Raw genomic sequence first — 57,671 nt, forward strand, 5'->3', positions numbered from 1 at the left:
CAGCGCCGCGCGTCACCGGTCATCGGTCGCGTGTTGGCATCATGCTAGCGCTAGCGGGGCAAAGGACGTTGATCCGGATCAAGGTCGAAAGGCTATTTGCTATACGGCAAAAACATGGGCCGCAGCGGGATCGAAACCGAGCCGCACCTGCGCGCCGACCTGAAGGCCTTGCAGAGCCTGATGGCCAAAAGGAAGGCGCACCGAAAGCCGATTACCGTCACCGGTCGTTGCGGCGATATCGATCGTATTGCCGAGGAAGGTGATATCGTCGATCCTGGCGGCGAGAGTGTGCGGCGTTTCCTCAGGTAGCAGCGTCAGCCGTTCGGGCCGCAGCATCAGCATTGCGGCGCCGCCCGTCATCGCTTTGCCATGCAGCGGAATTGCGCCGACGCAAATGCCATCGCCAATACGGATAGCGGCCTTCCCTCCGACAACATCCGTCACAACGCACGGCAGAAAATCGCTGTCACCGATAAACTCAGCTACGAACCTGGTGGCCGGATTGGCGTAAAGTTCGGCACCCATCCCAATCTGGTCAATCACACCCTTGGAGAAGACAGCGATCCGGTCAGACAGACGCAACGCCTCTTCCTGGTCGTGCGTGACGTAGAGAATGGTGACATCGGTTTCGTGGTGAATGCGGCGAATTTCATGCTGGATCTCCTCACGTAGTTTCTTGTCCAGCGCCGAAAGCGGCTCGTCCATCAGCAGAACCGGCGGATCATAGGCCAGCGCCCGTGCAAGGGCGACGCGCTGCTGCTGGCCGCCGGACATGGCTGCAGGCTTGCGGTCCTCGAAGCCTTCGAGCCGCACAAGTTTCAGCATCTTGCGAACCCGCTCGGTGATGTCGGCTTTCGACCAGCCGCGCATTTTCAAGGGAAAGGCGATGTTGTCACCGACCGAGAGATGCGGAAACAGCGTGTAGCGCTGGAAAACCATGCCGATATTGCGCTGGTGCGATGGTGTGTTCAGCACGGTTTTGCCTGACAGCAGCATATCGCCAGCGCTTGGTTGCTCGAAACCTGCCAGGATATAGAGCGTCGTGCTCTTGCCGGAACCGGAGGGGCCAAGGAAGGTCATGAACTCGCCGCGACCGACCGTCAGGTTTACATCCTGCACGGCCACAACAGGCCCATACTGCTTGCGAATGCCGCGGATTTCAAGAAATGGCGTCATGCTTTCAGTCCTTTGCGCACGAAGGCGGTAACGAGCATCAGCGCGATGGTGACGACGATAAGAAGGGTCGAGGCGGCGGCAATCACGGGCGTCAAATCCTGGCGCAGCGTCGCCCAGATTTTCACGGGCAGGGTTTGAAGCGTTGGACTTGCCATGAAAATTGCCAGCACAACTTCATCCCAGGAGGTGAGGAAGGAAAATACCGCTGCCGAAAACAGGCCATGGCTGATCGACGGCAGTGTGATCAAAAGCCGCGCCTTCAGCGGCGATGCACCGCAAAGCACGGCGGCGTCCTCTATGGATTTGTCGAAGCCCTCAAGCGCATTGGTGAGGGCCAGAATGGAAAACGGAAGGGCGACGATGAGATGGGCGATGACGAAGCCAGTCGTCGTGCCATTCAGCCCGATACGCAGGAAGAAGGCGTAAAGCGCAACGGCCAGCACCACGACCGGCAGGATCATCGGTGTCATGAACAGCGCCCGCAGCAGGGTGCGGCCGAAGAAGCGGCCACGCACGAGCCCAAAGGCGGCAAACAAGCCTATCACGACAGAAAGCAACGTGACCATGACAGCGATGCGGAAACTCGTCCAGGCTGCGTCGAGCCAACGCGGATCGGCAAACAACTGGCTGTACCACTTGGTCGTCCAGGCTGGTGGCGGGAAGATCAACCACTGCGACGACCCGAAGGACAATGCGGCAATGAACAAGATCGGCAGCAACAGGAAAGCAGCCGTCAGAAAGGTGATGGCGAGTAGCGCCCATTTCCATGAGCCGAGGCTGTTGAAATTCAGGAGCATGTCAGCGCCCTCCTTCGCCGGCAGCGCCAAACAACCGCAACTGCAGGGCATAGAGGCTGAGGGTCACCACCAATAGGACAAAGGCGGCAGCTCCGCCCATGCCCCAATTAACCAGCGATTGGACGAACTGGGCGATCAGTTCCGCCAGCATCATATTTGACGTACCGCCAAGCAGCGATGGCGTGACGAAATAACCAAGCGACATTACGAATACCATCAGCCCGCCTGCGGCCATGCCCGGCATGGCTAGCGGGATCAACACGGAGGTCAGCGCCTGGCGCCGGTTGGCACCGCAGAGCGCTGCGGCTTGCAGCAGCGCCGGGTCGATCTTGCGGATCACGCCATAGAGCGGAATAATGATGAAAGGGAGCATGATATAGGTCATGCCGATGGTGACGCCGGTGAGATTGTTGACCATAATCAGTGGCTTGTCGATGACGCCAAGGCCGAGCAGTGCCTTGTTGATCACCCCGGTACGCTGAAGCAGAACCATCCAGGCATAGGTACGTGCCAAAAGATTGGTCCACATCGACAGAAGCACAATGGCGAAGATGACGGAGGCCAGCCGCTGCGGCATGATCGCCAGCGCCCAGGCCACGGGAAAGCCGATCAGCAGTGAGATGACCGTGACCAGAGCCGAGACGAAGAAGGTGTTGAAGAAGATTTTGATATAGGTGGAGCTGCCTAGCAATTCGACATAATTCCCAAGGCCAAGAACAGGCTCAGTGACGGAACGCGCCAAAAGCGCCAGGACCGGCAGCACAAAAAAGATCAGGATCAACACTAGCGCTGGAAGCGTCGAGGACCTGTCGCCGAGACGAAACCGTGTCGTGGTCTGCTCGTTGAGAGCCGATGTCGGGGACGCCATGCCGTTTCCTTTCCGCTGGAGGCGATGTCCCGGTGAAGACCGGGGCATCGCTGTGTCACGCGATCAGCGCCAAAGGGTTACTTCGACTGCCAGGCGTACCAACGCTCGCCGATTTCATCACGATGCTTGGCCCAATAGGCCATATCGGCGTTGACCTGGGAAGACGTCTGCTGGTCCGGCAGGGTTTTGGCGATTGCCGGGTCCATCAAAGCGGGCGACTTGGTGTTGACGGGTGCGTAACCGGTGCCCGCCGCCATTTCGGCCTGCCCTTCAGGAGACGTGGCGAAGGCGATGAATTTCATCGCGGCTTCCTTGTTTTTGGTACCCTTCGGCACGACCAGAGCGTCAGCGGCCGTGATATTCTGAGCCCAAGAGGTTTCGACAGTCACACCGGTTGCAGCAAGCGCAGTAAGGCGGCCGTTCCAGAAGGAGCCGAACGGGGCTTCGGCGGAGGCAAGCAATTGCTGAGACTGCGCGCCGCCCGACCACCAGACGATGTCGGACTTGATGGTGTCCAGCTTCTTGAATGCGCGATCGAGATCGAGCGGATAGAGCTTATCCGGCGTCACGCCGTCAGCCAGCAAGGCGGCCTCGATGACACCGGGCGCCGACCATTTGTAGAAGGTGCGCTTGCCAGGGAATTTCTTGGTATCGAACAGTTCGGCCCAGCTTTTCGGGCAAGCGGCGACGGCATCCTTGTTGCAGCCGATCACGAAGGAATAATAGAAGCTGCCGACGGAATAGTCGGTGACAAAGCGTGGGTCGAGCGAGGACTTGTCGATAGTCTTGAAGTCGAGCTTTTCGAGCATGCCCTTGTCGCCGGCCTGAATTGCATAGTCGCCTTCGACATCGACGACATCCCAGTTCACGCCCTTGGCCTCGACCATGGCTTTGATCTTGCCATAGTCTGTCGGGCCGTCCTGCAGCACGTTGATGCCTGACTTGGCAGTGAATTTATCGGCCCAGGCGGACTTCTGCACATCCTGGGTGGTGCCGCCCCAACTGGTGAACACCATATCGGCGGCTATGGACTGGCTGGATACGCTGAGCACCAAAGCCAGCGAGGCGAGAATGGTCCTGTTCTTCATGTTCCCTTATCCTTGTTTGAGTGTGCTTACCCGGATGCCGGTTGCTTCTTATGGTCCATCCATCCGGGGCATGTTCATGTCACCGCATCACGAACGGGTCGGGAAACGGGTCATCGGAAGTCTTGAGCCAGACGGTTTTGGTCCTGGTATAATCGAGCACCGCCGCCATGCCGCCTTCGCGGCCGTGGCCGGAAAGTCCGAAGCCGCCGAAAGGCGCAATGGGAGACACCGCGCGATAGGTGTTAATCCAGACCACTCCCGCGCGAATTCCCCTGATCATCCGATGCGCTCGGCCGAGATTTTGGGTGAAGACACCAGAAGCAAGGCCATAGGCAGTGTCATTGGCGAGACGCAGCGCTTCGGCTTCCGTCTCAAAGGACAAAACCGAGAGAACCGGGCCGAAGAATTCCTGACTAAGCGCCGGCGCCGTCGTGCCGTCGCAACCGAGAATGGTTGGCGGATAGAAATTGCCGGGTCCGTCAGGAAGCACGCCGCCGGTAATGAGCTTTGCGCCCGCGCTCACAGAAGCCTGGACCAGCGCATGGACATGATCCTGCTGGCGACGAGTGGCGAGTGGGCCGACTTCGGTCGCCATGTCCAGCGGGCTGCCGATCCTGATGGCTTCGGCCTTGGCTTTCAGACGGGCCAGAAACTCTGATTTGACCGAGCGCTCGACAATAAGCCGCGAGCCTGCCACGCAGGACTGGCCTGTCGCAGCAAAGATGCCGGCAACCTGAGCATTGGCTGCGCTTTCGAGATCGGCATCGGCAAAGACGATGAATGGTGATTTGCCCCCCAGTTCCAACGAGGTGGAAGCAAGATTTTCCGCCGAATTGCGCACGACATGCCGGGCCGCTTCCGGGCCACCGGTGAAAGCGACGTGGGCGACTTTCGGATGGCGGGTAAGAGCAGCGCCGCAGGAGGGACCAAAACCGGTGATAATGTTGATGACGCCGGGCGGAAAACCCGCCTCATGCACAAGCCGGGCAAATTCCAGCAGCGGCGCCGGCCCGTCTTCGGAGGCCTTGACCACCATGGTGCAGCCAGCAGCAAGCGCCGGTCCTATCTTGACCGCCGACAGGAACAACTGGCTGTTCCATGGCACCACCATCGCTACAACGCCCACAGGCTCGCGCCGCAGCCAGACATCCATGTCGGGCTTGTCGATCGGCAGGGTCGAGCCCTCGATCTTGTCGGCAAGACCAGCATAATACCGATAGTAGTCCGCTACATAGGCGATCTGCGATGAGGTTTCGCGGATAATCTTACCGGTGTCGCGGGTTTCAAGCTCGGCAAGTCTCGCGGCATTGGCGGCAATCAGGTCGGCAAGCTTGTAGATTAGTTTGCCACGCTGGGTCGCGGTCATCTTCGCCCAAGGACCATCATAGAGTGCAGCGTGAGCAGCCTCGACCGCGCGATCCACGTCTGCTTCCCGCGCTTCCGGCATCTCGGCCCAAACAGCGCCTGACGCGGGATCAAGGCTGTCGAAGCGCGCCTCGCCATCACTGAAGGAACCGTCGATATATAGCTGGAAACGCTGCATATTCCTACTCCGCAAATGCCGGCATGACATCGGCAATAAACCGCTCCAGCGAAGCCTTCTTGCGCTCGAAGCTGACGCCCGTGTCGACCCAGAAGGAAAATTCGTCATAGCCCAGCGCTTCGTAGCGCTTCAGCCGTTCGATCACCTCGGGCGCCGTACCGACTGCCACATTTGCCCGCATCACATCGGGAGACAGCATTGCATTGGAGGCCATCTCCTCTTCGCTCAGCCGTTCAATCAGGCCTTGGCTGATAGGCTTCTCGTTCTTGAACCAGGCGAAGAAGTAGTTGTAGTAAGTGCTCAGTTCCCTTGCGCCCTGCGCGACATCGGCCTCGTCGGCGCCAACATAGCTGTGCAGCAGGAGCATGATTTTCGGGCGCGGCACATCAGGCGCTTTTTCGCAGGCGGTATTGAAGCGCTGCATCAGGCTTTCGATTTCCGTATCGCCGTTCCAAAGCGGCGTCACCTGCACATTGCAGCCGTTGGCCACGGCAAATTCGTGAGAATTGGGATCGCGCGCCGCTACCCAGAGCGGGATCGGCTCCTGCAGCGGTTTCGGAGCTGATGTCGTGGCCGGGAACGACCAGAACTCGCCCTGATGGGCATAATCGCCCTCCCAAATGCCCTTTATCGCCGGTATCAATTCGCGCATGCGTTGACCAGCGGTCCAGGCATCCAGGCCCGGCATCAATCGCTCGTATTCGAAGGAATAGGCGCCACGGGCAATACCGATGTCCAACCGGCCATCGGTGATCAGATCGGTCATTGCCGCTTCACCGGCGAGCTTGATCGGATGCCAGAACGGCGCAATCACGGTTCCGGTGCCGAGCCGTACGTTCTTCACCCTGTTAGCGAGATCGGCAATGGTCACGAATGGATTCGGCGCTATGGTGAAATCCATACCATGATGCTCGCCAGTCCAGATCGCATGCATGCCGCCGCGGTCGGCGATTTCGCAAAGCTGGATGAATTCCTCATAAAGGCTCTTATGGCTCTGGCTGGCGTCGAGCCGTTCCATATGGACGAAGAGTGAGAACTTCATGGATCAAGCCTTCCTGGCAATCGAGTGGACCCGGCCAGCTGCTTCGCTGCCGACATAAACGCCGAAGTTGCCGAGCGAGCTTTCGGCCGCAAACCGGCTCAGGATATCCGCCGTCGCCGAACCGGAAAGACCTGATAGATCAGAGACCGGCACGAAACGGCCGGCGGCAGGCGTACCCGCACCGGCAAAGGCGCGGTAGACGATATGCTGGCAGCCGGCCTTTCGATCCTCATAAACGGAGTAGAGAAAGCCGATGGTGATGGCGAGGCCGGTCGAGGCTTCCAGATGTGCCTTCAGGTCCTGCAGTGGTTCACCGCTAACGGCGTGGCAGCCGGGCAAATCGCTGATGTTATCGCCGACCAGCAACACGCAGCCGTCTCGCTCGATAACGGCGCTCAGATGCAGCGGTCCGTCACTCGCGGCCGATACAGCCTTTTCGGCAAGCGCCGGTGTGAAATAACTGCCTCTGACATAACCAAGACCATTACGGTCGCTTTTTTCGAAAGCCTGAACGCGGCCAAGCAGCACCACATGGTCACCGGCCTCGATCATCTGCTCCAGACTGCAGTCGAACCATGCCGAGACGTCAGCGAAGACAGGCGAGCCATGCGGGCCTAGCTGCCAGTCGACGACAGCAAATCGATCTTCCACCGGCCGCGCAAAAGTGTTGGAGACATCCTTTTGGCTGTCCGAGAGAATATTGATGGCAAAGCCGCTGGCGGAGGTCATTGCTTCGAAATTGCGTGACGTCTTTGCCAGGCACACCAGCAGCAGCGGCGGGTCGAGCGAGACCGACGTGAAGGAATTGGCGGTAAAGCCGATGGGCGCACCATCAGCTCCTATTGCCGTAACGACAGTTACGCCGGTCGCAAAGGTCCCGAAGGCGTCGCGCAGACTGCGCGGATCAATTGGGTTTTGACTACTGCTCATTGTTGATCCTCCGCAACATCAAGCCACTCGGCCATGATGGCATGCACCACGTCAGGTGCCGTGAGATTGACCATGTGACGATGATCGGAGACCACTTTCGCCACGCCCTTCGGCGTCAACGCCGCCATGGCCTGTGCCATCGCAGCCGTGGAATTGGGATCGTCGGCACCTGTCAGGAATAGCGCCGGACAGGTTACGCTTGGCCAGCAATCGGCATAGGTCTCGTCACCGCCGGCAAAAGCGCGGTAGGCCGTGGCATAGGCATCTGTCTTCATCGCCAGGAGGCAACGTTCGGTCAGATCCCGCGCGGCCACGCTTGCGGCATCCTCGCCAAACCAGCGCTTCAGCGGCCCGTGGATGTCGATGCCGTCGACTTCAATTGATGCGGCTCGCGCAAGGACCGCAGCCTTGGCACTGGGATCGCGGCGGAAAACGCCATTTACCAACGCCACCCGGCGGATTTTCTCTGGAAAACTCGCCACAGCGCCACTCGCAATCAGCGCACCCATGGAATGGCCCGCGAGATTGACGGGACCGAGTTGCATCTCATCAAGAAAGGCTTCGAGCCAGGAGACAAAAGCCGGTAGCGCGCTACCCTTTGGAAGGGGTTCAGTTTGGCCGTGGCCAGGCATGTCGACGGCAACAACCCGGTGACCTGCGGAAAGGCTTTCTATTTGCGGCCACCAAGCTTCGAGCCGCATACCCACGCCATGAATGAGAACAACCGGTTCGCCGCTTCCCTTAGCCACGTAGGCTGTGCCGCGAGCGGTGACACGCCGAACGAAGGTTGGCCAACTACTTGCAGACGAAACGGCATGTAACGGCGAGGCCGATGACGATGCGACAGGTTCACTCATCTCGGCCCCTCCCCGTTCTGTTCTCGGTCACACACCTGCCGGGTTGGAGACGTCTTGGTCGAGATCCCTCAGATCCTGATAGCGGTCACCGATCCGGTGATGTGGGCGTCCGCCAACGGACGCACCGAGACCAACGACAATCTCGTCCGCGGCTGGCGCATCGGCAATTGAAGTCTGGATCGTCAGATAGTGAGAGCGACGGCCTTCGTCGTTTTTATCCATCAGCGGGATCATGATCGGCGCATTGGCCGGGCCGCGGGTATTGCAGAAGGCGAGATAGGACTTCGCTCCAACGGCTGTGCGGTAGTGGTTGCCGAAGCGCAGCGTGTGGATAAGCGCAGAAGCGTGTTCGATTTCACCATCGAGACCAACCACGGCAGTCTTGCCATAAGCCTCAACCGCCTCGCCGGAACCGACGGCGTCAAGGATCATACCCGTCAGCAGTGCGCCCAGAACGGGCGCTGCCTTGTGGATCTCGGGTTTCAGATCCTCGACAAAACCGCGCCCAGCCCACGGATTTTTCACCACAGCGAAGGCAGCAAAAAGCTTCAGCGGCACTGGCGCAGCTTTGCCGCCTTCAATCAGGGTGTTTTCCACCTGCAGCAGCGTCTTGCGGATTTGGAGAGCCATAACCTACCTCAAACATCTAATCTGGTATTATGGTATGCCAAGCGTCTTCGGAGTCAAGCGCCTTGTCGCTTAAGAAATAATTATTCCTCTTGAGAATTGTATTTCAGGGGTTGTCTGTTGCGCGCGCCTGCTGCGCCAGCACAGCCTCGGCAATCGCGGAGGCTCGCCTGACATGCTCCATGGCGGCCTGCTCTGCGGCTTGACCGTCACCGGCCTTTATTGCCTCAACGATCTTTTCCATTTGGGCCGGCCCTTCGACGGAACGCGCTGTGGTCTTGATCGTCATCGAGCGCAGATGATTGATCCGGACCGTCATCTGCTTGACGACATCCCAGGCGATCCGCCGCTCGATGCCGGTAAACAGTGCCTCGTAAAATCGTGTCGTTTCCGTCAGCACGCCAGGCATGTCATTTTGTGCATAGCATGCGCGAATGCCGGCCAGCGCTTCGGCGAGATTGGCAATCATGGCAGGATGAGCGGCCTCTGCGGCCAGCCGTGCTGCCATACCCTCTAGCGCGCCACGGATCTCGTAAATCTGCCGCGCCTCGCTGACGTCAAGCAACGCGACCATCGGCCCCTTCCCGAGCGGATTATTGACCAAGCCTTCGGATTCCAGATGCCGCAGCACCTCTCGGACAACGGTACGGCTGACGCCGAGTTGGGCGCAGAGATCACGTTCAACCAATCGGTCTCCCGGCCTGAAATGGCCGCTGATGATAGCGTCGCGGACTTTTTCCAGCGCAAGCTCCCGGAGGGTCTTCGACGGACGCTCGACTTTGATCGTGGCTGTCTCTGTCATATTGGAAACCTCCGCTCCGGGGCTGCAAGACGAAATCGATCTGGTATTATGGTCTACCAAGAACCGAAATGGCAAGCTGCCATCACGCCTTCGACTTAGCATTTCGGGTTTTCAGCACGTTGCGGATCGAGAAGCTGGAATGAATGCGCGCCACGCCAGGAAGTTTCGCGAGAATCTCCTTATGGATTCGCTCGAAATCGTGCGCGTTGTCGACTTCAAGCTTCAACAGGTAGTCAGAGCCGCCAGTCATCAGGAAACATTCCTGGATCTCAGGGTATTTGCGGATCGCTGCCTCGAACCGGTCGAGATGATGCTCGGTCTGCCGGTCGAGGGTGATGTTGATGATCACGGCAATGCCGTCATCCTTCTCAGATTGGCCAAGGATGGCGGTATAGCCCCTGATATAGCCCTGCTTTTCCAACTGGGCGACGCGGCGCAGGCAGGCTGAAGCGGACAGGCCGACAGCGGCCGCAAGCCCGGCATTGCTGATGCGCGCGTTGAGCTGCAACTGGCGCATGATAGCCCGGTCTATGGCGTCGATTCCGTTCACGCAACAATCCTTCTCGTATTCGTAGAAAATTGCGCAAATGAGCCTTCGGCGCAAGAGACAATGACGAAGTGCGCGAACATTGCGCGATAGTTTCAATATCATCTTCAAAAAGAACGGGGAACTATAATGGACATGTCTATTGCCCAGGATCTGAGCGCCGACGCTTATTCCGCCCGCCTCGTGATCGATCTCGATGCTCTCGCAGATAACTACCGCCGATTGGCTGCTGAGGCAGCACCCGCCGAAACCTCGGCCGTGGTCAAGGCCGATGCCTATGGGGTGGGGGCCGACCGTGTCGCGCCAGTGCTTTATAGTGCTGGATGCCGATCCTTTTTCGTTGCTCACCTGCAGGAGGCTGCGAACCTTCGCCCACATCTGCCTAGAGACGCGACGCTTTACATCCTCAATGGCCTCCAGCCCGGCGCTGAAACCTATGCGGCGGCCAATGGTTTCGTGCCGGTTTTAAACTCGCTTGAGCAGGTGGCTGCATGGCGGCGGGCGGCCGGTGCGCTTCACCGGGATCTCCCGGCGCTCCTGCAATTTGATACCGGCATGTCGCGCCTCGGTCTTTCTCCCGAAGAGACTGCCCGCCTTCTAGCGGAGCCGGATCTCCTGTCCGGCCTGTCGATCCGCTATATCATGAGCCACCTCGCCTGCGCCGATGACAGCGAAAGCCCCGAAAACGACGCGCAGTTTGCCGTCATGCGCGAACGGGTCGCGCAATTTCCCGGCATTCCCTTGTGCTTTGCCAATTCCGGGGGCATCTTTTTCGACAAGAGCTTTCACGGTGCATTGGTGCGGCCGGGCGTGGCACTTTACGGCGTGACGCCATCCGATCGCGCTGCAAGCCCGATGAAGTCGGTGGTGCGGCTGGAGGCGAAGGTCATTCAGACCCGGATCGTGCCTGCTGGAACCAAGGTCGGCTACAGTGCGAGTTTCATTGCACCAGTAGAAATGGAGCTTGCAACGATTGCCGTGGGTTATGCCGATGGTTTGCCACGCTGCCTCAGCAATCGTGGCGCCGCCTATTTCGGCGCAACCCGCCTGCCGATCGTCGGCCGGGTGTCGATGGACAGTATTATAATCGATGTCTCGGCCCTGCCGCAGGGTACGCTGACGTTGGGCAGCCTGGTCGAAATCATCGGTGCACATCAGTCGCTGGACGATGTAGCGGCAGACGCAGGAACGATTGCCTACGAAATCCTGACGAGCCTCGGCCACCGCTATCGCCGTGACTATATAAACAATAGCAAATCTGGGGAATCGGCATGAAAGTCACAGTTCTCGGCGCGGGTGTCATCGGCGTCACATCAGCCTATTATCTCGCCAAGGCCGGCCACGAAGTCACAGTCATCGATCGCCAGACCGGTCCGGCACTGGAAACCAGCTTTGCCAATGCCGGTGAAGTGTCCTTCGGTTATTGCTCGCCCTGGGCGGCACCCGGCATTCCGCAAAAGGCGCTGAAATGGCTGTTCATGGAGCACGCGCCGCTGATCCTGCGACCGAAGATTGACGCCGCCATGCTGGGCTGGATGCTGAAGATGCTCTCCAACTGCACCTCCGGCCGCTATGCGATCAACAAGAGCCGTATGCTGAGGCTGGCGGATTACAGCCGCGTCGCGCTTGCAGACTTGAGGGTCGAAACCAATATCGATTATGACCAGCGCATGCAGGGTACGCTGCAGCTGTTTCGCACCCAGGCGCAGCTTGATGCTTCCGCCAAGGACGTGAAGGCGCTGGCCGCGGACGGCATTCCCTATCAGGTTCTCGACCCAAATGGCTGCATCAAAGTCGAGCCGGCTCTCGCCGCCTCCCGCCACAAGATCGTCGGCGGGTTGCTGACGCCGAAGGATGAGACCGGTGACTGTTTCAAATTCACCAATCAGCTTGCGGATAAAGCGGCCTCGCTTGGCGTCATCTTCGATTATGGCCGGCAGATTGAGCGGCTGGAGACATCGGGCGGCAAGATCACCGGTGTCGTCACTGACCGTGGCACCGTGACGTCTGATGCCTATGTCGTTGCGCTCGGCAGCTATACGCCACTGCTTTTGAAGCCCCTCGGCATCAAGCTGCCGATCTATCCGGTCAAGGGGTATTCGCTGACCATCCCGATTATCGACCTCGCCAAGTCGCCGGAGTCGACTGTGATGGATGAGACCTACAAGATCGCGATCACGCGGCTTGGCGATCGCATCCGCGTCGGCGGCATGGCGGAAATCTCGGGTTATACCAATGACCTCGGCGAAGCCCGCCGTCGCACACTCGAACATTCGGTCACCGACCTGTTTCCGGGTGGCGATATGGCTAAGGCGAATTTCTGGTCCGGGCTGCGGCCGATGACACCGGATGGCACACCTGTGATCGGCGCGACCACGCTGTCCAATCTCTACATCAACAGTGGCCACGGAACGCTGGGCTGGACGATGAGCTGCGGTTCCGGTCGCCTGCTCGCCGACATCGTCAGCGGCCGCAAGACAGAGATTGACAACGCGGATTTGGCACTAAGCCGCTACGCCGCTTAAGATTTGGCAATATTCAGACTTGGACGGCCTGCAAACGGCGATTGGCTGCGCTTCCGGTGCTCATGTACAATAAGTACACTCCGCTCCGGTTCTCACCAATCACCGTTTTCGCCACGCCCAACTCAGAATTTTGCCAAATCCGGCCGTCTCCTCACCCCTGACATGCTCCGGCCGGAAACCGAGCCCGATCAACCGACCGGCGAGATGGGCAAGCAGCGGAAAACGGGCAATGGTCTTCATAAAGCCAGGCGGGCCGGCGCGGCGCGCGCTGGTATCGTCAGGGGCCTTGTCATCATTGGTCTTGCGCTTGCGCCGCATCATCAATTGCAGTTTCTGCGTCGCCTTGGTCGGAAACAGCCGCCGCTTTTCGATGGCGGCCAGGTGCGGCTCCAGCGGCGCGCCTGACAGAAGCGGTTTGGCCAGCCGGTTGGCCGCCGCTACCGCATCCTGAATGGCAAGATTGACGCCGACGCCGCCGATCGGCGACATGGCATGGGCAGCATCGCCGATGCAGAGCAGTCCCGGCCGCCACCAGCGCTTCAGCCGGTCGATGCGGATGCTGAGCAGATAGAGATCATCAAACGACGTCACTTCGTCCATACGCTCTGCCGGCAACGGCGAAATGGCAGCGGCGGCCTTTCTGAAGGCCTCGATGCCTTGCGCCTTAACGTCGTCATAGCTTCCCTTGCGCACGATATAGCCGCATTGCCAGTAATCTCCACGATCGATCATCACGAAGCCCTGGCGCGGGCCGCCGTGTCCCATCGTGTAGGGCGGATCGTTGGGCTGGTGGGACAGCTTGAACCAAAGCACGTCGCTGGGGCTGCCGAAACTTTCAACCTCCAGCCCGGCCTTAGCGCGGGTCACGGAATGGCGACCGTCTGCGCCGACGATCAGCCGAGAGCGGATCTTCAAATGCCGTTCAGGCGTCGTCGCCGTTAGTCCCGTAATCGCATCCCCCTCCTCGATCAAGCTCTCGACACGAGCATTCATGACAAGCTGGAAGTTCGGATATTTACCCGCCTCTTTGGCAAGAAAGTCGAGAAAATCCCATTGTGGCATGAAAGCAATGAAGCGGCAGCGAGTGGGAAGACGTGAGAAATTGGCAAGCGTGATGTCGCGCCCACCGATCTCCGCATGCAGTGTTGGTGCCTGAACATGCGGCAGTTTCAGGAGTTCATCGAGAAGACCGAGTTCGTGCATCACTTCCAGCGTCGAGGGGTGCAGCGTGTCACCGCGAAAATCGCGCAGGAAGTCGCCATGCTTTTCCAGCACGGTGACATCGACACCGGCCCGCGCCAACATCAGGCCCAGCATCAACCCGGCCGGACCGGCACCGACGATGGCGCATGCGGTCTCGATGGTCTCAGACGCAACTGGATCGCTCACATCAGTAATCGATCGCTCTCCACCATTTTCATCGCTCATGGGCGAGAATAACCTCAAGAAAGGCATCGCCATAGCGCTCTAGTTTCGATTGGCCGACACCGGAAATGCCAAGCAGGGCCTGTCGGCTGTTCGGCCTTTCCGTGGCAAAGGCAACCAGCGTCGTATCTGGAAACACCACATAGGGCGGAACCTCGAGTTCCTTTGCGATCGCCATGCGCTGACGCCGCAAGGCTTCGAACAGTTCGCTATCGGCGATATCCAATGCCGACTTAGCCTTTGCCGCTGCCGGAGAGCTGCCACGCGCCGCCTTGCCCTTGGTGGGCCGGTCCTTGCGGAAACGGACTTCGCGCTCGCGCTTGAACACGGCGCGCGCGTCTGGCTCCAGTTTCAGCGCGCCGAAACCCTCGTGATCAACCCGGACCAGACCGGCAGCCAGCAATTGCCGATAGACCGATTGCCAAGTTTTAAGCGGCAGATCCTTGCCGGCGCCGAAGACCGGCATATCCGCATGGCCGAAACGAATGGTCCGCTCATTTTCATTGCCTTGCAGGACATCAATCAAATGGCCGGTGCCGAAGCGCTCGCCGGTGCGGTAAACGGCGGCCAGCGCCTTGATCGCGGCGTCGGTTCCGTCCCAGGTCTCGACCGGCTTCAGGCAGGTGTCGCAATTGCCGCAACCGCCCGGATGCGCTTCGCCGAAATGGGCGAGGATCGCCTGGCGCCGGCAACCCGGCGTCTCGCAGATGGCGAGAAGCGCGTTGAGCTTGGCGCGCTCTACCCGTTTCACATCGTCGGTCGAATTGCCGCCATCGATCATCCGGCCGCGCTGGATCACATCAGCCATACCATAGGCCATCCATACCTCCGACGGCAGACCGTCGCGGCCGGCACGGCCGGTTTCCTGGTAATAGGCCTCGACAGAGCCGGGCAGATCGAGATGGGCGACATAGCGCACATTCGGCTTGTCGATGCCCATGCCGAAGGCGACTGTCGCAACCAAGCAGAGGTCTTCCTCTTTCAGGAAGGCATCCTGGTTGGCGTCACGGTCTGCTCGCTCCATGCCGGCGTGGTAAGGCAGCGCGCGGATGCCCTGGGTGCCCAGCCATTCCGCTGTTTCCTCGACCTTCGCCCGCGACAAGCAATAGACGATGCCGCTCGAGCCTTCGTGGCGGGAGAGAAAGCGCAGCAATTGCTGGCGCGGCTGATCGCGCTCGACAATCTCGTAATTGATGTTCGGTCGGTCGAAGGAGGTGGAATAGATTTCTGCCGCATGCAGACCAAGCTTGTCGATGATGTCGTCACGCGTATGCGGATCGGCGGTCGCCGTCAGCGCCATGCGAGGCACGCCCGGGAAGGCTTCCGCCAGTTTTCCGAGCTCGCGATATTCAGGCCGGAAATCATGGCCCCATTGCGATACGCAATGAGCCTCGTCGATGGCAAACAGCGCGATTTTCGCATCGCCGACTAATTCGCGGAAGGCTGGCGTGACGATTCGCTCCGGCGTCACGTAGAGAAGATCGAGCGCGCCAGACGCAAAATCGCGGCGCACCTGCGCATATTCATCCCGGCTGAGCGAGGAATTCAGGGCTGCGGCTCTGATGCCAAGCTGGGTCAGCGCCTCGACCTGGTCGCGCATCAGGGCAATCAGCGGGGATACCACGATTCCGACCCCGTCGCGGCAGAGCGCTGGGATCTGGAAGCACAGGGATTTTCCCGCTCCTGTCGGAAAGAGTACCACGGCGTCTCCGCCGGAAACGACCTGCTCGACGACTTCGGCCTGCCGACCGCGAAAGGCAGGATAGCCGTAGATGCGGTTGAGGATCGCCAGCGGCGTTCTATCGCCGGTCTCGTCGAAGAGCGGGTCAAGACTGGAGCGATGTTGCGCCATGGTGTCGCCTTCCAAAATCTATCGGGGATCGAACCTGAGCCCCGCAATCGAATACCGGAGGTTGGAACGAATGAACAGCGTGCGGCTGAAGTGTCCCCGGCTTTGCAGCCGATGTCGGCGGTCGCGCGCTCAAATCTGGCGCCTCGCCACTTGGATGGCGGCGGCAAAGCCGGCAACCAGCGCCGAAGTTTCGTCAGCCCGACAGGCAAAAGCAATCGGTGCGCGGGGCGTCTCGCCAGCCAGCGACCGGTAAACGACGCCCTTGCTCTGGATGAAACTCACTGAGCGGGGAATAACGGAAACGCCGAAGCCCGCCGCGACCAAAGGCACGATCGAGGCGATTTGCGAAGCCTCTTGCCCCAGCCGAGGACTGAAACCAGCCGCGCTACAGGCCGAGATGATCGTGTCATAAAGTCCCGGGCCGATAGCACGCGGAAACAAAATGAAGGTTTCGCCCGCGGCCTCAGAGAGTGGTAGCGGCTCAGTTCCATCAAGGGCGTGACCTGCCGGCACCGCAATCACCATGTCCTCCTCGACGAAGGGCCGGATTTTCAGCCGGTCGCTTTCGCTGACCGGCGGGCGGATGAAGGCTATGTCCAATCGCTTCTCGTGCAGCCCGGCCAGCAGCGCGGGCGTATTGCTCTGTTCCGGCGAAAGCACGACATCTGGATGGGCAGCGCGATAGGCCCGGATGGCGGCGGGAATGGCTGGGTGGAAATAAGTGGCGCCGGCAAAACCGACCCTTAGCCGTCCGCTCTGGCCCTCGGCAATCCGGCGAGCGTCAGTGACCGCACTTTGCAAGTCTGCGAGCACGGCCACCGCTGCCGTCTTCAGTCGCTCGCCCGCTTCCGTCAATTCGACACCCCGGCTGCGGCGGTGGAACAGTTGCGCGCCAACAGCGTCTTCCAGCTTGCGGATCAGCATGCTGAGCGGCGGCTGGCGAATACCGATCTTCTCAGCTGCTCGGGTGAAATGCAGCTCATCCGCCAGCAACAGAAAATAGCGCAAGTGCCGGAGGTCAATGTCATCCATATTCATATATCGATTTATACTCCACGATATATTGGATATTATGCCCGTAATCGCCCATATTCAAGGCGACTGCGGTGGATGCAGCCAGCGATATTCCAATCCTGCCGGTGCGGTGGCTCTTGCTGTTACCGTCAGTCAGTTGCCGTAACGTCGAAAGCCTCGGCGGTTTGAAAGCCATGCCCCTGAGAGGCCGAAACTGACCGGAAGGACGATCATGAGGTTTGCGATGATGGACAGTGGATTCCGACCGGAAAGCCCGTCCGGGCAGTGGGTCCGACGCTTGGCCCGCTGGCTGGAATTGCGCGCCATCGGACTGACGCCTGAGCATCTCGATATGTCTGACGGCTTGCGGTCGGCGCTGATCGTCGGCGGACCGCTTCTGCTTGTTGCAGCCGGCCATCCTGAATTTGGCTGGGCGATCTTCGCCGCCTTCTGGACCTGTCTTGCCGATTCCGGCGGCACGCAAGCGTTTCGGCGCCGGTTGCTGTTGAGCTTCGCAGTGCTCGGCAGCATCACGGCCTTTTTTGGCTCCTGGCTTGCGGGCTATGGACCGGTGGCAGGCGTTGCCGTTGGCGCTTTCCTCGTTGCCATCAACGCGCTGTTGCCTCTCGGTTCAAGTATTTCTCCACTGGCCGCGGCGTTGCTCGGCGTTGTCGGGGTGGTGGCTGCCGGCTACCCACATGCCGCTGCAGACGCTCTGCCGCTCGCGGGATCGTTTCTCATCGGAAGTGCCTGGGCGGTGCTGGTGCTGACTCTGCTCTGGCGGACCGACCCCTGGTCGCCGGTGCGCCGCTCTGTTGCAGCCGTCCATGCCAGGCTTGCGGATATGGCAGCCGATCTCGCCGCCCCGCAAGGCCATCCAAGCGTTGGCGGGCCGATCTGGACCTTCAAGAGCAGCCAGCATCGCCGGGCGGTGCGCAATTCGCTGGAACGGGCAAAGGCCCATCTCGCCCGAACCTCAGGGCCGGATGATGGAGCCATCACTGCCCCGCTGCAGGCGGCAATCCTTGCTGCCGACGATGTCTTTCACGCGCTTCTTGCCCTGGATCATCTGCGGTCCCGCGATCGGCAAGCCGATATCAGCCGGCTGCTGACAGGTGCCATCCGGCCATGCCTGCTGCTGGCGGCAAGAGATTTGGCGAAAGGCGAAAGCCGCAAGGCCGAAATAGAAGCGAGCCTTGCTGTGATCGACCGCAGCATCGCGGGGCGCCGTGACGCAGTTGCAGGTGCCGCGCGACGGATCGCAGCGGCGCTGCGTTGGAGCGAAAACCCTGCCGCGCTCGATGTCTCCACCTATGCCGCGCAGGCACTGCCGGCCCGGACGATCCTGCAGGGCGCAGTGAGAAGCGCTGTGGGTGTGACATTCGTGACTGTCGCGGCACATCTCTTCGGCCTGACCTACCCCTATTGGGCTGCCATGGCCGTTATCGTGGTGCTGCAACCGGATCGGCGCATGAGTTGGAGCCGGGCGCTGGAAAGGATTGTGGGCTCAGTTGCCGGCAGCACGCTGGCGCTCGCTGTCCTGGCAGTCGTCGGCTCGCCGTGGCTCATCACGGCAATAGTCATCCCCCTCTCCGCGCTCACCATCGCGCTACGCTCTGTCAGCTACACGCTATTCGTCACCGCCGTGACGCTGTTGTTCGTGCTGGCCATGGACATGCTGCATCCCGGTGCCGGCATTGCTTCGGCGCGGATGCTCGACAATGTCATCGGCTGCCTGGCGGCCATGCTCGTAACCTTCGCGATCTGGCCGGAGCGAAGCCCGTCGATTTCGGATCTCGCCGTGCGGGCCGTCGAAGCAAACCGGCACTATCTCGCCGCTGTCGAACGTGGCGACGAGGCGGAAATTGCGGTGGCGCGCCGCGCCGCTGGCCTCGCCAGCACGCAGGCCGAAGTGGCCTTCCATGCCCCGGATCGATATCTTGGCAAGCGACCCTCACCAACCGATGTCGAGGCGCTCGCAAAGGCAAGACGGCTCGCCGGAGAAGCGGCCGTGCTTTGGCATAGCCGTTAAAGTATCTTCGGAAGCAAAACCTGTGACATCCGGCGGTTTCTTCGGAAGCAACCCGCCGATCTTTATGAAATCCTTATGTCCAGACCCGTCATTCCCTCTCGAGATTTAATGCGGCTTTGCGCGATCATGAACTCCTGATCACAGACAGGAGAACCATCGTGACCGATATCGTCTTCATTGCCGTAGGTCTTGCGTGCTTTGCGGCGCTTGCCGTCTATGCGCAAGCTCTGAACAGGTTGTGAGAGCTGCCATGTTCGAACCCATTCTCGGTCTCGCCGCCGCGCTGTTCATTTGCGTCTACCTGCTGGTGACGCTGATCATGCCAGAGCGCTTCTGAAACACCCGCTTTCCCCATCGCCTACCCGACGTCCCGCATCAGCCGTAGTGGTCTAGCCACCGCCGGCGCTCCCGGGGCGCAATCCTCATTTCGGAGAACATCATGTCTTCCAACGGTTGGCTGCAAATCGGCTTGCTGCTTGTTCTCGTCCTCGTCACCATCAAACCGCTTGGCCTCTATATCGCCAAGGTGTTTGAGGGACAGCGGACTTTCCTCTCCCCAATTATCGCGCCCGTCGAGGGCGTAATCCTGCGGCTATCTGGCGTCGATAGCCGCCGCGAGCAGGGTTGGCTTGCCTATACGCTGGCGATGCTCGCCTTCAACGGCATGGGCTTTCTCGCCCTTTATGCCATCCTGAGGCTGCAGGCCTATCTGCCCTACAATCCGCAGGGCTTTGCCGGCATGTCGCCGGATCTTGCCTTCAACACCGCGATCAGCTTCGTCACCAATACCAATTGGCAGGCCTATTCCGGTGAACAGGCCGCGAGCCACTTTTCGCAGATGGCCGGGCTGACGGTGCAGAATTTTCTGTCTGCCGCAACCGGCATCGCAATCGCCTTGGCGATGACCCGCGCTTTTGCACGCTCCAGCGCCCAGACGCTCGGCAACTTCTGGGTCGATATGACCCGCTCGACGCTCTACCTGCTGCTGCCCCTGTCCATCGTGCTGGCGCTTGTCTTCGTCTGGCTCGGCTCGCCGCAGACGCTCGCGGGCTCAGTTCTCGCCTCGACGCTCGATGGCGCGCAACAGACCATTGCGCTTGGCCCGATTGCTAGCCAGGAAGCGATTAAGCAGCTCGGCACGAATGGCGGCGGTTTCTTCAATGCCAATGCCGCTCACCCGTTTGAAAATCCCTCTGCAGTCAGCGACTACCTCAACATTCTCGCGATGATGTTGATCACCACGGCCCTCATTTACGCCTTCGGCAAAATGGTCGGTGACCTGCGTCAGGGCTGGGCGCTGATTGCCAGCGTCGCTGTACTGCTCATCGGTGCAATCGCTGCGGTCTATTGTTTTGAGACGGCCGGCAACCCGATCCATTTGGCGCTTGGCCTTGATCCGTCGTTTGGCAATATGGAGGGCAAGGAAGTCCGCTTCGGCCAGGCGATGAGCGCTGCTTATGTCGCGATCACCACGGGCATTTCCAATGGCGGTGTCAATGCCATGCACGGCTCGCTCACACCGCTTGGCGGGTTGGTGCCGCTGTTCCTGATCCAGCTTGGCGAGATCCTGCCGGGCGGTGTCGGCTCCGGGCTATACGGCCTGATCGTCTTTTGCGTGCTGACCGTGTTTGTCGCCGGCCTGATGGTTGGGCGCACGCCGGAATTCCTGGGCAAGAAGATCGAAGCCCGCGAGATGAAATATGCGATGCTGGCGGTGCTGGTACTACCTTTTGCCATCCTCGGCTTTTCCGCCATTTCAGCCGTGCTGCCCTCGGCACTAGCCGCCCTTGGCAATGCCGGCCCACACGGCCTGTCTGAAATCCTCTACGCCTATACCTCGGCTGCCGGCAACAACGGCTCTGCTTTCGGCGGGCTGTCTGCCAATACGGTCTGGTACAATACCACGCTTGGCATTTCCATGGCGCTCGGCCGCTTCGCCTATGCCGTACCCGTCATGGCGATTGCAGGCTCGATTGCGGCAAAAACCCGCGGCACGGCATCGGCAGGCACTTTCCCCACCCACACGCCGCTGTTCGTCGTGCTTCTCGTTGCCATCATCCTCATCATCGGCGGCCTGCAATATTTTCCGGCGCTCGCCCTTGGTCCCATTGCTGAGCATGTCGGCATGCTCTCCGGCACCCTTTATTGAAAGAGGCTGTTACCATGACACAGTCACATTCCACCTCCGAAGCCAGGCCGGCGCAACGGCTGTTTGAACCCGCAATCATCAAGATCGCCCTCAAGGACGCGGTGCTGAAACTCGATCCCCGCAAGCTGATCAGCAACCCCGTGATGTTCGTCACCGAGATCGTTGCCGCAGTCGTCACCATTCTGGCCGTTCGCGATCTCGCCACCGGCGGCTCGGCAAGCTTTTCCGGCCAGATCGCCGCATGGCTCTGGTTTACCGTACTGTTTGCCACGTTTGCCGAGGCCGTCGCCGAAGGTCGCGGCAAGGCGCAGGCCGAGAGCCTGCGGCGCACCAAAAGCGAGCTTTCCGCTCGGAAGGTCTCCGGTAATGGCGTCAACAGCCGTGAGACCGTCAACATTGCCGCGAGCACGCTGAAGATCGGCGATATCGTCCTCGTTGCTGCCGGCGAGTTGATCCCCGGCGATGGCGAAGTGATCGAAGGCGTCGCCTCGGTCAATGAAAGCGCGATTACCGGTGAATCCGCGCCCGTGATCCGCGAGGCAGGCGGCGACCGCTCGGCGGTAACGGGCGGCACCCAGGTCCTGTCAGATGAAATCCGCATCCGCATCACCACCGCCCCTGGCTCGTCCTTTGTCGACCGAATGATCGCGCTGATCGAAGGTGCAGAACGGCAGAAGACGCCGAACGAGATCGCCCTGTCGATCCTGCTGTCAGGGCTGACGCTGATCTTCGTGATTGCTGTCGTGACACTCTATGGTCTTGCGAGCTATTCCGGCCTTGTCCTGTCGGTTACCGTCATGGCGGCACTGCTGGTGACCTTGATCCCGACCACGATCGGCGGATTGCTCTCGGCCATCGGCATTGCCGGCATGGATCGCCTCGTGCGTTTCAATGTCATCGCCACCTCTGGCCGCGCGGTCGAGGCTGCGGGGGATGTCGATACGCTGCTGCTCGACAAGACCGGCACCATTACCTTCGGCAACCGCATGGCCAGCGACTTCCTGCCCGTGCCCGGCGTCAGCGCCAGCGATCTCGCCAATGCCGCTCTCTTGTCGAGCCAGTCGGACGAGACGCCGGAAGGGCGATCCATTGTGGCGCTTGCCATGGGGGAATTCAGCCAGAGCCTGCCGTCTTCGGCTCCCGATGCCGTCATTCCCTTCACCGCCGAAACCCGGCTCTCGGGCGTCGATATCCAGGGACAGCGGTTGCGTAAGGGCGCGGTGGACTCCGTGCTGGCCTTTGCCGGTCTCGATGTGACGACGGCGCCCCGCGCCTTCAACGATGCGGTTGCCCGGATTGCCCAATCAGGCGGCACGCCGCTTGCGGTGGCTGATGGCAGTCGTCTGCTCGGCGTGATTCATCTGAAGGATGTCATCAAGCCTGGCATAAAGGAGCGGTTTGCAGCCCTTCGCGCCATGGGCATCCGCACCGTCATGGTCACCGGCGACAATCCAGTAACAGCGGCAGCCATTGCATCTGAAGCCGGCGTCGACGATTTCCTCGCCCAGGCAACACCGGAAGACAAGCTCGCCTATATCCGCAAGGCGCAACAGGGCAACCGGCTGATCGCCATGTGCGGCGACGGCACCAATGACGCGCCCGCCCTTGCGCAGGCCGATGTCGGCGTTGCCATGCAGACCGGCACCCAGGCCGCCCGCGAAGCCGCCAACATGGTCGATCTCGACTCCAGCCCGACCAAGCTGATCGAGATTGTCGAAATCGGCAAGCAATTGCTGATGACCCGCGGTTCGCTGACCACGTTCTCGATTGCCAATGACGTCGCCAAATACTTTGCGATCATCCCGGCGCTGTTCGTTACGGCCTATCCTGGGCTTGCCGCGCTCAACGTCATGCAGCTCGCCTCACCGCAGTCGGCCATTCTCTCGGCGGTGATCTTCAACGCGCTGATCATTATCGCGCTTATTCCGCTGGCGCTGAAAGGCGTGGCCTATCGGCCGGTCGGGGCGGCGGCACTCCTGCGCCGTAACCTGCTTGTCTACGGGGTCGGTGGCATCGTCCTACCCTTCATCGGCATCAAGGTCGTCGACCTCGCCATCACCACACTGCATTGGGTGTAATCATGCTGTCTCATCTTCGTCCCGCCGCCACCCTGGTTGTGCTGTTCACCGGTCTCTGCGGCCTTGCCTACCCGCTGGCCATCACCGGAGCTGCCCAAGCCTTGATGCCGCAACAAGCCAATGGCAGTGTCATCAAAAAGGGCGACACGGTTGTCGGGTCAGCACTGATCGGCCAGGCCTTTACATCGTCGCGCTATTTCGCTCCGCGCCCGTCGGCAACAGCGACGTCGCCTTACAATCCGCTCGGCTCCGGTGGCACCAATCTCGGTGCCACCTCGCAAAAGCTGAAGGACCAGATCGCCGCAGCCGTTGCGGCCTGGCACGCAGCCGGGCGTGGAGGGCCGGTGCCATCAGATGCCGTTACCTCGTCAGGTTCAGGACTTGATCCTGAGATTTCGCCGCAAAACGCGCGCGTGCAAGTTGCCTCTGTTGCCAAAGCTCGGAACTTGTCCGAAAAGGAAGTGGCCGCGCTGGTGGAAAGCCAGATCCAGCCGAGACTTTTCGGTGTGATCGGCGAGCCCAGGGTGAATGTGCTGAGCCTCAATCTGGCACTCGATCAGGCCGGACCCGCTCGATAAGGTTGCTGAATGTCCGATGCCCTGCGCGATACCGACCGCCGTCCCGATCCCGATGCCCTCCTGGGCCTCGCCAGCAAGGATGGCCGTGGAAAACTGACAATTTTCTTAGGCGCAGCGCCGGGTGTCGGCAAAACCTATGCCATGCTCGCGCGTGCCCGCGTTCAGATGACTGCGGGCACGGATATCGTGTTGGGTTTGGTCGAGACCCATGGCCGCAGCGAGACCGAGCGGCTGGTCGAGGGGTTGGAGACCCTGCCCCGCCGCAAGATCGCCTACAAGGAGTGGGTTCTCGACGAATTCGACCTCGACGCAGCGCTTGCCCGCCGTCCACGGGTGATTGTCGTGGACGAACTCGCCCATTCCAACGCGCCCGAAAGCCGGCATCCCAAGCGCTACCAGGATATCGAGGAATTGCTGGCTGCCGGCATCGACGTCTGGACGGCGCTGAACATCCAGCATCTCGAAAGCCTGTCCGGCATCGTCAGCCAGATCACCGGCGTCGTGGTCCGCGAGACCGTGCCGGACCGGGTGTTGAAGCAGGCCGATGTCGTCGTGCTGATCGATCTGCCACCGGAGGAGCTGATCAACCGCCTGCGGGAAGGCAAGGTCTATATGCCTGACAATGCCAGGCGCGCGACCGAGAGCTTCTTCCGGCTTGGCAATCTGACCGCGCTGCGCGAACTGGCGCTGCGCCGCACCGCCGACCGGGTTGACGACCAGATGGTCGACTACCTCAAGCAAAATGCCATCGAAGGCCCATGGCGCACCGGCGAGCGACTTCTGGTGTGCATTGGCCCGGATGCGCTATCGGAGAAAGTCGTGCTCACCGCCAGCCATCTTGCGTCCGGCATGAATGCCCGCTGGCTGGTCGTTTCGCTCGAGCGAACAGACCAGGGCGGCGATAGCCCCGAACTCCAGACCCGGATAGATGAACTTTTCCGCCTTGCGGAACGGCTTGGTGGCGAGACCAAGCGCATCCAGGGCAAAGATTTCGTGCACGAGATCCTGAGGCTCTGCCGCAAGGAACATGTCACGCAGATCGTCATCGGTGCGCCGCAGCGCTCGCGCCTGCAAAGATTGTTTCGCCGTGCCCTGCCTGACGCTTTGCTTGAAGAACAGTCGGGCATGGGAATTCATCTCATCACCGATGACGCTCCGCCAAGTAAGACACCCCGACAATCCGGCCTCGAGCGATCACCTTTCGCAAGCTTGCCGGTCAATCTGCCGGATATTGCAACAGCCATCGTGACCACTGCGGCAGCCGCCGTCTTGGCAGCGAGCATTGTAGAACTGGTGGCGCTGCCGAATTTATCGATGCTGTTTCTGCTCGCTGTCCTCGTGTCGGCGCTGCGCCAAGGCTATGCAGCGGCGTTCATGACCTCCATTTTTTCAGCGCTCGCTTATAATTTCTTCTTCATCAAGCCGCTCTACACGCTGACCATTGCAGCGCCGCATGAGGTCTTCGCGTTCGTGATCTTCATTGCTGCAGCCCTGCTTGCCGGCGGCATCGCCTCAAGAATCAGGGAGCAGGGCCAAGTCGCGGCGCGGCGGGCGGCACAGACGCAGATCCTCTATGATGTCTCTTCAAAACTCGCCGGCACGGTCGACGCCGACGCCGTGGTTTGGACGGCTGTCAGCCAGTTGAACGGCATCATCAAGCGGCCGATCGCACTGCTATCACCGCAGGACGGTGTCCTCGCGTTGCGCTCCTGCTGGCCGCCGGACACGGAACTCGGCGTACCCGAAATGGCAGCGGCGCGCTTTGCTTTCGAGAAGGGCGAGGCAGCTGGTGCCGGCACCGGAACATTGCCGAATTCGACATTGCAGTTCCGACCGCTGCGTGGCCCAGCCGGCATTTTATCGGTTTGCGGATACCAGTTGAGCGGAGAACCGCTTGATCCCATGGAGGAGCGCGCACTTCTGGCCATCCTCGATCAAGTTACCATTGCGCTCGACCGAGCTCATCTGACGGTCCGCAGCGTCGAGGATCAGGCGCGCTTGGAGCGTGAACGGTTTCAATCGACACTGCTATCGTCGATTTCCCACGACCTGCGCACCCCACTCGCGACCATTACCGGTGCTGTAACGAGCCTGAAGGAGTTCGGCGACCGGATGCCGGCTGAAAGCCGGCGCGACCTGTTGCAATCGATCGAAGAGGAAGGCGAGAGGCTGTCCCGCTTCGTTGGCAATCTCCTTGACATGACCCGGATCGAGGCCGGCGCCGTGGAGCCGAAGCGGGATTGGGTCGATCTCAATGATGTGGTTGCCGATGCGATTGGTCGCGCGCGGCGCCTGGCGCCATCGACCGAAATCAATGCCAGTATCGCCCGTGATCTGCCGCTGCTGCGGGCAGACAGCATGTTGCTCGGCCAAGCCCTGTTCAACTTGATCGACAATGCATGCAAACATGGCGGTGGCACGCCTGTTACTGTTTATGCGAAGGCAGACGATGCAGCGATCTCGCTGTCCGTCACTGATCTGGGTAAAGGAATTTCCGAAAACGATCTCGACCGCATCTTTGAAAAATTCTACCGTCGCGGCAAGAAAGCCGATGGGCGCAAACCTGGAACCGGCCTGGGTCTCGCAATCGCCAAAGGCTTTGTCGAGGCGATGGGCGGTTCTATTGCTGTCGAAAGTCCTGCCGTCAAGCGGCTGGGAACAAGGTTCACGCTGCGCTTTGCACGAGAGAAAGATGAAAGGGACCGGCAGCCGGCATGACAGGCCAACGCATTCTGATCGTTGACGACGAACCGCAGATCCTGCGCTTTTTGCGACCCGCCCTGACGGCAGCCGGTTACGAGATTATTGAAGCAGAGACCGGTAAGCAGGCCCTGGCGCTGGTAGCAACAGCCGTTCCCGACCTGCTGATCCTCGACCTTGGCTTGCCTGATATGGACGGCAAGGACGTGCTGACGCAACTGCGCAGCTGGAACCCAATCCCGATCATCATTCTCTCTGCCCGCGACCGAGAGGTCGAAAAGATTGCCGCACTCGATCTTGGCGCTGACGACTACCTGGAAAAGCCCTTCGGCATTGGCGAACTCACCGCCCGCATCCGGGTCGCCTTGCGCCACAAGCCCAAGGCAGAACAGGTGCCAACAACCATCGAGAGCGGCGATCTGCGCATCGATCTCGACCATCGCCTCGTCACCAAGGCGGGCCAGCCGGTGAAACTCACGCGAAAGGAATATGACCTCCTGCGGCTGCTCGCCACCCATGCAGGCCGGGTTCTAACCCATGGCACGCTATTGAAGGATGTCTGGGGCCCCGCCCATGCGCAGGATCTCCAATACCTCAGGGTCTTCATTCGCCAGATCCGCGCCAAGATCGAGACGGACGAGAGTGCCCCGGCGATTATCCTGACCGAGCCCGGGGTGGGCTATCGATTTGTTGTGGTTTAAGACGAAGCGTGCTTCGGCTTGCCCTCCTGCTTGGTTGAGGCCATGTCGTGCAGTTCCTTCTCGCTCATACTCTCCGCCATTGATTTCGAGGCGCCTTTGAGTTTGCTTTTCTTTGTCTCACCGCGCTTGGCAGCGAGGGCCGCGCCGGCGGCCATCTGCTGAGCCTTGGATTTGGCAGGCATGAGCTATCTCCTTTTTTGCGTCGAGGATCAGGCGTCTGGGATGATCCTTACAGGCACGCCCTTGTAGGCCGGTGTCTTTGAGTGCTTGTCGTGATGATCGAGCGGCACCAGCGGATTGAGTTCGGGATAGTAGCCACCCACGCAACCATCCGGCAGGTCGAATGGTGTGACCGTCAGGCCCATAACGCGGCGGTCCTTGCCGTCTTCCGCATCGGCAGCCAATCCCACCACTTGCCCCGCCCGCAGCCCCGCCTTTTCGATATCCTTCGGGTTGATCAGCAAAACCGATCGCGTTCCCTCCACGCCGCGCAATCGGTCGCTATAGCCGTAGATTGTCGTATTGAACTGATCGTTGCTGCGCAGGGTCATGAGACGGAACCGGCCCGCCTTATCTGAAAAGCCGGCAGCTGAGAGCATATCAGGCACGGTGAATTCGGCCTTGCCGCTCTCGGTCTTCCAGATCCGTTCGCGGGCGCTGTTGCCACGGTAAAAGCCGCCGGGCGTAAACATCCGCTTGTTGAAGTCCCGGAACTGCTCCGGATAGGTCGCCTCGATGGCGTCACGCACCTTGCCGTAATCGCCCAGCCATTCCTCCCAGGGCACGTTAGGGTTTGGCTCCAATGTTTCCTGGGCGATGCCCGCGACGATGGCGAGTTCCGATCTCAAGTCCTGGCTTGCCGGCTTGCGCTTGCCGATCGATCCGTGGATGCAGCTCAGGCTATCCTCCATGGTCACAGTTTGCGGACCGCCTGCCTGCATGTCCTCCTCAGTGCGACCGAGACAGGGCAGAAGATAGGCGACCTCTCCATTGAAGAGATGGTTGCGATTGAGCTTGGTGGCAATCTGCACGGTGAGCCGCATGGTCGGCCAAGCCTGTTCCATCGCCCCCTGCTCCGGCACCGCCCTTAGGAAGTTGCCTCCGAGGCCGATAAACGCCTTGATGTCACCGGAAATTATGCCTTCACAGGCCTCGACTGTCGTCACACCCTTTTCCTTCGGCGGGGTGAACCCGTAAAGCTGTTCCAGCTTGTCGAGCGGTGCGAGTTCCGGCTTTTCAGTAATACCGACGGTACGCTGACCCTGGACATTGGAATGGCCGCGCACTGGCGAAACACCCGTTCCATCACGACCGATATTGCCCTTCATCAACATCAGATTGACGAGAGTGGCGATGTTTTCAAATCCGTGCACATGCTGGGTCAGGCCCATGCCGTAGATGGCAATCGTCTTGTCGGCCTCGACATAAATCTGGCCGGCCAATTCCAGCGCTGACCGGGTGAGACCGGATTCGCGTTCGATATCGTCCCACTCGGTGGCGCGAACCTTCTGCTCGAAAGCTTCGAAGCCATCGGTGTGCTGAGTGATGAAGTCGCGGTCGAGCACGCTGAGGCCACGCGCTTGCGCCTCGTCATCTTTTGCGAGTACGTGCTTGCACAGGCCCATAATCGCCGCGATGTCGCCGCCCGTTTTGACCTGATGGTACTGGCAGGAGAGTTCCGTTTCCTTACCCGTCAGCATTTCCGTCGGGCTTTGCGGGTTGATCATCGAGATCAGGCCCTTTTCCCGCACCGGATTGAAGGTGACAATCTTGCAGCCACGCCGCACGGCCTCCTGCAATGGGTGTAGAAAACGGGGGCTATTGGAGCCGGTATTCTGGCCGAAAAAGAAGATCGCGTCGCAGGTGGAGAAGTCTTCAAAAACAGTCGTGCCAACTGGTGAGCCGATCACCTTCTTCAGCGTAACCGAGGTGGTTTCGTGGCACATATTGGAACTGTCGGGCAGATTGTTGTTGCCATAAAGGCGCGCGAAGAGCGCGTAGCAATAAGCCGTTTCCAAGCTGGCGCGCCCGGACGCGTAAAAGACGACGGATTTCGGATCAAGTCCTTTGAGCTCCTGCCCGATAGCGGAATAGGCCTCATACCAGCTGCAGGGGACGTAGCGGTCCGTCTCCCGATCATAGCGCATAGGATGCGTCAGGCGCCCTTGCTGCTCCAGATCGTGGTCGCTCCAGGTCTTGAGTTCTTCGACCGTGTGCTTGGCAAAAAAATCCGGCGTGCAGCGGCGTGTCGTCAGCTCCCACAGCGTCGCCTTGGCGCCGTTCTCGCAAAACTCTAGCGCGTTATGACCGGCCGGTTTCGTCCACGCGCAGGAAACGCACATGAAACCGCCCGGCTTGTTCTGCCGGTATAGAGTCTCAAGAGCCATCGGGGATGGTCTTTCCATCCCGGCGATTTCAACGATGCCACGCACCGAGCCCCATCCACCGACCGGACCATCGTAATGCAGCGTCTGGTCTTTATCGGCCATAGTGGGTCTCCTTCTGACGATTGGGGAGCGGATACAGGACTGTATTTGCTCGCGGCCCAAACGCCTGGAGACACCATCGGGTTCCGCTAACCAGAGCTTGCCGCTGTTCACGAAATTGCGCTTTGGAGTGACGTGCAGCCCTCTTCCGGAGGGGCTGCCAGAAGAAATAACGTGTTTGCAAACCCGGACTGCAAAGCATGGCTTTTAGCGGCGAACGGCAAATCCGCCTTCTGCGTCATCCATATTAGAGCAATTTATTCCCCCTCAGTACCCACGAGAAGCAAGGGGCATGCTTTATAAAATAATCCATTATTTCTATAGTTTATGCAGAACTTCAAATGCCTGCCGCAGTTTTCATCCTGAGGATAGCAGCGCCGGGCTTGATGGCAAGCAGCCAACCGTGTGGAAGGAAACGGATATGTCGAGCCAGAAGAGAGAGCCGCTCAAATTCGCCTATTGGGTGCCCAATGTATCAGGCGGGTTGGTGATCAGCACGATAGAACAACGCACCCATTGGGGCATCGACTATAACAGGAAGCTGGCGCAGATCGCCGAACAGAGCGGGTTTGATTATGCCTTGAGCCAGATCCGCTTCACGGCTGGCTACGGCGCTGACAACCAGCACGAATCCGTGTCCTTCAGTCATGCGTTGCTGGCTGCAACGGAGCGGCTGCGCGTTATCGCTGCCGTTCTCCCTGGCCCCTGGCATCCGGCATTGCTTGCCAAGCAGATCGCCACGATCAGCCACCTCACCAACGGCCGTGTCGACGTCAATATCGTTTCGGGCTGGTTCCGGGGTGAGTTCACATCCATCGGCGAACCGTGGCTGGATCACGATGAACGTTACCGCCGCTCGGAAGAGTTCATCCGCGCCATCAGAGGCGTCTGGACCGAAGACAGCTACAATCTGCGCGGCGATTTCTACCGCTTTACGGATTACTCAATGAAGCCGAAGCCGCTTGGGGGAGTTCCGCAGGTATTCCAGGGGGGCTCGTCGCGCGCGGCCCGCGACATGGCGGCCCGGGTGTCCGACTGGTACTTCACCAATGGCAACACGCCCGACGGCCTCAAGGCCCAGGTCGACGATATCAGGACGAAGGAAAAGCTGTTCGGCAAGACCTGGCGCACCAAGATCGGCATGAACGCTTTCGGCATCGTGCGCGAAACGGAAAAGGAAGCGCAGGATGTGCTGAAGGAGATCATCGACAAGGCGATCCCCGACGCCGTCAAGGGTTTCCACCACGAGGTTCAGAATGCCGGCAATGCTTCGCCTGAGCGGGAGGGCAATTGGGCAAAATCGACCTTCCAGGACCTCGTCCAGTACAATGACGGCTTCCGCTCAAACCTGATCGGCACGCCTGAACAGGTGGCCGAGCGGATCATCGAGCACAAACGCGCTGGCGCCGACCTGATCCTCCTGGGCTTCCTGCACTTCCAGGAAGAGGTCGAGTTCTTTGGCAAGAATGTTCTACCGCTGGTGCGCGAGTTGGAAGCGCGCGAGGACGGAGCGCTCGAAGCGGCCGAATAACGGCCAAAGCTTACAGCAACATTTTCAAATCTTGATGTGACGCAGTCCCGCTAGGCGGGGCTGCGAGGGGTGGACTTTGCCCGGGACTGGGCGAGCCGTTGAGGAAAGACATGGTCTACGTCAACTATTTTTTCTCGGCCCTTGAGGCGGCCGAAATGTACGGCGACGACTACGTTGGGCCGTCTGTGCGGGCGCAGGAGCGCCAGCAGGCAGATATTGCCGCATCGCAGGGACCGCTGCTCGCGCTGGAAAACGTTACGCTTTCCTTTGGTGGCGTCACCGCGCTTGCGGCTGTTGATCTCACCATCGCACCGGGTGAAATTCATGCAGTCATCGGGCCAAACGGGGCTGGCAAGAGTTCGCTAATCAATGTGATCAGCGGCTTGTATCGCCCGAGCAGTGGTCGGGTCTGGGTTGATGGTGTCAGCTATGCCGGCGTGCCCGCCCATCGGGCGGCTCGGCTTGGTCTGTCCCGGACCTTCCAGACGCCGGCGCTGTTCAAGGGGCTCTCTGTCGCGGATAATATTGTCACCGGCCTCGCCTATCGTAATCGGTCGAATTTCCTAGGTCAGGCTCTCGGCCTGCCGCTGTCGCGCCGTGAACAGGCCGAGGCCCGCCAACGGGGGGAAGAGGTGATGACACTGCTGCGGCTTGAACGCTACGCCAACCATCTGACCGGCGCCCTGCCCTACGGCCTGCAGAAGCGCACCGAACTTGCCCGCGCCCTGGCGCCCAATCCGAAAGTGTTGCTGCTTGACGAGCCGATGGCCGGCATGACCGCGACCGAGAAGTTGGAAATGGCCGACTATGTCAGAGCGGCCCGCACACGTTACGGGACGACCATCGTCCTTGTCGAGCACGATGTCGGGTTGGTGATGGACCTGTCGGACCGGATCGCGGTGCTCGACTACGGCCGCAAGATTGCCGATGGCACGCCGGAAGAGGTCCGCAACAACCAGGCGGTGATCGATGCCTATCTCGGCGTTCCCCACGACAACGAACAGGGAGCCGGCATCTGATGGCTGACTTCGATTATCTCTTCTTCCTGGAAGTGCTGACCGGCGGGCTGTTGTCGGGTGTGATGTATTCCTTGGTCGCAATCGGCTTTGTGCTGATCTACAAGACCTCGGGCGTCCTCAATTTCGCGCAAGGATCAATCCTGCTGTTTGCCGCGCTGACCTTCGTGTCACTGACGGAAAAGGGCGTACCTTTCGCGCTGGCGCTTGCTGTAACCTTCGCGGCCATGGTCGTGATTGGCGTCGCCGTGGAGCGCGTCGTGCTGCGCCCGTTGGTCAATAAGCCGCCGATCACGCTGTTCATGGCCACGCTCGGGCTGTCCTATGTCATCGAAGGAGCGGCCCAGCTGCTGTGGGGAACGCAGGTGCATGGGCTGGATCTTGGCATCGAGGATATCCCGTTCGAATTTCACGGCATCCTGATTTCGACCTTCGACCTCTTTGCATCAGGCGTTGCGGCTGTGATGGTCGCCGGCCTTCTCTTGTTCTTCCGCTATAGCAGGGTCGGGCTAAGCTTCCGGGCGGTCGCCGATGACCAGTTCGCGGCGCTCGCGGTCGGGCTGAGACTGCCGCGCATCTGGCCAACCGTCTGGGCGGCCTCAGGCCTCGTCGCTCTCGTGGCGGGCCTACTGTGGGGGGCACGCAGCGGCGTTCAGTTTTCCCTGTCGCTCGTCGTCCTCAAGGCGCTGCCCGTGCTGGTGCTTGGTGGCTTTGACTCCATCGCGGGCGCCATCGTCGGCGGCCTGATCGTCGGCGCCAGCGAAAAGCTTGCTGAAGTCTATCTGGGTGCCTTCATCGGTGGGGGCATCGAAGGCTGGTTTGCCTATGTGCTGGCGCTTGCCTTTCTCCTGGTCCGGCCGTCCGGCCTGTTCGGCCAAAATCGAGTGGAGAGAGTGTGATGACGACGAACGCATTGCGCCCGAACACCCCGTCCTCTTGGCTCTTGCTCGCTCTGGTCCTCGCCCTTGCCTATGCAATCATCCCGCTCTTCGGCACCGGCTATCTGATCGAAGCGATCATGCTGCCCTTCCTGGCACTGTCGCTTGCAGGCGTCGGCCTCAACCTCTTGACGGGCTATGCCGGACAGGTCTCGCTCGGCAGTGCCGCCTTCATGGCGGTCGGCGCCTTCGCGGCCTTCAATTTCAACCTGCGCGTCGACGGATTGCCGCTTCTGGTCAGTCTCGTCGCCGCTGGATTGACGGCGGCTGCCGTTGGCATCGTCTTCGGCCTGCCCAGCTTGAGGCTGCGCGGCTTCTACCTCGCCGTATCGACACTGGCTGCTCAGTTCTTCGTGCAATGGGCACTGACAAAGTTCAGCTGGTTTTCCAACAACAATCCGTCCGGCGTCATCGACGCGCCGGCGATCCGACTGGCCGGGATCGATATGACGTCGTCACTCGGTCGCTACTACTTTGCGTTGATCGTCGTCTCTCTGCTGACCCTTTTTGCCTGGCGGGTGGCGACATCCCAGACCGGCCGCAATTTCATCGCCGTGCGCGACAACGAGACGGCAGCGAATTTCATCGGTGTTCCCGTGCTGAAGACCAAGCTGCTGGCGTTCGGCCTGTCGTCTTTTATCATCGGGATCGCCGGGGCGCTCTGGGCGTTTGCCTATCTGCGCACCGTCGAGCCTGCCGGGTTCAACCTCGACCGGTCGTTCCAGATCCTGTTCATCGTCATCATCGGCGGGCTTGCCACCATCAGGGGCGCCTTCCTAGGCGCGGCCTTGATCGTAGTCTTTCCCGTGGTGCTGTCGCGGGTCGGCAGTCTTGTCTTCGGGTCGATGTTCGACTCCGGCACGCTGGATATGACCCAAAGGATCGTACTCGGCGCTCTGATTATCACCTTTCTGATCCTGGAGCCGGATGGACTTGCCGCGCTCAGCCACCGGCTGAGGCTCTGGCGGCAGGCTCCTGCCCCGGCAAGCTGACCACCACGCACCATCAAACCATTGATCATTCATCATACCGGCCGCGCCGGTACACGGAGGGACTCTATCCATGAAGACCATCAAGACCGTCACGAAAACGGCGCTTGTCGCACTTGCCCTGGCAGGGGCAGCCAGCCTCGCGCCGGCCACCAATTTCGTCTCGGCTGCGCATGCCGACGAGCAGTATTTTCCGCTGCAGAGCTACCGGGTCGGCCCCTATGCGGCAGGCGGCACCGGCTTTTTCGGCGGCTTCATCGATTACCTGAACCTAATCAACACCCGCGACGGCGGCGTCAATGGCGTTAAGCTGACCTGGGACGAATGCGAAACCCAGTACGAGGTCGAACGCGGCGTCGAGTGCTACGAGCGGCAGAAGAGCCATCCGGGAGCTGCCGCCTGGAACCCCCTGTCGGTTGGCATCGCCTATGCAATGATCGATCGTATCACCACCGACAAGGTGCCGCTGATAACAGTCAATCACGGCCGCACGGACTCGACCGATGGTCGCGTTTTCCCGTTCGTCTTCCCGCTGCTGCTCAATCCCTATTCGGAGACCTCGGGTATCGTGAATTACCTCGCCTCGCGTGAAGGCGGGCTTGAGAAGTTGAAGGGCAAGAAGATCGTCGTGCTCTACCACGGCTCGCCCTACGGCAAGGAAACCATCCCGATCTATGAATTGCTGGCGCAAAAATACGGGTTTGAAGTACAGCAGATTGAGGTGCCGCATCCCGGCAACGAGCAGCAGAGCCAGTGGCTGACCATCCGACGCGCCAAGCCGGATTACGTGGTGCTGCGCGGCTGGGGCGTGATGAACCCGGTGGCGCTGAAGACGGCGCAGAAGGTGGGTTACCCCGCCACCAAGATCGTTGGCAATGTCTGGTCCAATTCCGAAGAAGACGTCATCCCCGCCGGCGATGCTGCAATCGGCTATACCGCGATTACCACCCAAGCCTCCGGCACCGATTACCCAATCGTCAAGGACATCGTCAAAACCCTCTACGATCAGGGCAAGGGCAACCTTGAGGACAAGCAGCGGATTGGTTCGGTCTACCACAATCTCGGCATCGTCAACGGCATCCTCAATGTCGAAGCGATCCGCATTGCCCAGGAGAAATTCGGCAAGCGGACGCTGAGCGGCGACGAAGTGCGCTGGGGTTTCGAACATCTGAAACTCGACGAAGCCAAGGTTGAGGCACTGGGCGCCAAGGGACTGTTCCACTCGATCAATGTCAGCTGGGACAATCACGAGGGCGAGGGCTACGTCACCTTCCAACAGTGGGATGGCAAAAAATGGAAAGTGGTCTCCGACTGGATCGCACCTGATTGGGCGCTGCTGCGGCCGATCATCGAAAAGTCCGCCGAAACCTATGCCAAGGACAAGGGTATCACGCTGCGCACTGCGGCTGACGCCGAAACGGTCGCCGCCCGCACCAACTGATGCAATCGGGGCGGAATCCATCACGCCAGCTCCGCCCCGTTCATCTTGGTTAGCGCCCAAAGGAAACGCAATGTCAGAAAAACCTGTCATTCTCGATGTCCGCTCCATCAGTGCCGTCTATGGCGGCGCAATCCGTGCGCTCACTGACGTCTCGTTTTCACTACGGTCTGGCTCCATTCTCGCCGTGCTCGGCTCGAACGGCGCCGGCAAGACAACGGTGCTGAAAGCCGTATCAAACCTGCTACCGGCAGAGCGCGGCCAGGTTGCATCCGGTTCGGTACGGTTCGATGGTGTCTCGACACTGAACCGCGCCCCTGCCGATCTGGTGAGGGCCGGGCTGGTGCAGGTGCTCGAAGGGCGACACTGCTTCAAAAGCCTCACAGTCGAGGAAAACCTGATCACCGGCGGTCTCGGCCGCAGCAGTTCCCGCCGTGAAGTAGCCGATGATCTCGAGCGTATCTACGAGATTTTCCCACGCTTGCGGGAGCGGCGACGACTGGCGGCAGGCCTCACTTCGGGTGGGGAACAGCAAATGACAGCTATCGGCCGGGCGCTGATGTCACGGCCACGATTGCTGGTTCTCGATGAACCCTCGATGGGGCTCGCACCCCTGGTGATCCGAGGGATATTCGAGGCGCTGAAGCGTCTCAGCGCAGAGCATGGTCTGACCATTCTCGTTGCTGAGCAGAATTCATCGATTGCCCTTGCCTATGCCGACACTGCCATCGTCATCGAAAACGGCGTGTCGGTCCTTACCGGCTCCGCAGCAGACCTGCGCAGCCGTGCCGACATCAAGGCCTTCTACCTGGGCGAAAAATCGTCCCAGGCGAGACCGGCCGCCTGATCAACCCTTTCAAGATTTTCTAGGAGAGTGCCATGAACATCATTGCCAAGCCTGAACAGACCGGCGTACCGGCAGTCGCTCGTCCAAGCGAACCGGCCCATATCATCAAGACAGACGCTGAAGCCATCGAGGTGGCGCGGGCACTGGCCAAGGAGTTCGCCAAGGGCGCGGCCCTTCGCGACCGCGAGCGGATCTGGCCAGCGGCTGAACTGGACGCATTCTCGCAGAGCGGGCTCTGGTCCATCAATGTTCCCAGGGAATTCGGCGGCCCTGAGGTTTCCTATGCGACGTTGGCCAAGGTCATCGAGATCATTTCCGAGGCCGATTCCTCCATCGGCCAGGTCGCGCAGAACCATCTCGGCGTCGTTGCCGCGATCCGCACCGTCTCTGACAAGGCGCAGCAGCAGTTGATCTTCGGCGAAGTGCTGAAGGGCCTGCGTCTGGGCAACGCCTTTTCCGAATTCGGCTCCAAGCGAGCCGTGGATTTCGAGACGAAGTTCACCGACCATGGCGATCATGTCATCGTGACGGGCAAGAAATTTTATTCTTCCGGTGCCTTGCTCGCCCACAAGGTACCGATTGTCGCGCTGGATGACGAAGGCCGTGCCTGGTATGCAATCGCGGACCGCGATGCGCCAGGCCTGACCGTCATCGACGATTGGTCGAGCTTCGGTCAGCGCACCACGCTGTCTGGCACGGTCATTCTCGATCACGTCAAGGTCGACAAGGCCTGGCTGGTGCCAGGCTACAAGGGCTATGAGACGCCAACGGCCGATGGTGCGATCTTCCAGATCATCCAGGTGGCTGTCGACACAGGGATCGCTCAAGCGGCAATCACGGAGACCGTGGATTTCGTGCGCACCAAGTCCCGCCCGTGGGTAGATTCCGGACTGGAGCGGGCGAGCGATGATCCCTATACGATCCAGGCTGTAGGTGGCCTATCGCTTCGGCTGCACGCAGCTCAGGCTCTGCTTGAAAAGGCTGGGCGGGCAATTGATGTCGCTGTCGCAAACCCGAACGCGGAAACCGTTGCCGAAGCACAGATCATCACTGCCGAAGCCAAAATTCTCTCGACGGAAATTGCCATCGAGGCGACCAACAAGCTATTTGAACTGGCAGGAACGCGCTCGACGCTGGCGGAGCACAATCTCGACCGGCATTGGCGCAATGCCCGCACCCATACTTTGCATGATCCAGTGCGCTGGAAATATGCCATTCTCGGCAGATATTACCTGAATGGCGAGAAGCCGCCGCTTCACGCCTGGAGCTGAGAGTCAGGCCATCTGGTTTAAGAGACGGAGAAATTCATGTCCGACGTCAACCATCGTCCAACCGTCGCCATTATCGGCGGCGGCTTTACCGGGGCTGCCGTGGCGTGGAACCTTGCCCGCAAAAGTCGGCCGGGTACCGTCCGCATCGTCGTATACGAGCCGCGCGCCATCATTGGCGCAGGGCTGGCTTACGACACAAGCAATCCGTCGCACCGCATCAATGTGCCGGCAGACCGGATGAGCCTCGATCCTGATGTGATGGACGATTTCCTCAGCTGGGTGAAGCAACAGGGCCTTGACCGACAAGACCGCCAGGCGGTGCTTGATGACGGTCGGGTCTTCCCGCGCCGGCGGGATTTTGGGACGTATGTCACGGCAAGGCTGGCACCGTATCTCACCGAGGGACGCGTTGAACATGCGCGCGCGAAGATAGAGCATATCGAGCGCGACGCATCACGCTGGCGTATCACCGGCGCCGATGGCACTGTGCAAGATGCGGATGCCGTGGTGATCGCGACCAGCCATCCCTCCCCGTCACCACCGAAAGCGCTGGCCGTCGCCCTTGGCGGCCATCCTGGCTTCGTGGCTGACGCCACTCAGGCGGATGCATTGAGCACGATCCGCCCACACCACCGGGTTCTGATCGTCGGCAATGGGTTGACCGGTGCGGATATCGCCGCGACCCTGCTGGACGCTGGCCATACTGGGCCGATCATCAGCATTTCACGGCGCGGCCTGCGATCAAGGGGACATGCCCAGATGCCGCAGGAGCCGTTTGGGGATTTTTCGAGCCGGCCGGTCACGTCGGTTCGACAATTGACGCGGCAAATCCGCGAGGAGATCGGTCGCGCAGCGGCCGAGGGTACCAGCTGGCATGCGGTTCTCGACAGCGTACGCAGCCAGGCTCAGGCGATTTGGCCCCAACTGTCGATCGAGGAGCGGCGGCGGCTGGTGCGCCATCTCAGGCCTTTTTGGGACGTGCATCGCTTCAGGATCGCGCCGCAGATTGAGGCCGCTATCGATCAGGCAGTTGCCTCAGGACAAATGCGGGTCCTCGCGGCCTCCGTTCAGGATGCCTCGCAATCCGGCGAGGAAATCGCCATCACGCTGCGCGAGACGCGCAGCCGCAGGGTTATCAATCACCATTTTGACGCCGTGGTCATTGCTACCGGCCCGGCCCATGGTGGCATTATTGGAAACCAGCCCTTCCTTCGGGATCTGGCGGCGAAAGGGCTTGTCGCGCTCGACCCGACCGGTCTCGGCCTTGCTTGCGACCGGCAATCCCGGCTACTCGATGAGCACGGAAACGCCACCCCTCGCCTGCTCGTCGCCGGTCCTCTGGCACGCGGTACCTTCGGAGAATTGATGGGCCTGCCGCAGGTTTCCGAACATGCCAGGCAGGTTGCCGATCATCTCGTCGCCACCTTGGGGCTTGCTGAGGGCGGTCATCAAGCGACGGAAAACGCCGCTTGATATCGCCGAGAGCATCCCTCGTGCCGCCGCTGACTTATGCGGCAACCGTCACAGCCGTTTTTTCAGCCTCTGATCCGCCCGAGCGCTTGCGCCGCCAATCGCCGAGGAAGAGCAGGATTGGTGCGGCGATAAAGACCGAGGACGAGGCGGCAATCAAAATACCGAAGATCATCGGCACAGCGAAGCTTTCCACAGCGCTACCACCCCAGATCGCCATCGGCAGCAGCGATAGAAAAGCGGTGGCGGACGTGTAGAGGCTGCGGGCCAGCGTTTCGTTGATCGATAGATCGATCAGGTCGCGCAGTGGCATGCTCTTGTAGAGCCGCATGTTTTCGCGCATCCGATCATAGACCACCACCTTGTCGTTGACGGAATAGCCGACCAGCGTCAGCAGTGCGGCAATGGCCGTCAGGTTGAAGTCGAGCCCGGTCAACGCGAAGAAGCCGATGGTTTTTGTCACATCCAGCACCAGCGTTGCAATCGCTCCGACGGCGAAAGGCCATTCAAAGCGGAACCAGATATAGGCGAGCATGGCAAGGCTGGCGAGCACGACGGACAGGATGCCAGCGGTCGCCAGTTCCCCTGATATCTTCGGGCCGACAACTTCGGTACGGGCGACAGTCGCCGTAGCGTCGACGGCTTTGACTTCCGTGCGCAAACGTTCGACTGCCGCCGTCTGGGCCTCCTCGCCGCCCGGCTGGCGCTCGACGCGAACCAGGAGGTGCCTTGTATCGCCGAATTCCTGCAGGGTGACGTCGCCCAATCCCAGCCCATCGAGGCCGGAACGAAACGCAGCGAGGTCAGCCGGCCCATCCGTCACCACTTCAAGCTGAATGCCACCGCGGAAATCGACGCCGTAATTAAGGCCTGGTGCGAAAAACAGGACAAGCGAAGCAATCGATAGCAGAGCCGAAACGCCAATGCCAAAGAACCGCGCCCGCATGAAGCGAATCTTGGTGCCATCGGGAATGAGTTGGATTGGAAACAGCGGCTTGATCTCCAACCGCTTCAGTTTGAATCGTCGCACGATGGCCAGCATCACAACGCGCACGACGGAAACTGCCGTAAACATGGAAATGGCAATGCCCAACCCCATGGTGATGGCAAAGCCCCGTACAGGGCCGGAGCCGAACCAGAACAGCAGCAGCGTTGCGATCAGCGCAGTAACATTGCTGTCAATAATTGTGGAATAGGCCCGCTGAAAGCCGGCATCGAGCGCCGCTATGGCGCTGCGGCCCTTACGGCTTTCTTCGCGGATACGCTCATTGATGAGCACGTTGGCGTCGACTGCGAGGCCTATGCCGAGCACGATGCCGGCAATGCCCGGCAGTGTCAGCGTTGCCCCGAGCCAGGACAAGGCGGCAAACGTCAGGATGACGTTCAAGCCCAGCGCCAGATTGGCAAGGACGCCCCAGCGGCCATAGAGGACGATCATGAAACCGACGACGAGGCCAAAGCCGATCAGACCGGTATAGACGCCCATCTTGATAGCGTCGGCCCCGAGATCGGCTCCGACCGTGCGTTCCTCGATGACCGTCAGTTTGACCGGCAACGCCCCCGCCCGCAGCAGGGCCGCGAGATCAGTGGCGCTTTCAACAGTGAAATTGCCCGATATTTGGCCGGAGCCGCCAGTGATCGGCTCTCGGATCACCGGTGCCGACAGAACCTTGTCATCGAGCACGATGGCAAAGGGCTTGCCGACATTGGTGCGGGTGATGTCGGCGAAGCGTGCCGCGCCTGCCGTATCGAAGCGGAAACTGACCAGCGGCTCATTGGTATTTTGATCGAAGCTGACGCGGGCATCTGTCAACCGGTCGCCGGCCAGTTTCACGCGATCCTCGACGGGATAGGTTCGGCCTTCGTCATCCTTCAGCAGCGTTACGCCACGCGGCACGGCGCTGCCATCGGTTGCCGTATCCGACAGCATGTGAAAGCTCATTTTCGCGGTGGAGCCGAGCAATTCCCGGATACGGGCAGGGTCTTGAGTGCCCGGCAATTGCACCAGGATACGGTCTCCGCCAATCCGCTGGATCGTTGGCTCGGCCACGCCGACCTGATCGATGCGCTGACGGATGATTTCCAAGCTCTGCTCGACGCCGGCATTGGCCCGATCGGTGATCCCGGCCTCGGTCATGGTGACGGAAATCGTCGCACCACTGCCGGCAAAGGCGAGATCGGGCGTCGACGACAGGCCGACCGGATGCGCGAGCGTATCAAGCGCCTTTAGGGCCACAGGCCGTAGGTCCGCGTTTGGCAGTGTGACGATAAGTTGTGATCCGCTTTTGCGGGCCGTAGCGCCATCAATACCGGCCTCACGGAGGGCTTTGCGCGAGTCCTGGATAAGGCCTTGCAGACGCTCCTGCACGAGGTCGGCGCTATCGACTTCGAGCACGAGATGGGAGCCACCTCTCAGGTCCAGGCCAAGCGAGACTCTGTCTTTTGGAAACCAGGACGGGAGAGCGTTCAGAGCAGCAGGTGAAAGAATGTTTGGCAGAGCCGTGAGAATGCCAAGGGCGATGATAACCACGTAGGTGGCCACCAGCCAGGGAGATGTTTTCATGATGTCTATCCATGCCTGCACCGGCCTCGTCACCCCCGCTGGCGAAGGGCTAGCAGAGGCGACGGCGCGGACGCACGTTGATCGGAAAAGTTAGATCAGACGGTGAGGCAAGGCGGGGCGCGGGGTGGATTGGCCCTATTTGGCCTATCGGTGACGCCATCCACCGGTGCAGTTGGTAGAGATTGTGCGGCAATGAAGTGGCCGGGTACAGTCCATGCGGCAATCGAGAAGCTGATGCCCGGCGGAGGCGGCGGAACACGTGGATCGGGTCTTGCCGAAACGGCAAACGCGCGTCCAATCGGATCGCGTGCAGCAAGGTGCTGTGACGGCTGGCCGTGCGATACGGCAATGGCACCATGCGGTGTCAGAACAGGTCGCGGCCCATGGAAAGACCAGCCGAGATAGGCAATTGCTAGTGCCAGAAAGGCAACGAGCAGAGCTGGCCTGAAGGCAGGTGCTGAGGAGGCGATCGTCTCGCGGGATGTCGCTTCGCGTTGCATCGCCATGGGATCTGCCTATCAGAAGGGGGCCAGGCTGTCGAGGCGCAAGCAGCAAAAGGGAGAAGACCGCTGCTCACAGCTGGCAACGCCATTCCCTAAATTTAAACAGAAAAACGCAAAATTCTAAATAATAAAGAGTTTATTTATATAGCAACTATAAATACAGGGGAAATTGAAACACTCCTTTTACGGACACAACCATCATGCGGAACATCCCGATCATTGGAAAATTCCTGCTCATAATGGCCCTGTTCGGCGTCTTCGCAGTTAGCGTTGCCGGATATGCCGCCTACCAGATCAAAGCGACCGATACCAGCTACAGCAATCTGATCGACCAGGAAACCAAGGCTGCGCTTTATGCCTCGCGCGCCAACAGAGCCCTGCAAGGCTCTCGCGCCGCACTCGGTGACCTCCTGATGGCCAGAAACGATCAAAGCAACGATGTCGCGCTAAAGGAATTTACCACTCAGCATGATAATTTCATAAAATATATGGACACGGCCATTGCCGCGCTTCCGTCTTATGCCGAAGCTCGCACGATGAAAGAGCAGGGTGTGACCTTGCTTGAAAAGACCTGCGTCCAGACGATCGAACTCGCAAAAAAATCAATAACGCCAGACGAGATTGCCGCGAGCCAGACCGTCTATTTGGCGGATTGTCAGCCAAGCTTTACGGCACTGTCCGCGAAGTTTTCTCAGATGATCAACGCGTCGAGTGATGCCGCAAATAAGGGTAGCGACAATCTCAGCGATAACAGCAACTATACCGCCGTTCTGACACTCGTAGGTGTCATCGGCGGGTTGCTTGTGGTGTTGCTGATTGGCTTCTTCACCATCCGCTCATCCTTGGTCCAGCCGATCAAAGAGATTGCCGGGACCATGGAGATACTGGCCGGCGGCAACTTCGACGCTCCTGTCGATGGCGCTGATCGCCGAGATGAGGTCGGCACGATGGCGAAGGCCGTGATGATCTTCAAGGAAAACGGTCTGCGCGCCAAGGCGTTGGAGCAGGAAGCCGCCAAAACGCGCGATCTCAGTGAAGCTGAACGCGAGCGGGTTGCCGAGGCCGACCGCAAGCGCAACACAGAGATGGCGCAGGCCACCTCCGGCCTTGCAAAGGGCTTGCAGCACATGGCCAATGGCGATCTGACGTTCCACCTCCAGGAGCCCTTCTCCGGCGAATTCGAAGGGTTGCGCGCAGATTTCAATGCGACTGTCTCGAAGCTGCGCGATACGTTGGGATCCGTCAGCCATGCGACGAGCTCGATCGACGGTGGCTCGCGAGAACTCAGCACCAGCGCCAACGATTTGTCCAAGCGCACAGAGCAGCAAGCTGCCGCCCTCGAGCAAACGGCAGCCGCTTTGAACGAGATCACGACGAATGTCTCTAATTCGGCGAAGAGAACCGAAGAGGCCCGCTCCGTTGCTATGGAAGCGAACCGCTCCGCCCAGCAATCGGGTGACGTCGTTGCCAACGCTGTCAATGCCATGCAACGGATTGAGGACAGCTCCTCGAAAATCTCCAATATCATCGGCGTTATCGATGAAATTGCGTTCCAGACCAATCTTCTGGCGCTGAACGCTGGGGTCGAAGCTGCTCGCGCGGGTGAAGCAGGCAAAGGCTTTGCCGTCGTTGCTCAGGAAGTTCGAGAACTGGCACAGCGTTCCGCCCAGGCAGCCAAGGAAATCAAGGACCTGATCCGCAATTCGGCTGACGAGGTGGAGAACGGCGTCAAACTTGTCTCTGCAACTGGTGAAGTGCTGAAAGTGATCGAAGGTCACGTTGTTGCGATCAATGGGCAGCTTGATGCGATCGCCACATCTGCCCGCGAACAATCTGTCGGTCTTGCAGAGGTCAATACCGCGATCAATCAAATGGACCAAGTGACCCAGCAGAATGCCGCAATGGTGGAAGAAGCCACAGCGGCAAGCAGCTCACTTGCCGGAGAAGCCGAAAAGCTTCGCCAATTGATCGGCCAATTCCAGCTCGGCAATACCGGGATGGCCGGCACCTCGTCCCAGGCCAGGCCGGCCTATGCGTCACCTGCTCCCGCGCAAAGCGGTCAGCGGGCCGTCGCGTCCCCTGCCCGCAAAATGGTGGGACAGGTCGCAAAAGCTTTGGGCTTGAACAGCGCAGCAAAGACCGACAATTGGGAAGAATTCTGATCGCCTGCCCGACAAAAGTGTGGTGCATTGGCTAAAGCGCCAGCTGGCAACAAAATCTCCTCGCCTAACGGCAAGGACAGAAATTGTAAGCCATCTGGCGCTTACTTGGCGTCATTAGTCACGCATTACGCGCGTTCGCCGACCAGATAGGCATAACGGAGCTTGATAGAGTTGTTGGGCCGCTGGATATCCATTTTGGGTCCATACATGAGTTCAGGCGTCAAAATCTTGCTGGCGTCTGAAACCTTTGGCACAGTTCCAAGTAAATAAATGTCCCGACTAAGATATGTCCGAGTTTCAAATGCATCGGACTCCATATAGTTGACCTGAACGACAAATGCGCCGTCACCTTTCTCCATCATCTTTGAGAGGATCTTCGCCTCGTTATTTTCCAACCATTTTGTTGCCCAATGGGTCAACGCGTAGCTGTTGAGCGCTTCCGATCCCATTCGCAAAGCAGATGCGGCTGCACCGCCAACTGCATTGCGCGTCCCAACTTCCCGCGGGCCAGGTGCGTAGGTGATATAGTCCAGCGACGGACCACGCCCCATACGACTCATTGGCTGAGATGCGCCGTCACCATTGAACGGTTTCATCTTGAGGCGAGACGAAGAAACATCAAAATCGGGCATAGCCATTTCCTTTAAACAAAACGAGTTGATGGCATGAGCAGACGGTGGACGAGGTATTAGAAGATCGTCCGGTTGATTTTGAGCCACATGCCCTTACAAAGACGGCAGCCGTCTCTAGCACCCAATTGCCTTGGGTCCTGGTTGCTCCGACATCGTGTGAAAACGGCACCGCCCGAAGGCGGTGCCAGATGACCGTTAAGCCGCCTTGGTAGTCGACAGATCGTAAGAAGCGATCATCGGCGACTTCGGGTTGTTCTGGTCGTCGTAAGGCGTATACTTCACTTCGATCTTGGTGAAGTTCAGCTTGATGGTTTCGACCGGGCGGTCACCGCTGGAATCGACGGAATAATTGGCGATCAGCGTGTTGGTGAGCGTGTATTCGATATAGGTATTGCCGGGATTGCCGGTCGTGACCATGTGGATCACCGCCTGCTTACCAGTGCGGCCTGCGCAGGCTTCCTGGAACAGCTTGGTGGAGGACGAATCGCTCACTTTGGTCAGGATCACTTCGGAAACCGCTGGCTCGGAAGCTTCGCGGTTAGCGGTCGAACCGGCCGTGGTGTTCATGGCGCGGCTGACATTCCAGTGGATGGCTTCGATATCCATCCAGTTGCGATGTTCTTCGTGAGTAGCATCACCCTGGATACCGTCGATCTTCAGATAAATCGGCATATAACTCTCCTATAAAAATTGAAAGAACCTCGTTCACAGCGAGGCATGGTTCACCTTTCACTCACTGCCGCATGCGTCTGGATACCCCTTCCGACGCGGCGTCCTTATCCATCGATGCGGCAGAGGCATCGACGAATTCCTCTTGTTCCCCAGCGGCCTCGGCGCGAACGCCGAACCCATTTTCGTCATGTGTCACCTGCGCATGCGCAAGTTTTGCCCCCGATGCGACCAGTTCCAGGAAGAAACTGGAGAGCGGTGGCAACAAGTCCCGGCCAATCATGATTTCTATGGCTCGAGCCCCGATTTCGCTTGCAGCTGCCCTTGCGACCAGCGCCTCACGCGCCGCTTCGGACAAGGTCAGCTCCGTTCCGTAAGCGGAGAAAATCCGCTCGCGAATTTTGTCAATCTGGATGTCGACGATCCGTGCCAGCGCCGGCCTGTCGAGCGGCATGAAGGGCAGAAGCACGGTCCGGCCGAGGAAAGCAGGCTTGAATTGCTTTTGCAGCTCCGGCATCAGCAGCGCTTCCAGCGCCTCGCCTTCGGGCATGGTTTCCGGATCGGCGGCAAGCGATGCAAGCAACTCCGAGCCGGTATTGGCCGTCATGAAAATCGTGGTGTTGCGGAAGTCGACATCGCGGCCTTCGCCGTCGCGCAGCATGCCCTTGTCGAACACCTGGTAGAAAATGTCCTGCACACCAGGATGTGCCTTGTCGATTTCATCGAGCAGCAGCACGCCGTAAGGCCGGCGGCGGACGGCCTCGGTCAAAACACCACCTTCGCCATAACCGACATAGCCGGGAGGTGCGCCGAGAAGCATCGACACCTTATGCTCCTCCTTGAACTCTGACATGTTGATGACCGTCAGATGCTGACTGCCGCCGTAGAGAAGATCGGCAAGCGTCAGGGCAGTCTCAGTCTTGCCGGTACCAGACATGCCGACCAGCATGAAGACAGCCGGCGGACGGCGCGGATCGGAAAGACCGGCCCGTGCCGCGCGCATTGCATCGGCAATTCGCTCAAGAGCAGCATCTTGGCCGATCACCTTGTCCTTCAGACGCTTGTCGAGGCTCTTTGCGCTTTCGATCTGGTCAGCCAGCAGCTTGCCGAGCGGAATGCCGGTCCAACGGGACAGGACCGAGGCAATCACGTTGCGATCGACCACGCGCGGCACCAGTCTTTCTTCGCCGGCGGCGGTTGGCGCCAGCGATGCGGCACGGCGGGTCAGGCCACGGCTGCGCAGCGGGGTGATGTTAGCAACGGGCTCTGCTAAAGCAGGCACAACATCGGACGTTGCAGGCGGCGTGGCTTCAGTAGCCGCAAGGGCAGCAATTTCCGCGTCGTATCGGGCTTGCAAGGCCTCTATTTCTCCAGTGAGACGCTCTATTTCGGCTTGGACCGCAGCGCGCCGCTCGTCAAGCTCAGCGTCATCGGCCTCGCGTGCCAGCCATTCGGCCTCGACGTTCAGATGCGCAAGCTCGCTTTGCATGAGCAGCAACTGTTCCGGCACGGTCTGGCGTGCGAGCGACACGGCCGCCGCGGCGGTATCGATCAGGCTCACGGCCTTGTCAGGCAATTGCCGGGCGGGGAGGAACCGCGCTGAAAGCTGCACGGCAGCAACGATCGCCTCGTCGCGGATTGCCACGCCGTGGTGAGACATGAAGGTGCCCGCGACACCGCGCAACATGCGAATAGCCGTCTCTTCATCCGGCTCACGCACCTGTACCGGCTGGAAACGACGGGTTAGTGCGGCGTCCTTTTCGAAGTAGCGCTTGTATTCGCTCCAGGTCGTAGCGGCGATTGTTCGAACTTCGCCACGCGCCAAAGCAGGCTTCAGAATGTTGGCAGCGTCGCCCTGCCCGCTTGCACCACCAGCGCCGATCAGTCCGTGGGCTTCGTCAATAAACAATATGATTGGTTCAGGCGAGCGCTTTACCGCTTCGATCACGCCGGTCAGTCGCCGCTCGAACTCGCCCTTCACGCCGGCTCCGGCTTGCAGGAGTGTAAGGTCAAGCATCAGCAGCCGTACATCCCGCAGTTTTTCCGGCACGCGACCGGCTGCAATTTCCAGCGCAAGCGCTTCGGCAACGGCCGTCTTGCCGACCCCGGCTTCTCCGACGAGGATTGGATTGTTCTGGCGCCGGCGCAGCAGAATATCAATCATCTGCCGCAACTCGCCATCGCGACCGACCACAGGGTCGAGACGGCCAGTTTTAGCGTCTTCCGTCAGGTCATGTGTATAGAGTCTGAGGAACTCGTCGTTGCGAACAGGCGCCGTCGACAGGGTTGAAGCCGCCGCCTCGCCTGTATCCTCCGCCTGCAGCAATGCCTGCAACGCGCTTCGGTCGACCATGCGCAGCGATGGGAAACGGCCGCGAGTAAGCGTCCGCAACGACGGCTCATCATCCATCGCCACAAAGATGTCGGAAAGCATTATCGCGTTCCGACCAGATTGCAGCGAGGCGCAAATCCATGCCTCGCGGCCAAGGGTGAGAATGTTCTGAGATAGTGCCAGCTGATCGGAGCCGGTAACGGCTGTGTCGTCGAGGGTGTCATTGACTTCACGACGGAGCGCAGCGAGCGGCAAGCCCAATTTATCGAGCGTTTCCTGAAAAATCGCGGCATCAAGAATGGCTGCTAAAAAATGGGCGATATCAACCTGGCCGTGATTACGGCTAGCCGCCGTGGATGCGGCCGTCTCAAGTGCGACACGCAAATTTGGCTCAAACGATTCGATCAACCGATTGACGTCAATATGCGACATCCGGAACGCCTCCCCAGCAACGACCTTACCCTCGTTGGAATGAACAACTAAGGCGCTAAATGCGACCTGTCCAGACCGGCGCGCAAATTTTTTAAGAAATGCAAAGACTGCCGATCTGCTTAGCTTCAAACAATTGACCTCAGGTTGACAAAAATATAACTGCGCTCCACATTAGCAAGCGGGATATATTAGTTAATTCAAAACGGAGCTAGTCTATCGTTGAGTGACAATGATTTGGCTAAAGCGTTAGTAGAAAATGGACCGTGCGGAAATAATATTCGCGTGGATGCGAATTTTCGTGATGTATACTATAGAATTAAGGACGCCAGGAACCAAGCAAGGACTGAGGAAAGAGCTGCATCACCCGGTGAGGTGATCAAAGTTTCCCAGAATTGGAACGTTGTCAGCAATCTCGGGTTGCAGATTATTTCTTCGATCAGCAAAGACATCGAAGTATTGGCTTGGCTTGCAGAATCCCGTTTGCGACTTGAAGGTTTTGGCGGCTTGAAAGATGTCTATGAAGCGACAGCGTCGCTTATAGAACGACATGCCGACGAGCTTCATTCCATCGACGATGAAGATGCTGAAGAAAAGTTCGCTCCGTTTGCGGGTTTGAACGGTTTCGGCGCCGAAGGAACATTGATTCAGCCCCTTCGTCTGTCATCGTTGCTGCCAGGCGGTAAATTCGGTGAATTTACACTTTGGGATTTCCAGCTTGCTCAGCGCAATGATGAGGCTGGCCGGCGCGACGAGTTGCATCAGGCTGCCGCGGAGGCCGGAATTGCAGCTATGTCCGCGCATCTTGCCGAGGTGAGTGCTTGCCTTGCTGCCTTCAACGCCTTTAATGCGCTGGTTACGGAGCGTTACGGTCAGCTCGCGCCACCAGCATCTAATATCCGCAACGTGCTGGAAGAGATTGCCGCAGCTATCCGTGCACTTGGCGGTCGCGACGATGGCGCTTCGTCGTCCGAAACAATCTCGCCAGAGAAGGTCGCGTCAGTTTCGGACGATGCGATGCCGATTGCGGCGCCGCAGCCGGCCCGCACGCCAGAGGGAATCGCCTCCCGTGAGGAAGCCTTCGATCTCCTGATGAATGTCGCCCGTTATTTCCGACGCACCGAGCCGCACTCGCCGATTTCACTCGCGATCGAGACATTGGTGCGCCGTGGGCGCATGGATTTTTCCGAATTGCTGACGGAATTGCTGCCGGAGGCACAGACCCGAAACGCCGTTCTCATCGCAGCCGGCATCAAGCCGGCGCGGGAGAATGGAACTTAGTGGCGCGGCAGGACTTGCTGCGTCGATCTGCAATCTTTCGATGCCCAGGGGCTATTTAGGAGGGTGAGTTATGGCAAGTGTACATGAGAAGCTTGAGCGGGTGCGCAAGCCGAGAGTTCACATCAAGTACGAGGTTGAAACCGAAGGTGCGATGGTGGTCAAGGAGCTGCCCTTCGTCGTGGGTGTCCTCGGTGATTTCTCGGGTAATCCGACCCAGCCGCTGAAGCCTTTCAACGAGCGCAAGTTCGTCCAGATCGATCGGGACAATTTCGACGACGTGATGCGGCGTATGACGCCTGGCCTCAATCTGCAGGTCAAGAATACGATCGAGAATGACGGGACCGACATTGCAGTCAATTTGAAATTTGAAAGCATGGACGACTTCCTGCCTGGCTCTGTTGTGCAGCAGGTTCCCGCGCTGAAGGCGCTCCTCGATGCTCGCAACGAATTGCGCGACCTGCTGAGCAAGGCCGACCGCTCGGAAGACCTGGAGCGGCTGCTTGAAGACATTCTGCAGAACCGTGGTGATCTTTCCAAACTCGTTGCCGAGCTGAAAGACCGACCCGACAGCAATGGCCAGAGCTGAGACCAGCCGCATAGAGCATCGGTCCGATGCTCTAGATTTATGTTTTTGCATCGGATTTTCCGAAAACCGGTTCCCATGTTTCGGTCCGATGCTTTAACCCCAACCTCTTTTTCTGGCGGCCCGGATGTGACGCCGCATTGGAAGGATTGAAGAGATGAGCGCTGAAAGCGTTTTGAAGTCGAATGAAGCGGCATCGACCACCGAGGAGCAAGGGCTTCTCTCGAAAGTCGTCGCCGCCACCCGTCAGACCGAGCCTGACCGCGCCCGCAGCCTGCTCAACACGCTGACCGACCAGGCCCTCAAGGGCACCGTGAAATATGACCGCAACCTGACGGTCACTCTGAACAATGCTATTGCTGAGCTGGACCGGGTGATTTCCACTCAGCTCGCCGCGATCATGCAATCGCCGGAATTTACCAAGCTCGAGGGTAGCTGGCGCGGGTTGCACTATCTGGTCAAAAACTCCGAGACCAGCGTCAATCTGAAGATCCGTGTGCTCAACGCATCCAAGCGCGAAATCTCGAAAGACCTCGCAAAGGCAGTTGAATTCGACCAGTCGCGGCTGTTCAAGTCGATTTACGAAGATGAGTTCGGCACGCCTGGTGGCGAACCGATGGGCGCAATCGTCGGCGACTACGAGTTCGACAACTCGTTTGAGGACGTGCAGACCCTTCAGGGTGTCTCGTCGATTGCCGCAGCAGCGTTCGCACCGTTCATTTCAGCCGCGAGCCCACGCATGTTTGGCTTCGACGATTTCCGCGAGCTGTCGCGCCCGCGGGATCTCGAGAAGATCTTCGAAACGGTCGAATACGCGAAATGGCGCAGCTTCCGCGAAAGCGACGATTCGCGTTTCGTAACGCTCGCGCTGCCGCGCGTTCTCGCCCGCATGCCCTATAGCCCGAAGACCAGCCAAATCGACGAATTCAACTTCGACGAGACGCAGGGCGAGACCAGCGGTGAACTGCATCACGACAGCTATTGCTGGATGAACGCGTCTTACGTGATGGGCACGCGACTGACGGAAGCTTTTGCCAAAAACGGCTGGTGCACGGCAATCCGTGGTGCTGAAAATGGCGGTAAGGTCGAAAACCTGCCGATGCATGTGTTCTCCAGCGATGACGGTGATCTTGACCTGAAATGCCCGACCGAAGTCGGCATTACCGACCGGCGCGACGCCGAACTCGGCAAGCTCGGCTTCCTGCCGCTCTGCCACTACAAGAACACCGACTATGCCGTCTTCTTCGGCGCGCAAACTGCCCATAAGCCAAAGCTCTATGACAAGCCGGAAGCCACCGCCAATGCAGCCGTGTCGGCACGCCTGCCCTATATGATGGCGACTTCGCGTTTCGCTCATTATCTGAAGGTGATGGGTCGCGACAAGATCGGTTCCTTCATGGAAGCGGACGATTGCGAAGTCTGGCTGAACCGCTGGATCGCCAACTACGTCAACGCCAATGACGATGCCGGTGAAGATTCCCGCGCCCGTTATCCGCTGCGCGATGCCAAGGTGACGGTGCAGGAAATCCCCGGAAAGCCGGGCTCCTACAACGCCGTAGCCTGGCTGCGTCCCTGGCTGCAGATGGAGGAACTCACGACCTCGCTGCGCATGGTCGCTCGTATCCCATCGAAGAATTAACGAGGAGCCACGCCTGCGCGGGGAACGCTCCGCGCAGGCGCGCTATCAGGCGCAAGGGTTAAGGGTCGGCGGGACAGGGCAATAGCCAGGTGTCCATCGGGGGAAACAGTGAGGATATCGTCGCGAGTGCTGGCGGATCGGCTGATCGCTGAAATCGATGCGGTGCTGAACCGGCAGGTCAATGCCATCCTGCATCATACCGACTTCCAGGCAATGGAAGCGCGGTGGCTGGGCCTTGCCATGCTGGTGCGCGAAGCAAGCAGCAGCCCCGATGTGAAGATCCGGGTGATCAGCGCCAGCTGGAAGGAATTGGCGCGCAGCATGGAGCGCGCCACCGATTTCGACCAGAGCCACCTTTTTGAGCTGGTTTATAACCGTGAATTTGGCATGCCCGGTGGAGAGCCGTTCGGCTTGTTGGTTGGTGATTACGACCTCTCGCCGCAGGATCTCGAGAGTACCGACACGATCAGCACGCTGGCCCGGTTGGGCACAGTTGCGGCTGCCGCCTTCTGCCCGTTCATATCAGGCGCGTCGCCTGCTTCTGTTGGGCTTGAAAGCTTCCGCGAACTCAACCGCGTGCTCGATTTCTCCTGGCTGCAGCAGGATAAAGGTCGCCTTCGCTGGAACAGCCTGCGAGGCAACGAGGATTCCCGCTTCATCGGACTCGTGGCACCGCGCGTGCTGATGCGCCGTCCCCACAAACCCTTTTGGCGCAAGCGCAATGACGGCTTCCCGTTCCGTGAGCACATTGCAGAGAGTGGCGAAACGCTGCTTTGGGGCAATGGCGCCTTTGCCTTCGCCACTGTGATTTTGCGCACCTTTATCGATAGCGGCTGGTTTGCCGATATGCGTGGCGTGACCCAGGACGAGATCGACGGTGGCATGCTGGCGCCCTGGGAATTACCTGGCCTCGATACCGGCATCGAAAGTCACGGGCTGTCGGCGCAGCCGCCGGTCGAAGTGCGTCTGACCCGAATGCAGGAACTGCAATTTTCGGAACTTGGTCTGGTTCCCGTCTCTACGACCTATCTGTCGTCGAACGCAATTTTCAACGCCAATCAATCGCTGCATGCGCCGGGCCATTATTCCAGCGAAACGGCGCGGCAGAATGCGAAGCTTGCGGCAATGCTGCAATACGTCCTTTGCGCCTCACGCTTCTCGCATTACCTGAAGGTCATCATGCGCGACAATATCGGCCAGTTGTCGACCGCCAACGTCATTCAGCGCCGGCTGGAAGATTGGCTGTCCGGCTATACGCTCGGCAATGACGATGCCGAAGTATCGCTCAGAGGTCGCTATCCGCTGCGCTCGGCTGGTATACGCGTCACCGAAATTCCCGGCAAGCCGGGCGCGTTTTCCTGCACCGTGCGGCTACAGCCGCATTTCCAGCTCGACGATATCTCCACCAGCTTCCACCTCGTCGCCGAAACCTCGAATGCGGCCCTAGGCGCATCGGCCGGCGCGACGGACACGAAAAGGATTTTTGCATGAGCATCGCTTCCCGCCGCATCGCCGATCTGCTTGACAATGCCGATCTTCCCGGAGCGCTGGATGCCGTCAAGGCCGCGCTGAAGACCGGCGCTGCCGATCACGATCTGCGCCACCTCTATATCGATCTTTTGATCCTTGATGGCGACTACCAGAAGGCCGACAGCCAGTGCGAATTAGCCGTAAGGTTCCAGCCCGAGGACGCTCTGGGCTTTGCCCTGTTGCGCAGGCAGATCCGGGCAATGGAAGCCCGCAAGGCTTGGTTTGAGACCGGTGCGGTGCCGGATTTTCCGGGTGGACCGACGCAATGCGACACCATTGCGCTTAAGCTCAACCTGGCCCTGAAAGAGGGTGCTGGCGCGGAAGCGACCGCCCTTCTGGCCGAACTCGATGAACAACGCGGGGAAGTGCCGGTTTCGTTCAACGGCAAGTCAGTATCTGACGTGCGTGATCTCGATGACCGTATTCCGCACGCGCTCGAGGTTCTCACCGATGGCGGCGCCTATCTCTGGGTGGATTTCGCGCGGGTTGCGGCAATTGCCGTACAGCCTATCCGCAGGCCTCGCGATATGGCTTTCCGTCCGGCCGAACTGACGCTCGAAAGCGGCGCCGAGGCAGCCGTCCTGTTGCCGGCACTCTACTATGGTGCAGACGCTAGCGCTGCCCTGAAGCTCGGTCATGAGACTGAGTGGCTCGATTTGCCGGGCGGTCTCGTCGCCGGACTTGGCCAGCGCTGCCTTCTTGCCGGCGAGGACCTCGTGTCATTCCACGACATCGAGCGCCTTGAGGCACAGAGCGCGGCTGAAAAGCAGGCTGCCCATGGTTGATCCGCTACAGCGTTTCAGGCCGTCGGATCGAGTCTACAGCCGCTCCGTGCTCGACCGGTTGTTGGACGACACGCCCGATCTGGAGACTGACCAGCAGATCAGCCCGAGCGAACAGGTGCGCGAAATGCGCGAACTGATCCGTCGTGACCTGGAGGCACTTCTGAATACCCGGCGCTGCCCGCAGGCGCCGCCGGAAAAGCTGGGCGAGTTGCAGGATGCTCTCGTGTCCTACGGCGTAGACGGAATTCTCTCGGCAAGCCTCGTCACCGACGAGTCGAAGCTTCGCCTCGCCCGGTTGGTCGAGCGTCGCATTGCGCTGTTCGAGACGCGTCTCACCGATGTCAAAGTGACGATCCTGAAGGGCAGCAACGAAGGCGACCGGGCGCTGCGCATGCGCATCCAGGCGTCGTTTCGCCTGCATGACGGCATGCCGCCGGTTAGTTTTGAGTCGCGCATCGATCCATCCACCCAGGCATTTCGCATAGAGGCGTCGAATGGCTGAGACCTTTCTCGAGCGCTATAATGACGAGCTTTTTTCGCTGCGCCGGCGCGCCGAAAAATTCGCCCGTGCCTTTCCGAAGATTGCAGGACGGTTGAGGCTGTCGGGCGACGTAGCCGACGATCCCCATGTGGAGCGGATCATCCAGAGTTTTGCCTATTCCGCCGCCCGGGTACGCCAGAAGCTCGATGATGAGTTTCCCGAGCTGACTGACAGCCTCTTGGAGACGCTCTACCCGCATTATCTGGCGCCGGTGCCGCCCATGAGTATCGTGCAGTTCGCACCGGGTGCGACTCTGTCGGCCATGCAATTGCTGCCGCGCCATACCGATATCGTCAGCGAGCCGGTTGGTGGCGATCCCTGCCAGTTCCGTACCACGCAGGATGTGGAAGTGGTGCCGCTGACGGTCAGCGCGGCGACCCTCACGGGTCTGCCGCTGGATGCCCCGCCGGCACCCTTCGCAGGCGCGGCCGGCGTGCTGCGTCTGTCATTGCGCTCGACCGCGCCCACCCAGGCGACGATGGCTGGGCTAGGGATAAAGCGGCTGAGCTTTTTCATTGCTTCTGCCTGGGCGCAAGCTGCAACCTTGTTTGAGCTTCTGGCCAACCATTGCATTGGCATGGCACTCGCCCGTCATTCTGAGGACCGCAATGCGATCTTTCTGCCTGCGGAAAATCTGAAGCCCATGGGCTTTGATCCTGAACAGGCCATGCTACCGACGGCGTCAGGCAGCTTCGCCGGTTATCGGCTGCTCACCGAATTTTTTACCCTGCCGCAGAAGTTCCTGTTTCTGAGCGTCAACGGTATGGACCGCTGGCCTGGCGACGATGTCGAGCTTTACATCTACCTCGACAGCAGTGATGCCCGTCTGGAGCGCATGGTGTCTGCCAGCGACATCGCACTTAACGCCTCCCCTGTCATCAATCTCTTTCAGCAGAGCTCCGAGCCGATGACGCTCGATGGCAGCCGCACGGAATATCCATTGCTCCCGGATAGTCGCCGTCAACATACCCGGGAGATCTATACCATTGAGCAGGTTCGGCTCTCCACTCCGTCTGGCGAGGAGCAGACCGCCCGGCCTTTCTTCGGGCGCAGCCAGAAAGGCGCCAATAACAGCGTCTTCTGGCAGGCGATCCGCCGTTTCGACGAAGACGATGGGTCTTCCGACACACAGATCGCTTTCGTCGATCGCGACAAGGGGCCGCTCGAGCCAGTTGGCATGACGGCGAGCGTCGACACGCTTTGCCTCAACCGTGATCTTGTTGGCCAGCTTCCCTTTGGCGGTGGCCATCCCCATCTGCAATTCGTCAAGCGCAACGAGGCAATCGACACGATCAAGGCGCTGCTGCCGTCCACACCGACCATTCGCGTTCACGAAAAGGTCGCGCGGCAGTGGCGGCTCGTTTCGCATCTGTTGCTCAACCATCTTTCGCTGTTCGACAATGACGGCTCGGCGCTGAAGGACATCCTGTCGCTTTATGCGCTGCGCGATGCGCCTGAAACCCGTCAGTTGGTGGAGGCGATCAGCCGAGTGGAGGCGCGCCATACTCTTGCCCGGCTTGGTTCCGCCATGGTGCCGGGCACGGAGGTTACCATTGAATTCGACCCTGCGATGATCGACCGACCAGCCGCCTTTATTTTTGGCAGCGTTCTCGATCATTTTTGCGGGCTCTACACTTCCGTCAACAGCTTCACCCGGCTGACGCTGACTATGCGTGGCCAGTCCGAACCCATTGTCCGCTGGCCCGCTCGCGCGGCAGAGCGGCCTTTGCTGTAGGGGTGGTGGCGATGAATATTCAAATCAAACCGCAAGAGAACAGCGACGACGAGACCGTAGCTCGACTGCTGGAGAAAGACCCCGGCCATTTCGAGCCCACCACAGCATTTCGCATCGCTCAGCACTTGGCTGGAGAGGCGGGACTGGATGTTGGTCCTCATACCGGCATTCAACCGGCCCCGCTAGCTGTCAGCGGTTTCCGCCGCAAGCTGCAAGGCACAGTCGTCAAATCCGCCTTTGCACCGCTGGTCGGCCCGCTTGGCGCATTGCCGCCGGAATATAACGAATTGCTGCTGCGTGAGGAGCGTCGGCGCTCTCGCGCGCTGATCAGCTTCCTCAATCTGTTCGCCATCCGCTTTTCGGAACTATTCGTTGCGGCCTGCGAGAAGTACCGTCTGGCGCGTCGGCTGCGCTGGACGGCGAACCGCAAGGACAACACCTTCCGCAAGGTGCTGCTGTCGCTGACAGGTTTTGGGACTGCCGGTCTGGTCGAGCGCGCCGGGATTGACGAGGACGTCATCCTGCGGTTCTCAGGCTTTTTCGCCGACCGCACCCGCAATGCGACGAACCTCCGGGCCATGCTGGAGGAATATTGCGGCCTGCCGGTTGAAATCGAGCAGTTTCGGCCGCGTTGGGTGTCGATCCCGCCAGAAGATCGTAGCCGTATGGGCAAAGCCGCCGGAGGTGGAGGCGGTCTCGGCTCGGGTCCAAGGCTTGGCGTCAACGCCATGGCGGGCGCGGCAGTGCTCGACAGAAGCGGCGCACTCAGGATCGTCATCGGGCCGGTCGGCTACGACGACTATATCAGCCTGTCGCCGGGCACGGCTCGGCTTGCCGAAATCTTCGCCCTGACTCGGCTTTTCATCGGCAATGGTTTCGATATTGACGCGCAAGTGGTGCTGAAGAAGGAAGATATCCCCTTCTGCCAGATGGGCTCGGCTACCATGCCGGCGCGGCTCGGCTGGAACAG

The 57,671-nt window shown here is 59.8% G+C and carries 47 protein-coding genes (1 of these 47 only partly in view); 26 read left to right on the forward strand and 21 right to left on the reverse strand.

What is annotated here, in order from left to right; genetic code table 11:
- Window positions 1–99 precede the first annotated feature (99 nt).
- The 11 genes from BJF91_RS04540 to BJF91_RS04590 form a co-directional block, all read right to left on the reverse strand.
- Window positions 100–1,176 (reverse strand): ABC transporter ATP-binding protein, encoded by a 1,077-nt coding sequence (locus BJF91_RS04540; RefSeq protein WP_075613287.1) that lies wholly within the window; start codon window positions 1,174–1,176, stop codon window positions 100–102.
- A complete protein-coding gene (locus BJF91_RS04545) occupies window positions 1,173–1,973 on the reverse strand; it encodes an ABC transporter permease (RefSeq protein WP_075613288.1) in 801 nt (266 codons plus the stop codon). The genes BJF91_RS04540 and BJF91_RS04545 overlap by 4 nt, the downstream gene beginning before the upstream one ends.
- A 1-nt stretch (window position 1,974) precedes the next feature.
- The gene (locus tag BJF91_RS04550; protein WP_075613289.1) at window positions 1,975–2,841 is read right to left on the reverse strand and encodes an ABC transporter permease; all 867 of its coding nucleotides are present in this window, start codon (window positions 2,839–2,841) and stop codon (window positions 1,975–1,977) included.
- Window positions 2,842–2,918: 77 nt separating this feature from the next.
- Window positions 2,919–3,929, reverse strand: coding sequence for an ABC transporter substrate-binding protein (locus BJF91_RS04555; protein WP_075613290.1), 1,011 nt, complete (start codon window positions 3,927–3,929; stop codon window positions 2,919–2,921).
- Window positions 3,930–4,008: 79 nt separating this feature from the next.
- Entirely contained in the window at window positions 4,009–5,472 is a 1,464-nt protein-coding gene (locus tag BJF91_RS04560; RefSeq protein WP_075613291.1) for an aldehyde dehydrogenase, read from the reverse strand.
- 4 nt (window positions 5,473–5,476) lie between these two features.
- Entirely contained in the window at window positions 5,477–6,514 is a 1,038-nt protein-coding gene (locus tag BJF91_RS04565; RefSeq protein WP_075613292.1) for an LLM class flavin-dependent oxidoreductase, read from the reverse strand.
- A gap of 3 nt (window positions 6,515–6,517) precedes the next feature.
- On the reverse strand, window positions 6,518–7,444 hold the full coding sequence (locus BJF91_RS04570; RefSeq protein WP_075613293.1) for a flavin reductase family protein: 927 nt from the start codon (window positions 7,442–7,444) through the stop codon (window positions 6,518–6,520).
- Window positions 7,441–8,301, reverse strand: coding sequence for an alpha/beta fold hydrolase (locus tag BJF91_RS04575; RefSeq protein ID WP_075613294.1), 861 nt, complete (start codon window positions 8,299–8,301; stop codon window positions 7,441–7,443). Before BJF91_RS04575 ends, BJF91_RS04570 begins: the two co-directional genes overlap by 4 nt.
- Before the next feature lie 27 nt (window positions 8,302–8,328).
- Complete coding sequence (locus tag BJF91_RS04580) at window positions 8,329–8,931, reverse strand: amino acid synthesis family protein (protein WP_075613295.1); 603 nt, start codon at window positions 8,929–8,931, stop codon at window positions 8,329–8,331.
- Window positions 8,932–9,034: 103 nt separating this feature from the next.
- The gene (locus tag BJF91_RS04585; protein WP_075613296.1) at window positions 9,035–9,730 is read right to left on the reverse strand and encodes a GntR family transcriptional regulator; all 696 of its coding nucleotides are present in this window, start codon (window positions 9,728–9,730) and stop codon (window positions 9,035–9,037) included.
- An 82-nt stretch (window positions 9,731–9,812) separates the two neighbouring features.
- Complete coding sequence (locus tag BJF91_RS04590) at window positions 9,813–10,280, reverse strand: Lrp/AsnC family transcriptional regulator (protein WP_075613297.1); 468 nt, start codon at window positions 10,278–10,280, stop codon at window positions 9,813–9,815.
- Between the two features lie 126 nt (window positions 10,281–10,406).
- Between BJF91_RS04590 and alr the strand changes: the two genes are divergently transcribed.
- Together alr and BJF91_RS04600 are read left to right on the forward strand one after the other, a co-directional pair.
- Window positions 10,407–11,552 carry an alanine racemase gene (alr, locus tag BJF91_RS04595; RefSeq protein ID WP_075613298.1) on the forward strand — a complete coding sequence of 382 codons (1,146 nt, stop codon included), beginning with the start codon at window positions 10,407–10,409 and terminating at the stop codon, window positions 11,550–11,552.
- Window positions 11,549–12,802: a D-amino acid dehydrogenase gene (locus BJF91_RS04600; protein ID WP_075613299.1), complete on the forward strand. Its 1,254-nt coding sequence runs from the start codon at window positions 11,549–11,551 to the stop codon at window positions 12,800–12,802. The genes alr and BJF91_RS04600 overlap by 4 nt, the downstream gene beginning before the upstream one ends.
- Before the next feature lie 99 nt (window positions 12,803–12,901).
- Here the strand turns inward: BJF91_RS04600 and BJF91_RS04605 are convergent, their stop codons facing one another.
- From BJF91_RS04605 to BJF91_RS04615, 3 genes are all read right to left on the reverse strand, one after another.
- The gene (locus BJF91_RS04605) at window positions 12,902–14,230 is read right to left on the reverse strand and encodes an FAD-dependent oxidoreductase (protein ID WP_139310583.1); all 1,329 of its coding nucleotides are present in this window, start codon (window positions 14,228–14,230) and stop codon (window positions 12,902–12,904) included.
- Window positions 14,220–16,079, reverse strand: a complete 1,860-nt coding sequence (gene recQ, locus BJF91_RS04610; RefSeq protein ID WP_075613300.1) for a DNA helicase RecQ — start codon at window positions 16,077–16,079, stop codon at window positions 14,220–14,222. The genes BJF91_RS04605 and recQ overlap by 11 nt, the downstream gene beginning before the upstream one ends.
- Before the next feature lie 129 nt (window positions 16,080–16,208).
- Window positions 16,209–17,111, reverse strand: a complete 903-nt coding sequence (locus tag BJF91_RS04615) for a LysR family transcriptional regulator (protein WP_208610933.1) — start codon at window positions 17,109–17,111, stop codon at window positions 16,209–16,211.
- 226 nt (window positions 17,112–17,337) lie between these two features.
- On the opposite strand from BJF91_RS04615, the gene BJF91_RS04620 reads away from it, so the two are divergent.
- The 7 genes from BJF91_RS04620 (at window position 17,338) to BJF91_RS04650 (ending at window position 27,331) form a co-directional block, all read left to right on the forward strand.
- A complete protein-coding gene (locus BJF91_RS04620) occupies window positions 17,338–19,125 on the forward strand; it encodes an FUSC family protein (protein WP_162843835.1) in 1,788 nt (595 codons plus the stop codon).
- A 238-nt stretch (window positions 19,126–19,363) separates the two neighbouring features.
- On the forward strand, window positions 19,364–19,462 hold the full coding sequence (locus BJF91_RS04625) for a potassium-transporting ATPase subunit F (protein ID WP_208610934.1): 99 nt from the start codon (window positions 19,364–19,366) through the stop codon (window positions 19,460–19,462).
- Between the two features lie 102 nt (window positions 19,463–19,564).
- Window positions 19,565–21,274: a potassium-transporting ATPase subunit KdpA gene (gene kdpA / locus BJF91_RS04630; protein WP_075613303.1), complete on the forward strand. Its 1,710-nt coding sequence runs from the start codon at window positions 19,565–19,567 to the stop codon at window positions 21,272–21,274.
- Between the two features lie 14 nt (window positions 21,275–21,288).
- Entirely contained in the window at window positions 21,289–23,352 is a 2,064-nt protein-coding gene (gene kdpB / locus BJF91_RS04635) for a potassium-transporting ATPase subunit KdpB (RefSeq protein ID WP_075613304.1), read from the forward strand.
- Window positions 23,353–23,354: 2 nt separating this feature from the next.
- On the forward strand, window positions 23,355–23,930 hold the full coding sequence (kdpC, locus tag BJF91_RS04640) for a potassium-transporting ATPase subunit KdpC (RefSeq protein ID WP_075613305.1): 576 nt from the start codon (window positions 23,355–23,357) through the stop codon (window positions 23,928–23,930).
- 9 nt (window positions 23,931–23,939) lie between these two features.
- Window positions 23,940–26,648 (forward strand): sensor histidine kinase, encoded by a 2,709-nt coding sequence (locus tag BJF91_RS04645; protein WP_075613306.1) that lies wholly within the window; start codon window positions 23,940–23,942, stop codon window positions 26,646–26,648.
- Window positions 26,645–27,331, forward strand: a complete 687-nt coding sequence (locus BJF91_RS04650; RefSeq protein ID WP_075613307.1) for a response regulator — start codon at window positions 26,645–26,647, stop codon at window positions 27,329–27,331. The genes BJF91_RS04645 and BJF91_RS04650 overlap by 4 nt, the downstream gene beginning before the upstream one ends.
- On the opposite strand, the gene BJF91_RS04655 is transcribed toward BJF91_RS04650, so the two are convergent.
- The gene (locus BJF91_RS04655; RefSeq protein ID WP_075613308.1) at window positions 27,328–27,513 is read right to left on the reverse strand and encodes a DUF3008 family protein; all 186 of its coding nucleotides are present in this window, start codon (window positions 27,511–27,513) and stop codon (window positions 27,328–27,330) included. The two genes, BJF91_RS04650 and BJF91_RS04655, sit on opposite strands and share 4 nt — an antisense overlap.
- Before the next feature lie 27 nt (window positions 27,514–27,540).
- Window positions 27,541–29,820, reverse strand: coding sequence for an FdhF/YdeP family oxidoreductase (locus tag BJF91_RS04660; RefSeq protein ID WP_075613309.1), 2,280 nt, complete (start codon window positions 29,818–29,820; stop codon window positions 27,541–27,543).
- 418 nt (window positions 29,821–30,238) lie between these two features.
- On the opposite strand from BJF91_RS04660, the gene sfnG reads away from it, so the two are divergent.
- The 8 genes from sfnG (at window position 30,239) to BJF91_RS04700 (ending at window position 39,320) form a co-directional block, all read left to right on the forward strand.
- A complete protein-coding gene (gene sfnG / locus BJF91_RS04665; protein ID WP_075613310.1) occupies window positions 30,239–31,348 on the forward strand; it encodes a dimethylsulfone monooxygenase SfnG in 1,110 nt (369 codons plus the stop codon).
- Window positions 31,349–31,503: 155 nt separating this feature from the next.
- The gene (locus BJF91_RS04670; RefSeq protein ID WP_075613428.1) at window positions 31,504–32,367 is read left to right on the forward strand and encodes an ABC transporter ATP-binding protein; all 864 of its coding nucleotides are present in this window, start codon (window positions 31,504–31,506) and stop codon (window positions 32,365–32,367) included.
- Window positions 32,367–33,263: a branched-chain amino acid ABC transporter permease gene (locus BJF91_RS04675; RefSeq protein WP_075613311.1), complete on the forward strand. Its 897-nt coding sequence runs from the start codon at window positions 32,367–32,369 to the stop codon at window positions 33,261–33,263. Before BJF91_RS04670 ends, BJF91_RS04675 begins: the two co-directional genes overlap by 1 nt.
- Complete coding sequence (locus BJF91_RS04680) at window positions 33,263–34,294, forward strand: branched-chain amino acid ABC transporter permease (RefSeq protein WP_075613312.1); 1,032 nt, start codon at window positions 33,263–33,265, stop codon at window positions 34,292–34,294. Before BJF91_RS04675 ends, BJF91_RS04680 begins: the two co-directional genes overlap by 1 nt.
- Before the next feature lie 70 nt (window positions 34,295–34,364).
- Entirely contained in the window at window positions 34,365–35,732 is a 1,368-nt protein-coding gene (locus BJF91_RS04685) for an ABC transporter substrate-binding protein (RefSeq protein ID WP_075613313.1), read from the forward strand.
- A 70-nt stretch (window positions 35,733–35,802) separates the two neighbouring features.
- Window positions 35,803–36,576 (forward strand): ABC transporter ATP-binding protein, encoded by a 774-nt coding sequence (locus tag BJF91_RS04690; RefSeq protein ID WP_075613314.1) that lies wholly within the window; start codon window positions 35,803–35,805, stop codon window positions 36,574–36,576.
- A gap of 32 nt (window positions 36,577–36,608) precedes the next feature.
- Window positions 36,609–37,847, forward strand: a complete 1,239-nt coding sequence (locus BJF91_RS04695) for an SfnB family sulfur acquisition oxidoreductase (RefSeq protein ID WP_075613315.1) — start codon at window positions 36,609–36,611, stop codon at window positions 37,845–37,847.
- A gap of 36 nt (window positions 37,848–37,883) precedes the next feature.
- Window positions 37,884–39,320 (forward strand): FAD/NAD(P)-binding protein, encoded by a 1,437-nt coding sequence (locus tag BJF91_RS04700; protein WP_075613316.1) that lies wholly within the window; start codon window positions 37,884–37,886, stop codon window positions 39,318–39,320.
- A gap of 34 nt (window positions 39,321–39,354) precedes the next feature.
- Here BJF91_RS04700 and secD read toward each other — a convergent pair whose 3' ends face one another.
- Window positions 39,355–41,880 (reverse strand): protein translocase subunit SecD, encoded by a 2,526-nt coding sequence (gene secD, locus BJF91_RS04705; protein ID WP_075613317.1) that lies wholly within the window; start codon window positions 41,878–41,880, stop codon window positions 39,355–39,357.
- Window positions 41,881–41,975: 95 nt separating this feature from the next.
- Complete coding sequence (locus BJF91_RS04710) at window positions 41,976–42,386, reverse strand: hypothetical protein (RefSeq protein ID WP_075613318.1); 411 nt, start codon at window positions 42,384–42,386, stop codon at window positions 41,976–41,978.
- 197 nt (window positions 42,387–42,583) lie between these two features.
- Here BJF91_RS04710 and BJF91_RS04715 point away from each other — a divergent pair, with 197 nt between their 5' ends.
- Window positions 42,584–44,545 carry a methyl-accepting chemotaxis protein gene (locus BJF91_RS04715; protein ID WP_075613319.1) on the forward strand — a complete coding sequence of 654 codons (1,962 nt, stop codon included), beginning with the start codon at window positions 42,584–42,586 and terminating at the stop codon, window positions 44,543–44,545.
- Between the two features lie 125 nt (window positions 44,546–44,670).
- On the opposite strand, the gene BJF91_RS04720 is transcribed toward BJF91_RS04715, so the two are convergent.
- The 3 genes from BJF91_RS04720 to tssH form a co-directional block, all read right to left on the reverse strand.
- Entirely contained in the window at window positions 44,671–45,177 is a 507-nt protein-coding gene (locus BJF91_RS04720) for a hypothetical protein (RefSeq protein WP_075613320.1), read from the reverse strand.
- Between the two features lie 195 nt (window positions 45,178–45,372).
- Window positions 45,373–45,849: an Hcp family type VI secretion system effector gene (locus BJF91_RS04725; protein WP_075613321.1), complete on the reverse strand. Its 477-nt coding sequence runs from the start codon at window positions 45,847–45,849 to the stop codon at window positions 45,373–45,375.
- 61 nt (window positions 45,850–45,910) lie between these two features.
- Window positions 45,911–48,610 (reverse strand): type VI secretion system ATPase TssH, encoded by a 2,700-nt coding sequence (tssH, locus tag BJF91_RS04730; RefSeq protein WP_075613322.1) that lies wholly within the window; start codon window positions 48,608–48,610, stop codon window positions 45,911–45,913.
- 219 nt (window positions 48,611–48,829) lie between these two features.
- Here tssH and tssA point away from each other — a divergent pair, with 219 nt between their 5' ends.
- The 8 genes from tssA to tssG form a co-directional block, all read left to right on the forward strand.
- Window positions 48,830–49,888, forward strand: coding sequence for a type VI secretion system protein TssA (gene tssA, locus BJF91_RS04735; protein ID WP_075613323.1), 1,059 nt, complete (start codon window positions 48,830–48,832; stop codon window positions 49,886–49,888).
- 70 nt (window positions 49,889–49,958) lie between these two features.
- Window positions 49,959–50,474 carry a type VI secretion system contractile sheath small subunit gene (tssB, locus tag BJF91_RS04740; protein ID WP_075613324.1) on the forward strand — a complete coding sequence of 172 codons (516 nt, stop codon included), beginning with the start codon at window positions 49,959–49,961 and terminating at the stop codon, window positions 50,472–50,474.
- Window positions 50,475–50,628: 154 nt separating this feature from the next.
- Complete coding sequence (gene tssC, locus BJF91_RS04745) at window positions 50,629–52,110, forward strand: type VI secretion system contractile sheath large subunit (RefSeq protein WP_075613325.1); 1,482 nt, start codon at window positions 50,629–50,631, stop codon at window positions 52,108–52,110.
- A gap of 126 nt (window positions 52,111–52,236) precedes the next feature.
- Entirely contained in the window at window positions 52,237–53,601 is a 1,365-nt protein-coding gene (gene tssC, locus BJF91_RS04750; protein WP_184412866.1) for a type VI secretion system contractile sheath large subunit, read from the forward strand.
- Window positions 53,598–54,425, forward strand: coding sequence for a type VI secretion system accessory protein TagJ (locus BJF91_RS04755; RefSeq protein WP_075613327.1), 828 nt, complete (start codon window positions 53,598–53,600; stop codon window positions 54,423–54,425). Before tssC (BJF91_RS04750) ends, BJF91_RS04755 begins: the two co-directional genes overlap by 4 nt.
- Window positions 54,418–54,927 carry a type VI secretion system baseplate subunit TssE gene (gene tssE, locus BJF91_RS04760; RefSeq protein WP_075613328.1) on the forward strand — a complete coding sequence of 170 codons (510 nt, stop codon included), beginning with the start codon at window positions 54,418–54,420 and terminating at the stop codon, window positions 54,925–54,927. Before BJF91_RS04755 ends, tssE begins: the two co-directional genes overlap by 8 nt.
- Window positions 54,920–56,701: a type VI secretion system baseplate subunit TssF gene (tssF, locus tag BJF91_RS04765; RefSeq protein WP_075613329.1), complete on the forward strand. Its 1,782-nt coding sequence runs from the start codon at window positions 54,920–54,922 to the stop codon at window positions 56,699–56,701. The genes tssE and tssF overlap by 8 nt, the downstream gene beginning before the upstream one ends.
- A gap of 11 nt (window positions 56,702–56,712) precedes the next feature.
- Window positions 56,713–57,671 carry the 5' portion of a type VI secretion system baseplate subunit TssG gene (gene tssG, locus BJF91_RS04770; protein ID WP_075613330.1) on the forward strand. The gene runs 100 nt beyond the window's last position, so only the first 959 of its 1,059 coding nucleotides appear in the window; the start codon lies at window positions 56,713–56,715; its stop codon lies off the right edge, out of view.

The sequence above is a fragment of the Gillisella taibaishanensis genome (genome assembly GCF_001938985.1).
Classification (GTDB): domain Bacteria; phylum Pseudomonadota; class Alphaproteobacteria; order Rhizobiales; family Rhizobiaceae; genus Allorhizobium; species Allorhizobium taibaishanense.

What these genes read in the sequence shown, in the direction of transcription:
- BJF91_RS04540 (WP_075613287.1), bottom strand. Translation starts at nt 1,176, where the DNA reads ATGACGCCATTTCTTGAAATCCGCGGCATTCGCAAGCAGTATGGGCCT.
- BJF91_RS04545 (WP_075613288.1), bottom strand. Translation starts at nt 1,973, where the DNA reads ATGCTCCTGAATTTCAACAGCCTCGGCTCATGGAAATGGGCGCTACTC.
- BJF91_RS04550 (WP_075613289.1), bottom strand. Translation starts at nt 2,841, where the DNA reads ATGGCGTCCCCGACATCGGCTCTCAACGAGCAGACCACGACACGGTTT.
- BJF91_RS04555 (WP_075613290.1), bottom strand. Translation starts at nt 3,929, where the DNA reads ATGAAGAACAGGACCATTCTCGCCTCGCTGGCTTTGGTGCTCAGCGTA.
- BJF91_RS04560 (WP_075613291.1), bottom strand. Translation starts at nt 5,472, where the DNA reads ATGCAGCGTTTCCAGCTATATATCGACGGTTCCTTCAGTGATGGCGAG.
- BJF91_RS04565 (WP_075613292.1), bottom strand. Translation starts at nt 6,514, where the DNA reads ATGAAGTTCTCACTCTTCGTCCATATGGAACGGCTCGACGCCAGCCAG.
- BJF91_RS04570 (WP_075613293.1), bottom strand. Translation starts at nt 7,444, where the DNA reads ATGAGCAGTAGTCAAAACCCAATTGATCCGCGCAGTCTGCGCGACGCC.
- BJF91_RS04575 (WP_075613294.1), bottom strand. Translation starts at nt 8,301, where the DNA reads ATGAGTGAACCTGTCGCATCGTCATCGGCCTCGCCGTTACATGCCGTT.
- BJF91_RS04580 (WP_075613295.1), bottom strand. Translation starts at nt 8,931, where the DNA reads ATGGCTCTCCAAATCCGCAAGACGCTGCTGCAGGTGGAAAACACCCTG.
- BJF91_RS04585 (WP_075613296.1), bottom strand. Translation starts at nt 9,730, where the DNA reads ATGACAGAGACAGCCACGATCAAAGTCGAGCGTCCGTCGAAGACCCTC.
- alr (WP_075613298.1), top strand. Translation starts at nt 10,407, where the DNA reads ATGGACATGTCTATTGCCCAGGATCTGAGCGCCGACGCTTATTCCGCC.
- BJF91_RS04600 (WP_075613299.1), top strand. Translation starts at nt 11,549, where the DNA reads ATGAAAGTCACAGTTCTCGGCGCGGGTGTCATCGGCGTCACATCAGCC.
- BJF91_RS04605 (WP_139310583.1), bottom strand. Translation starts at nt 14,230, where the DNA reads ATGAGCGATGAAAATGGTGGAGAGCGATCGATTACTGATGTGAGCGAT.
- recQ (WP_075613300.1), bottom strand. Translation starts at nt 16,079, where the DNA reads ATGGCGCAACATCGCTCCAGTCTTGACCCGCTCTTCGACGAGACCGGC.
- BJF91_RS04615 (WP_208610933.1), bottom strand. Translation starts at nt 17,111, where the DNA reads ATGGATGACATTGACCTCCGGCACTTGCGCTATTTTCTGTTGCTGGCG.
- BJF91_RS04620 (WP_162843835.1), top strand. Translation starts at nt 17,338, where the DNA reads ATGATGGACAGTGGATTCCGACCGGAAAGCCCGTCCGGGCAGTGGGTC.
- kdpA (WP_075613303.1), top strand. Translation starts at nt 19,565, where the DNA reads ATGTCTTCCAACGGTTGGCTGCAAATCGGCTTGCTGCTTGTTCTCGTC.
- kdpB (WP_075613304.1), top strand. Translation starts at nt 21,289, where the DNA reads ATGACACAGTCACATTCCACCTCCGAAGCCAGGCCGGCGCAACGGCTG.
- kdpC (WP_075613305.1), top strand. Translation starts at nt 23,355, where the DNA reads ATGCTGTCTCATCTTCGTCCCGCCGCCACCCTGGTTGTGCTGTTCACC.
- BJF91_RS04645 (WP_075613306.1), top strand. Translation starts at nt 23,940, where the DNA reads ATGTCCGATGCCCTGCGCGATACCGACCGCCGTCCCGATCCCGATGCC.
- BJF91_RS04650 (WP_075613307.1), top strand. Translation starts at nt 26,645, where the DNA reads ATGACAGGCCAACGCATTCTGATCGTTGACGACGAACCGCAGATCCTG.
- BJF91_RS04655 (WP_075613308.1), bottom strand. Translation starts at nt 27,513, where the DNA reads ATGCCTGCCAAATCCAAGGCTCAGCAGATGGCCGCCGGCGCGGCCCTC.
- BJF91_RS04660 (WP_075613309.1), bottom strand. Translation starts at nt 29,820, where the DNA reads ATGGCCGATAAAGACCAGACGCTGCATTACGATGGTCCGGTCGGTGGA.
- sfnG (WP_075613310.1), top strand. Translation starts at nt 30,239, where the DNA reads ATGTCGAGCCAGAAGAGAGAGCCGCTCAAATTCGCCTATTGGGTGCCC.
- BJF91_RS04670 (WP_075613428.1), top strand. Translation starts at nt 31,504, where the DNA reads ATGTACGGCGACGACTACGTTGGGCCGTCTGTGCGGGCGCAGGAGCGC.
- BJF91_RS04675 (WP_075613311.1), top strand. Translation starts at nt 32,367, where the DNA reads ATGGCTGACTTCGATTATCTCTTCTTCCTGGAAGTGCTGACCGGCGGG.
- BJF91_RS04680 (WP_075613312.1), top strand. Translation starts at nt 33,263, where the DNA reads ATGACGACGAACGCATTGCGCCCGAACACCCCGTCCTCTTGGCTCTTG.
- BJF91_RS04685 (WP_075613313.1), top strand. Translation starts at nt 34,365, where the DNA reads ATGAAGACCATCAAGACCGTCACGAAAACGGCGCTTGTCGCACTTGCC.
- BJF91_RS04690 (WP_075613314.1), top strand. Translation starts at nt 35,803, where the DNA reads ATGTCAGAAAAACCTGTCATTCTCGATGTCCGCTCCATCAGTGCCGTC.
- BJF91_RS04695 (WP_075613315.1), top strand. Translation starts at nt 36,609, where the DNA reads ATGAACATCATTGCCAAGCCTGAACAGACCGGCGTACCGGCAGTCGCT.
- BJF91_RS04700 (WP_075613316.1), top strand. Translation starts at nt 37,884, where the DNA reads ATGTCCGACGTCAACCATCGTCCAACCGTCGCCATTATCGGCGGCGGC.
- secD (WP_075613317.1), bottom strand. Translation starts at nt 41,880, where the DNA reads ATGAAAACATCTCCCTGGCTGGTGGCCACCTACGTGGTTATCATCGCC.
- BJF91_RS04710 (WP_075613318.1), bottom strand. Translation starts at nt 42,386, where the DNA reads ATGGCGATGCAACGCGAAGCGACATCCCGCGAGACGATCGCCTCCTCA.
- BJF91_RS04715 (WP_075613319.1), top strand. Translation starts at nt 42,584, where the DNA reads ATGCGGAACATCCCGATCATTGGAAAATTCCTGCTCATAATGGCCCTG.
- BJF91_RS04720 (WP_075613320.1), bottom strand. Translation starts at nt 45,177, where the DNA reads ATGCCCGATTTTGATGTTTCTTCGTCTCGCCTCAAGATGAAACCGTTC.
- BJF91_RS04725 (WP_075613321.1), bottom strand. Translation starts at nt 45,849, where the DNA reads ATGCCGATTTATCTGAAGATCGACGGTATCCAGGGTGATGCTACTCAC.
- tssH (WP_075613322.1), bottom strand. Translation starts at nt 48,610, where the DNA reads ATGTCGCATATTGACGTCAATCGGTTGATCGAATCGTTTGAGCCAAAT.
- tssB (WP_075613324.1), top strand. Translation starts at nt 49,959, where the DNA reads ATGGCAAGTGTACATGAGAAGCTTGAGCGGGTGCGCAAGCCGAGAGTT.
- tssC (WP_075613325.1), top strand. Translation starts at nt 50,629, where the DNA reads ATGAGCGCTGAAAGCGTTTTGAAGTCGAATGAAGCGGCATCGACCACC.
- BJF91_RS04755 (WP_075613327.1), top strand. Translation starts at nt 53,598, where the DNA reads ATGAGCATCGCTTCCCGCCGCATCGCCGATCTGCTTGACAATGCCGAT.
- tssE (WP_075613328.1), top strand. Translation starts at nt 54,418, where the DNA reads ATGGTTGATCCGCTACAGCGTTTCAGGCCGTCGGATCGAGTCTACAGC.
- tssF (WP_075613329.1), top strand. Translation starts at nt 54,920, where the DNA reads ATGGCTGAGACCTTTCTCGAGCGCTATAATGACGAGCTTTTTTCGCTG.